The organism is Stenotrophomonas sp. YJH_SMC_6, assembly GCF_059371335.1.
In genome coordinates, this window is the sequence record NZ_JCAFUM010000016.1 from 112937 (window position 1) to 168082 (window position 55146).

Sequence of the window (55146 nt, forward strand, 5' to 3'; positions counted from 1 at the left end):
TTGCGCCAGTACGGCGTAAATACCTTGTACGGCTGGCCCTGCTGGGTGGCGATGTCCCAAGGCTCGAACAACAGGCTGCCATTGCAGCTCTGCGCATCGATGCCCTGCTCGCGCAGCATGCGCTTGATGGTGGCGTCGCGTGGCTGGGTGGCCGGTTCGTACTTGCGGTTCCAGTACACCGCCTCGGCGCCAGTCTGCGCGATCAGCAACTGCAGGGCCGGCAGGCTGTCACCACTGCGCAGCACCAGCGAGGAACCGCGCGTGCGCAGGTCCGCATCCAGCGCGGCCAGTGAACGGTGGCGCCACGCATCGGAGGCAGCACCCGGCGCCCACTCACCTTCTTCGTGCGGCGCATGGATGTAGACCGGCACCACGTCGTGACCGGCATCCAGCGCGGCCTGCAGGGCCGGATTGTCCTGCAGCCGCAGATCACGGCGGAACCATACCAACGCTACCGACACAGGTACTGCCTTCGTTGTGGAAGGCGCACATGATAGCCAGCGGTGGTGAAGGGGATGCGCGCAGACGCCGTCTGCTAGGCTGCACGGCCGCTACCCGTTGGACTCTGACATGGATGATCTGCACGCCTCATTCGCCCGCTTCGGGCCGCTGCATGCGCAGCACGAGCGTGACTGGCAGGGCCCGTTCCCGCTGCCCACGGCACTGGCGTCGTTCTACGCGCAGGTCGGGCCGCTGGGCGAAGAGATCAATGCCAGGGTTGGCCGCGCCGGCATCACCGTTCCCGGCCTTGATGTCTGGATACCGCCACTGCAGCGCCTGTGGAGCCAGCAGGCCGGCTATCGATGGCATGGCGTCAGCGGCGAACGGATCAACGACTGGCCATCGAACTGGCTGGTGATTGCCGATCGCGGCGCTGATCCGTTCATCCTCGACCTGGACGACGGCCGTGTGCTGTTCAGCCATCACGGCGCCGGCCTGCTGGATGCCGGCGAGATCACTGCCGATGTGCCAACCTTGATGGCGGCTCTGGCTGCTGCAGGCACGGTGTACCTCGATGCCGGCGATGACCTCTACAACGACGATGACGATGGCGGCATCCGTCCTGAACACCAGGAGGCAGCCGTACGGGCGGTGGCCCGGGTACTGGACGACCGCCTGCAGGCCGAGTCGTTCATCGAGACGTTGCTGGACTGAATCCAGCCATGGCGTGGATCTATTTTTCGAAGCGCTTCATCGCTTCGCTGATCAGCGTCCGCGCCTCGGCAGCGTTGCCCCAACCGTTGAGCTGCACCGGGTTGCGCCCGGCCGGCAGGTCCTTGTAGACCCGGAAGAACGCTTCGATGCGCTGTCGTTCGATCTCCGGCAGATCGGCCAGGTCGCGGATGTTGGCGTAGGTCGGGTCAACCTTGTCGGTCGGCACGCCGATGATCTTCTCGTCGTGCTCGCCGCCGTCGACCATCTTCAGGTAGCCGATCGGCCGGAAGCGCACGATCACGCCCGGATGCAGGGGTTCACGGGTCAGCACCAGCGCGTCCAGCGGATCGTTGTCGCCAGCCAACGTGCGCGGCATCGAACCGTAGTTGGCCGGATAGGCGACCGGCATCGACTGGAAGCGATCCACATGCACCAGGCCGTCCTCCTTGATCTCGTACTTGGTGAAGCTGCCGGCCGGAATCTCCACCGCCAGGTTCACTTCCTGCGGCGCCTGCTTCGGCTGCGCCACCAGGAACGGGTGCAGCACGCCATCGGCGGCGGCCACCGCGGTCGCGAGCAGGAGCAGGGCCCCGCCGATGGCAGCCATGGGGACAAGACGGTGTACGGTTTTCATCTGGATCTCCTCCTCATTCCCAGCAGCGATCGGCGCGGCCCTTGGCAGTCTGCGCGCGCGGGCAGTCACGCGGCGTGATGCGGCCTTCGGTCAGCTCCGTGCGCTGCTTGCCGCCCTTGGCGTCGCGACGCAGCTCGAAGGCATCGTAGAGTCGCCCGGTCACCGTGCGGGCTTCATAGCGCAGGTGCTGCGGATCGATGTGCAACACCTGGAACAGCTGGGTGTCCTCGGCCACCGGATCCATCGTCCTACGTGCCTCGTCGGAGAGACGGTACTGCTTCGGCCCCGCCACGGTCACCACATACTGCGGCGTCGCGGCCTGTCCTTCACCACGGCGGCCATAGGTGTGATCGTGGCCCTGCAGCACCAGATCGACGTTGTGGCGACGAACCACCGGCAGCAGCACGTCACGCAATGCGCCGTTCTCGCGCCCTTCGCGCGGCGAATAGAACGGCTGGTGCAGCAGCACGAGCGTCCACGGCTGCGGATTGCCGGTCAGTACCTTGTCCAGCCACTGGGCCTGCGCCTTGGCCGTGCCAAGGTCGAGTGCCGACGTGCCATCGACCACGGCGACGCGCACGCCCTGCGCATCGAACCAGTAGCTGGTCTGCTGTGCGGCGGATGCCCCATTGCCCGGCAGCGCGAACGTCACCGGCCAGTGCCTGCCCAGCACGCGGCGTTCCTGCGGAGTGTCCTCGAACTCCTCGACATACTCGTGGTTGCCGATCGCCGGCGCGACCAGGGTTTCCTGCGCCAGCCAACCGGCGGCGGCAAACCATTCGCCCCACTCGCTGTCATCGGCACCATCGCCCCCACTGACCAGATCGCCAGCGAACAGGCTCAGGCGCGCCTCGGGTGCGGCCTTCTGCGCGGCGCGCACCACGCGGCTGACATGGCTCACGTTCTTGTTCTGGGTATCTCCAAAGTACAGCAGGGTCAGCGGCTGGTCGGGCGCAGCCAGCGTGCGCAGCTGGTTCCAGGCGCTCCAGCTGCCGTTGCCCTGCACGCGGTAGACGTACAGGGTATCGGGCCGCAGGCCGCTGACATCAGCGCGGTGGTGGTGCGACAGCCCGTTCTCGGTCTGCAGCGCGCGGGTCGTGGCGCGCACCTGGCGGATGCCCTCGATGGCCGGTGAATCACCGGCAAGGGCAATCTCCAGCAGCGGCGCCTGCACGCTGCCGTCGGTGCGCCAGGCCACGGCGAACCCATGGCCGGGATCGACTGCCGGCGAAGCGACAATGCGGTCCGGCACCGTCGTCGCTGCGTAGTGGCGGCTGCCCGGCGGCACCTGGGTGTTCGCTTCAGCCGCCGCGAAGCACAACGACGGCACCGCCAGCAGCAGGCCCAGCGCCAACGTACGCATCAGGCAACGACCGCTCACGAACCACACTCCAGCGGCAATGCCAACTGCTTGGCGATGCTCTCCCAGTCGAACGCCACCACGCCCTGGTCGTCATGCACCGCATACAACGCGCCGTGCGGGAAGCGCGCGCTGGGCTGCTGCATCATCCAGATGCCATCGGTGTTGGCCACGGTATTGCCCTGGAACGCGCCGACCGGCTTCAGGGTGTGGCGGTCGAACAGGTGGAACACGCTGCGCTGCTTGCCCTGTTCGGTGGTGATCCACCAACCATCCTTGCCGCAGGTGCGCAGGGTTACGCCTTCGGCCTGCGCCTTGAACACGTCGCGGCCGAAGGTGGTGCCGGTGAAGCGTCCGGCCAGCGTGTAGACCTTGAACTCGCTGGCGTAGCCCTCGTCCTCTTCGGCGATCAGCAGGCGATCGTTCTCGGGGTCGCCCCAGATCGACTCGACCACGCGCAGGGCACCCGCCTCAGTGGTATCACCGATGCTGGCCACAAGCTTCGCTTCGACCTTCGCGCCATCGCGGGTCACCTGGTACTGGCGCACGCGCTTGTCCAGCTCGGTCAGCGGCGGCAGGATGTCACGGCCCTGTGCATCCTCGCCGTTGTCCCAGGAGTCGGTCACGTAGACGCTGTAGCCATCGGCACGGCGGTCGACCCACAGCCCGTACGGCTTGCGCAGATCGTCCGCAGCGAAGGTCGCCAGTGGAGTGAAGTCCGGCAGGCTCAGCACCTGCACGCGGTGATTGTCGCGCTCCACGATCCACAGCAGATCGTCGGTCACCGCGATGCCGTTTGGGCGATCGAACTGCCCTGGCGCGGTGCCGCTGCTGCCTACGTCGCGCAGGTGCTGGCCGCTGCTGCCGTCGTAGACCACCAGCTTGTCGGTGGCCTTGGCAGTGGCGATCAGCCAGAGCTTTCCGTCAGGTGCACGCCAGGCGGCAGGCGAATCGATGTTGTCAGCCGGCGTCATCGGTGAAAGGAATGCCTCGGCGATGGTGGTCACCGCACGCTCGTTCGTGGCCTTCGCCCCGGGCTTGGCCACGGCCGGATCATTGCCGTTGGCCGGCGTGCAGCCGGCCACCAACGTCACGGCCAGCATGGTGGCCAGCAGGGTGATGCGAGGCCCGCTCACAGTGCCACCTTCAGGCCCAGTGCGTAGGTGCGGCCATATTCTTCCATCTGCAGGGTGCGCGAGCGCGTGCCCTGGTACAGTTCCAGCGGCTTGTCCAGCAGGTTCTGTGCCTCGAAATACATGCTCACGCGCGGAGTGAACCTGTAGTCAAGCGAGAAGTCGAGCTGGGTGTTCGGCGCTACGTAGATGTCGAAGGCACGGCCGGCACCAAGGGTATCCAGGTACTCGCTGCGGTGTACGGCTGCCACGCGGGTGCTCAGGCCGTACTTCTCGTAACCGATGTGCGCGCTGTACACGTTCTTCGAGGCGCGCGGCAGGGTGAAGTCCTCACCGGCGCGCTTGGCCAGGCCCGGGTCGAAATCAGTGTCCAGCCAGGTGCCGCTGGCACCCACCAGCAGGCCATCCCAGCCAGCCGGGAGGAACGACAGCTGCTGCTGCCAGTTGAACTCGGCGCCACGCACCTTGGCCTTGTCGCCATTGACCGAGGTCACCACCGGCAGGCCGTCGTAGATGCCGTCGGCGCCGGCCTGGCGGACCTGCACGATGTAGCCGTCGATCGACTTGTGGAACACGCCCAGCGAGAGGATGCCGCTTTCGCCGATGTACTTCTCCACCGACAGGTCGATGTTGGTCGACTCGTACGGATCCAGCTCCGGGTTGCCCAGGCGCACTTCATTGTCGTTGCGGGCCAGGCCGATGCGCGGCGAGGCATCGCCGAAGCCCGGGCGCGCCACCGTCTTGTTGGCGGCGAAGCGGAACACCCAGTCGTCGCTGGCGTCGTAACGCAGGTGCAGGCCCGGCAGTACGTTGTTGTAGCTCTTGCTGGCGGTGACCCGGGTCGCGGTGTAGGAGCGCCCGTCCTTGGCCACGTCCACGCGATTGCCTGTGGCGCTGAAGCGGGTGTTCTCCACACGCACGCCGCCGATCACGCGCAGCGCACCGATGTCCCAGGTGCCCATCGCATAGCTGGCGAACACGTCTTCGCGCGCGGTGTAGTCGCCTTCCAGAGACGTCGCGGCGTTGCCACCGACATCCTGCGGACGCGCGCTGTATTCGCCACCGTGCTGCGACCAGTAGCTGCGCATCGCCGATGAGTCCATGCCCTGCCCCATCGGGCCGTGGCGATGTTCCGGCGAGCCGGTCGTCCAGTCACTGAGCTTGATCGCCGGACCCACGCGCAGCGACGCCTCATCGACATTCACGTCACGGTCGCGCCAGCGCCCGAGCAGGCCGAACTTGTAGCTGCTGTTGTCGCCGTCGAAGCGGATATTGACCTGCGCGCTGCGCTCCTCGTCGTCCACCTTCTTCGGCTTGGCCACCACACGGTCGAACTTGTAGTTGGCGTTGTCCAGCCACTGGTCGTTGTCGAAGGTGTAGGTGGGCAGGCGACTGCGCTGGTCCAGCGTGCCATTGAAGGCCTTGCCGTTGAGCTTGAAGCGCGATTCGATCTCGTCGTCCACGCGTTCTTCGGTGCGGGTATAGCCGATTTTGTAGTCCAGTACCGCGTCGGTCAGCTTGTTCTCGCCACCCAGGCTGGCGGCGAAGGTGTTCTCTTCCTTGGTCCGGTAGCGCATGCGCTTGTCGATCGAATCCTTCGGCATGCCGGCAAGTCGATACTGGTCGGTGCCGGTGGCGATCATGTCGGCGCTGTTGAAGTTGAAGATCACGCGCTGGCGGGTTTCGGCATCGTCGAACTGGCTGTACAGCGTGCGCAGGTAGTAACGGCTGTCCTCGTTCGGGCGCCAGTCGAAATTGAGGTTGGCGCCGATGCGCTTGCGCTCGATCTCGTACTTGCGGTTCTGCAGGTTCAGCGCGGTGATTTCGCCCGGGCGGGTGGTGGTCGGATCCTTGTTCCCGCTGACATCACCGTACTCCACTTCGCTGTTGTCCGATTCGAACGTCCGCTTCTGGTAGTTCACGCCGGCGGCGATGCCGAAGGTGTCGTTGAACACTTCGCTGTAGTTGAAAGCGGCCTTCGGGCTGGTCTCGCCCGAAAGCTGCTGGTGGCTGCCTTCGATCTTGCCACGCAGGCTGCGGCCCTCGCGGTCGAACGCCGAGGCGGTCTCGACCAGGATCGCGCCGCCAATGGCGTCGCCCGGCATGTCCGGGGTCGGTGATTTGACCACGCGCAGGCGCTCGGTCGAATCGGACGGGATCACGTCCATCGGTGCGGCGCGGCTGGAGTTGTCCGGTGTGCCGATGGCGATGCCGTCGACGCTGACGCTGTTGAGGTTGGCATCCAGTCCGCGCACGACCACGTAGCGGCCCTCGCCCTGGTCGCGCGTCACGCTGATGCCCGGCAGGCGTTGCAGCGACTCGGCCACGTTCTTGTCCGGGTACTGGCCCAGCGCGTCGGACGACACCGCATCCTCGATGGCGTTGCTGCTGCGCTTGAGGTCCACCGCGCGGATCTGCGATTCAAGCTGGGCGCGCACTTCAATGCGGTCCAGGTCGACCGCATCGGCGGCCACTGCACCGGTGGCGGCGACCGCCTGCTGCCCGGCGGCCTGCAGTGGTGCAGCAGCCCCCATCGCCAGGGTCAGGGTGATGGCAACGGCCAACGGAGTCTTGATATGCACTGGGAATCCCCATTCCTGTTAAGAATGGGTCTGCACGGTATGTCCGCAAGGTTGCATGGCAATGACATGCATCTGCACATTTCATGCAGGCCGTCTCCGGCCCCGGTTTGGGGTTGGGCGCCCAATCCGGCAAAATGGCGTCCTCTCTCCTTATCCCCCTTCCCGACCATGAAGATCGTCGAAGTGCGCCACCCGCTGGTGCAGCACAAGATCGGCCTGATGCGCAACGCTGCGCTCAGCACCAAGGATTTCCGCGAACTGGCCAACGAGCTCGGCACGCTGCTGGCCTACGAGGCCACCGCCGACCTGGACACCGAGCCTCACACCCTGCCCGGCTGGGCCGGTCCGGTCACCGTGCAGCGCATCGCCGGCGCCAAGATCACCGTGGTGCCGATCCTGCGCGCCGGCCTGGGCATGCTCAGCGGCGTGCTGTCGCTGATCCCGGCGGCACGCGTCAGCGTGGTCGGCCTGCAGCGCGATGAGGAAACCCTGCAGCCGGTGCCCTACTTCGAGCGCCTGACCGGCCGCCTGGAAGAGCGCGACGCGCTGATCCTGGACCCGATGCTGGCCACCGGCGGCACCCTGATCGCCACCATCGACATGCTCAAGCGTGCCGGCGCCCGCCGCATCAAGGGCATCTTCCTGGTGGCCGCGCCGGAAGGCATCGAAGCAGTCAAGGCCGTGCATCCGGACGTGGAAATCTACACCGCGGCCATCGATGCCCAGCTCAACGACAAGGGCTACATCCTGCCCGGCCTGGGCGATGCCGGTGACCGCATCTTCGGTACCCGCGTCGGTTGATCCGGTGAACCGGGGTCAGATCCCTTTCGCAGAATGGGCTCTGACCCCACCCCGGATGCCGGCCTACAGGCCGGCCGCGAACGCTTCCAGCTGGCCGATGACGGTGTTCCAGCCGTCGAAGAAGCCCATCTGCTCATGCTGGTCGCGCAGGGCCTTGTTCGGGTGCATCACCTGCGCGGTGTAACGACAGCCCTGGCCCTCATCCTCCATCGAGATGATGGCGGTGAAGCCCAGCCACGGTGACTGCGGCCGCCAGCCCGGGCCCAGCATCGAGGTGAACACCAGACGCTGCTGCGGCACGATCTCCAGAAAGCTGCCCGGGTTGTCACTGCTGCCGCCGTCGGGGCCCTGCATGAAGGTGTGGAAGGCGCCGCCCGGGCGCAGGTCGAAGGCACGCACTTCGGTGGACCACGGCTTCGGGCACCACCACTGGCGCAGCAGCTCCGGGTCGGTCCACGCCCGCCACAGGGCGGCGCGCGGTGCGTTCAGTACGCGACTGATGACCAGATCGTTCTCGGGGTTGCTACCTGCGTCTACGGCCATGGGCCTGCTCCTGTCGGTGAAGGGTTTCGACAAACTCGACCATGCGGTCGGCGCGCGCTGCCCACACGACGCGCTGCGCGGCCAGCCATTGCTCGGCCTGGCCCAACCGTTCCGGCACCAGTTCGCAGGTGCGTACACGCCCCTGCTTGCGGCTGCGCACCACGCCACTGCGCTCCAGCACGGCCAGATGCTTCATCAGCGAGGGCAAGGCCATCTCAAAAGGCTCGGCCAAGGTCGACACCGTGCGCGGCCCCTGCCCCAGCGCCGCCACGATCGCGCATCGGGTGGGGTCGGCCAGTGCCTGGAACACGTCTTGAATGGCGGGATCATACTTACCCATCTGGCTAAGTAATACGCCGATCTGAATGCCCCTGCAAGCGGTCGCTGCCGAGGCACGATTCTTCACGTGGCCTTGCTGCCTGCAGGCCAATGCTCCGCGCACCCGCCACCGCTTGGAGTGCTCTCGATGAAAGCTTCTTTCCTGCTGGCCGCTGCCCTGCTGGTCGGCCTGCCCCTGGCTGCCAATGCCACCACGCCGCAGCAGCAGCGCATGGCCGACTGCTCGGCCAAGAACAAGGGCTTGAAGGGTGACGCCTACAAGACCGCGCAGAGTTCCTGCCTCAGCGGCCACGCTGCCGAAGCCAAGCCGGCCAACGCGCAACAGGAACGCATGCGCAAGTGCAACGCTGACGCGGGTGCCAAGAAGCTGGCCGGTGACGCGCGCAAGACCTTCATGAGCAGCTGCCTGAAGGCGTCGTAGCATCGCTCGTCCAGTTCAATCGAATGGGGGCAGAGCCCGTTGCACAGCAATGGCATTCGACCCCATTTGAATATCGATATCTGACAGATGTGCCGACCAACGGTCGGCACCCACCAATAGCCACCGGCCACCTGTCAGAGGTGGGGGCGGTGTGGGTGGGCAGGCGCCGTGGATGGCGCCATCGAGCCCCCATGGATGGGTTTACGGCGTGTCCTGCCCACCCACACCGCCCCGCCATCCCACGGAATGCCGTTCTTGATCTTGCTTCGGCTTCTGCAGGTGCAGGGAGCAGCCCTGCCGAACACCCGTCACCCCAGCGCGCGCGCCTTCAGTTCACCCTGCTCGTGCAGGGTCACGAAACGCCCCTTGTCATCGCGACCCAGCTGCGCCAGCGCCACCTGCGGGTCGTGGGTGAAAAACAGATGCACGTTGCGCGCCAGCTTGTCCTCAAGGAACTGCCGCTTCTCGTCGATCAGGAGCTCGGCATTGCGGTCGTAGCCCATGGTGATCGGCACGTGTACCCATGAGCGCCCCGGGATCAGGTCGGCACAGAACACCACCCCGCCGTGCGCATCTTCGCCGGCGTGCGCGTGGCCGACGATTTCGGCCAGCATCAACCCAGGCGTGTGGCCATCGCTGTAGCTGAAGCGAACGCTGCGACCCAGAACCTTCGAATACTCGCCGTCCACTACTTCCAGGCGACCGCTGGCCTGCAGCAGGCCAGGCAGCTCCGGAATGAAGCTGGCACGATCGCGCGGATGCGGCTGCATGGCGCGCTGCCAATGCTGCGCACCGACCACATAGGTCGCATTGGGGAACAGCAGTTCCGGCTCACGCCCTTCGCTCCATGCCGCCAGCAGGCCACCGGCATGATCGAAATGCAGGTGGCTGAGCACGACGACATCAATGTCCTCGTGCTCGAAACCTGCTTCGCGCAGCGAATCGATCAGTACGTGCTGGCTTTCCTGCACGCCATAGCGCTCACGCATGCGCGGATCGAAGAACGCCCCGATACCGGTTTCAAACAGCACGGTCTTGCCTTCCAGCGGGCTGGCAAGCAGCGCACGGCAGGCCAGCTCGATGCGATTGAGCTCGTCCGGTGCCGCCCATTTTTCCCACAACGCGCGCGGCGCGTTGCCGAACATCGCGCCGCCGTCGAGGCGCTGCGAGTTTCCACGAATAGACCAGAGTTTCATGTGTCGATTATCGGCGCCGGCTCGTTAAATAATCGCTAGAAAGGAAACAGAAAACCCCGCCGTCAAGGGCGGGGTTTCGGTAAACAGCCAGAATGGCGGCCAGCGGCCGGCACGAGCGGATCAGCGTGCCGGCACGACCAGGGCGCTGCCCACCGGGTTGCGCGGGTCGCTGCCGCCAAACAGCTTGTTGGCCTTCCGGTCCCATTCCACGGTCTGCAGGTTGCCCCACACGTGGCTGGACCCGCGGCCCCCGGCGGCCACATTGCCCGGCAGGTCGATCTTGTGACCCATCGCCTGCAGCTGCTTCACCGTGGCCGCGTCGAATGCATCGCCCTCGGCTTCGATCAGGTCCGGCAACCACTGGTGGTGGTAGCGCGGCAGCGCGGCAACCTGCTGCGCGTCCAGGCCGGCGTCGTAGCCGAGGATACCCAGCAGCACCATGGTGATGATGCGGCTGCCACCCGGGGTGCCCAGCACCACCACCTTGTCGGCGTTCTCCATGAAGGTCGGGGTCATCGAGCTGAGCATGCGCTTGCCCCCCTTCGGCGCATTGGCCTCGTAGCCCATCACGCCGAACGCGTTGGGCGTGCCCGGCTTCAGCGCGAAGTCGTCCATCTCGTTGTTCAGCAGCACGCCGGTGCCCTTCGGAATCAGCCCCGAGCCGTACAGCAGGTTGACGGTCTGGGTCGCGCCGACCCGGTTGCCGTCACGGTCGATGATCGAGAAGTGCGTGGTCTCGTCATCTTCCAGCGGGGTCGGGTTGCCCGACAGCAGGTCGCTGGGCGTGGCCTTCTCCGGATGGATGGTCGCCCGCAGGCCCTGTGCGTAGTCCTTGCTGGTCAGCACTTTCTGCGGGATCTGCACGAAGTCCGGATCGCCGAGGAAGAAGGTGCGGTCGCGGTAGGCACGGCGCATCGACTCCACCACCAGGTGGGTGCGGTGCGCCGGATCCATCTTGTTGATGTCCCAGCCTTCCAGGATCTGCAGCATGCTGGCCAGCGCGATGCCACCGGACGACGGCGGCGGCGCGGTGGTGATCTTCCAGCCGTTGTAGTTGAACACGATCGGTTCGCGCTGCTTCACGCGATAGCCGGCCAGCTCTTCAGCGGTCCACTGGCCGCCGGCCTGCTTCACGCCGGCCAGCAACAGCTTTCCGGTCTGGCCCTTGTAGAAGCCATCGAAGCCACCTGCGGCCAAGCGCTCCAGCGTCTGTGCCAGCTCCGGCTGCTTGAACAGGTCACCGCTGGCGATCGGCTTGCCGTTGCGCAGGTAGACCTCACGGGTGCCGGGATAGCGCTCCATCACCTCACGGCGAGAGGCATAGCCCTTGGCCATGCGGTCGTAGACCGGGAAGCCTTCGCGCGCGATGCGGATCGCCGGCTGCAGCGATGCAGACAGCGGCAGCTTGCCGTGCTTGGCCGACAGCTCGACCAGCGCCGCAGGCAGGCCCGGAATACCGGCCGACCAGGCACCGTTGACCGAGCGGTCACGGTCGAGGTTGCCCTGCTTGTCGAGGAAGGCCTGCGGCGTTGCCGCGGCCGGCGCGGTCTCGCGCGCGTCCAGCATCACGTCCTTGCCGGTGGCCGCGTCGTGCAGCAGGAAGAAGCCACCGCCGCCCAGCCCGGAACTGATCGGCTCGACCACCGCCAGCGTGGACGATACCGCCACCGCGGCGTCGAAGGCGTTGCCGCCCTGCGCCAGGATGTCGATGCCGGCCTGGGTGGCCAGAGCGTGGCCGCTGGCAATGGCCGCGCCATCGGGGCGCTCGGCACGGGCCGGGCCGTCGGCCCAGGCAATCGGGCTCAGCAGCAGGCAGAGCAGCAATAGAGGGCGGACGATCAGCGTCTTCATTCGGATGGGGGCTCCGCATAGAGTTCGGGGTGATCGTGCTGCAGCTGGCGCAGCTTGGCCAGCAGCTGGTCTTCCGTTTCCACGATCTCCGGGTCCGGATCGATGCACTCGACCGGGCAGACGACCACGCACTGTGGCTCGTCGAAATGACCCACGCATTCGGTGCAGCGCGCAGGGTCGATCACGTAGATGGTTTCACCCATCGCAATGGCCTGGTTCGGGCAGGCCGGCTCGCATACGTCGCAGTTGACGCAGAGCTCGTTGATTTTCAGCGACACGGCGATACTCCTCGCCCGCGCCCTGGGACAAAGGACCGGCCAGCGCGGGCGCGCGGGCCGGTCAGGTCATCAGCGGCGCCCTTGCAGGACGCCGCCCGGGCCATGCCGGAGCATGGCCGCCATGGCTCGGTCTTACTTGGCTTCGACGAAAATGTACTCGGCACCGGTCGGCTGGATCGCAGCCTGAACGCGGGCGTTGTCGGCCGACTGGCCGATGAAGACGACGCGCACGCCCTTCATCGAATCCGGCGACACGTCCTTGAACACGGCCTGGATCATGTCAGCCATCTTGCCCGAGGCCGACGAACCGAAGGCCAGCATGTTGCCCGGCTGCACGCCACGGGCCACGGCCTGGGTCGCGCTCTCGGTCTGGCGCTCGTACTTGGCCTGGAAGTCCGGGTCCGATTCCGGCGAGAGGTAGTACAGGAACGGGCTGTTGGTGATGTTGCCCATGTTCTGGATCGCCACTTCCTGCAGGTACTTCTTCCAGCCTGCATCATCATCCTTGGCCGGGGCGACCAGGGCCTGCTTGGCCTCGTCGACCGGAGCGGCCTCTTCCTTCTTGCAGGCGGTGAAGGCCAGGGCCAACGAAGCGATCAGCATCGCGCGCATGGTGGTGTTCATGGGTTTCCTCCCGGAATGGTGCGTGGTGTTGTACGTAATGGGGTGCGGGTACAGCGGGGCTTACGACTGTGCCGCCTTCGCTTCGCGGACCTTGCGCAGGGCTTCGAGCACCGCGGCCGGCACGAAGCCGGACACGTCGCCGCCCAGGCGCGCGATCTCGCGGACCAGCGAGGACGAAATGAAGCTGTGCTGCTCGGCCGGGGTCAGGAACAGGGTCTCGACCTCGGGGATCAGGTGGCGGTTCATGCTGGCCATCTGGAACTCGTACTCGAAGTCGGACACCGCGCGCAGGCCGCGCAGCAGCACCCCACCCTGGACCGAACGGACGAAATGGGCCAGCAGGGTGTCGAAGCCGATGACCTCGACGTTGCCATGGTGGCCCAGTGCGCCACGCGCCAGCTGCACGCGCTGCTCCAGCGGTAGCGCCGGGCCCTTGGACGGGCTCTGCGCCACGCCCACCACGACCTTTTCAAACAGCGGCGCGGCCCGGCTGACCAGGTCGATATGACCGTTGGTGATCGGGTCGAACGTGCCGGGATAGACGGCAATGCGGCGGTTGGCCACGGTCATGGGCGGATGCAGATGTTCAGATGAGGTCAAAGTGTAGCAGTGGCGCGGCGGTACAGGGCAAAGCGCACCTCGCGGGTGCCGCCCTCGCGGTGCAGCAGCCAGTCCGGCGGCAGCACCGGCACGTGGCCGGCCGGCGATTCCAGGTACAGCCAGGCATCGGCGGCCAGGTGCCGCGGCAGCTGCGCCAGCACGTCCTGCCACAGGCCATCGGCGAACGGCGGGTCGATGAAGACCAGATCGGCCTGCTGCGCGGGCGCGCCCTGCAGCCAGCGCAGGGCATCGGCCTGCACCACGGTGATCTGGTCGGCGGCCTGGAGCTTGGCCACGGCCGCGGTCAGATTGCGTCCCAGCTGCGCGTCGCGCTCGACCAGGGTGGCGTGGGCGGCACCGCGCGAGACCGCCTCCAGGCCCAGCGCGCCACTGCCGGCGAACAGGTCCAGCACCCGCGCGCCGCCCAGTCTGGGCATCAACCAGTTGAAAAGGGTCTCGCGCACGCGGTCACTGCTGGGCCGCAGCCCCGGCAGGGTCGGCACCGGCAGGCGGGTATTGCGCCAGCGACCGCCGATGATGCGGACCTGACCGTCATTGCCCCCACGGCCGCTCACAGGCGCCCCCGGCGGGGTTCATTCGAGAATTTCAGCATGAGCGGGATTGTAGTTCGGCCGGCCCGTGGCCGGCACCCGCAGAAGCCACAGCAACGGCCGAAGCAACTTCAAAAGCTGGTTTCCTGTGGATTGGCGGGGTGGGTCCGGTCGAGGGGGACGCTGCAAGTACGTCCATGTAAGCTCGGTCGCCGCATCCATGCGGCTCACGCCCCCTCAACCGGACCCACCCCGCCTTCGACAGTTTCCTGCGATCTGCAGTAGATCCACGCCATGCGTGGATGAACATCTGTCAGATATCGAAGGAATTGATGAGATCAGAAGCCCAGCCGTTGCCACCGTCACCGGGAACCTGTCAGAGGCGGGGCGGTGTGGGTTGGCAGGACCGTTGGCGCCATGGATGGCGCCATCGAGCCCCCAAGGACGGGTTTACGGCGTGTCCTGCCAACCCACACCGCCCCGCCATCCCACGGAACGCCCGCTATTGCTGTTGCTGTTGCTTCGGCCTCGGCGGGTGCCGGGCGCAGCCCGGCCGACCAACCCCTTGATTTCGGGACAATCAGCCATACCCCTTGGCGAGGCCGCACGCGCTGGCGCGGCATTGCACATGGAGCCCTATCGATGACCGAGACCACCCAGACCGAAACCCTTGGCTTCCAGACCGAAGTCAAGCAGCTGCTGCAGCTGATGATCCACTCGCTGTACTCCAACAAGGAGATCTTCCTGCGCGAGCTGGTCTCCAACGCCGCTGACGCTGCCGACAAGCTGCGCTTCGAGGCCCTGACCCAGCCGGCCCTGCTTGAAGGTGACAGCGAGCTGCGCGTGCGCGTCAGCTTCGACCCCGCCGCCCACACCATCACCATCGAAGACAACGGCATCGGCATGAGCCGCGCCGAAGCCATTGCCCATCTCGGCACGATCGCCAAGTCCGGCACCGGCGATTTCCTCCGCCAGCTGTCCGGCGACCAGAAAAAGGATTCGCAGCTGATCGGCCAGTTCGGCGTCGGCTTCTACAGTGCCTTCATCGTTGCAGACCAAGTGGAAGTGACCTCGCGCCGCGCCGGCCTGGCTGCAGGCGAAGGCGTGCGCTGGACCTCGCGCGGCGAAGGCGATTTCGAAGTGGCCACCATCGACAAGGCCGAGCGCGGCACCCGCATCGTGCTGCACCTGAAGGACGGCGAGCACGACTTCGCCGATGGCTGGCGCCTGCGCGGCATCCTCAAGAAGTATTCGGACCATATCGGCCTGCCGATCCAGATGCCGAAGGAAGGTGGCGAAGAAGGCGCCGCGGTCGAATGGGAAACCGTCAATCGCGCCAGCGCGCTGTGGACCCGCCCGCGCACCGAGATCAGCGATGCCGAGTACACCGAGTTCTACAAGCACGTGGCACACGACCACAGCGATCCGCTGGCGTGGAGCCACAACAAGGTCGAAGGCAAGCTGGAATACACCTCGCTGCTGTACGTGCCGGGCCGCGCGCCGTTCGACCTGTACCACCGCGATGCGCCCAAGGGCCTGAAACTGTACGTGCAGCGCGTGTTCGTGATGGACCAGGCCGAGCAGTTCCTGCCGCTGTACCTGCGCTTCATCAAGGGCGTGGTCGACTCCAACGACCTGTCGCTGAACGTCTCGCGCGAGATCCTGCAGTCCGGTCCGGTCATCGATTCGATGAAGGCCGCGCTGACCAAGCGCTCGCTGGACATGCTGGAAAAGCTGGCCACAGACAAGCCGGAGCAGTACGCCACGTTCTGGAAGGAATTCGGCCAGGTGCTGAAGGAAGGCCCGGCCGAGGACTACAACAACCGCGAGAAGGTGGCCGGCCTGCTGCGCTTCGCCTCCACCCGTGGCGACGGCGATGCGCAAAACGTGTCGCTGGCTGACTACCTCGGCCGCATGGCCGAAGGCCAGGACAAGATCTACTACCTGACCGGCGAGAGCTACAGCCAGGTGCGCAACAGCCCGCACCTGGAAGTGTTCCGCAAGAAGGGCGTGGAAGTGCTGCTGCTGACCGACCGCATCGACGAGTGGCTGATGGGCTACCTGACCGATTTCGACGGCAAGGGCTTCGTCGACATCGCCCGCGGCGACCTCGACCTGGGCGCGCTGGAAACCGAAGCGGACAAGCAGGAACAGGAAGCAGCGGCCAAGGACAAGCAGGGCCTGGTCGAGCGACTGAAGACGGTGCTGGGCGATGACGTGGCCGACGTGCGCGTCTCGCACCGCCTGACCGATTCGCCGGCGGTGCTGGCCATCGGCGAACAGGACCTGGGCCTGCAGATGCGCCAGATCCTGGAAGCCAGCGGGCAGAAGGTGCCGGACAGCAAGCCGGTGCTGGAGATCAACCCGGGCCATCCGCTGATCGCCAAGCTGGATGCTGAAGCCGATGGCGCGCGTTTCGACGATCTGGGCCGGGTGCTGTTCGACCAGGCTGCATTGGCCGCCGGCGACAGCCTGAAGGATCCGGGCGCCTATGTGGCGCGCCTGAACAAGCTGCTGCTGGAGCTGTCGGCCTGATCGACAAGGTGGCCGCCGGGCATGGCCCGGCGATGCTCTGGTAGAGGCCAACCTTGGTTGGCACCCACCACAGGCGGCGGTTGGCACCTGGCGAGCGGGTTCAGGCCTCGCGATCCAGCAGCGAGCCCAGCATCTGGTCCTGGCGTCGGATCACCGCGGCGTTGGAAGCGAAAGCCACCACCTCGGCTTTCGCTGCCAGCAGATCACCCAGTGGTGCACTGACATCGGTGCCGGTAGGGGTCATCGCGGCCTGCACCCCGCCCTGCTCCACCGTACTGCGTTGCAGCTGCAGGCGCTGGGCATCGGGAGTCGCCAGGTTCGCCACGTTGTGCGCGGCCACCAGCACGCCCTGCTGGGCCGCACGCATCCCGCCGAGGGCGATTCCCATCACGTTGTTCATGGCGGTCTCCGGACCGCCCTGCGCAGCCCTCCGGACCGGTTAACGGCCGGCCGGCCGCGACCTTGAGTCCACATCGGCCCGACAGGCCCGAGTGGTAGCATATCCCTCTGATTTCAGCGCCTTTTGCCAATGCTCAGTTTTTTCCGCCGCAAGAAGCCCCAGGATGCCCCCGCAACGGAGGCACCCAAGACCCAGCACTACTCGGCTGAAGAGCTGGCGGCGGCGTTTCCGTCGGCCGCGCCGGTCGAGGACAAGGAGCCGGCACCGGTAGCCGTACCGGCCGAGCCTGCACCGGTCGAGCCGCCCCCGGCAACCGCCGTTCCGGTCGCTGTCGAGCCCACCCCGGTGATTCCGGCCCCAGCCGCACCGGTTCCGGCAGCTCCTGCGCCGACGGCGCAGATTGACGTCGCCCCCATCGCGACCCCGGCCATCGAACCGGCACCCGCACCGCTGCCCGAGCCCACCCCGGCACCGGTCACCGACGACCTGCCTGCTGCCGCCTCGGTCGACGCTGCTCCGGCACCTGCCGGCAAGCCCGGCTGGCGCGAACGCCTGCGCAACAGCGTCATCGCGCGCAGCTTCGGTGGCCTGTTCTCGCGCAACCCAAAACTCGACGACGACCTGCTGGACGAGCTGGAAACCGCCCTGATCACCGCCGACGTCGGCGTGGGTGCCACCACCGATCTGGTCGAGGGGCTGCGCAAGCGCATGAAGTCGCGCGAGTTCGCAGATGCAAATGCGCTGCTGGCCGCGCTGCGCGCCGAGCTGATCGCGATCCTGCAGCCGGTGGCCAAGCCGCTGGTGATCGACCGCAATGCCAAGCCCTTCGTGGTGCTGACCGTCGGCGTCAACGGCGTTGGCAAGACCACCACCATCGGCAAGCTGGCCAAGCGTTTCAAGGATGAAGGCCACAGCCTGATGCTGGCTGCCGGCGACACCTTCCGCGCCGCCGCCGTCGCACAGCTGCAGGCCTGGGGCGAGCGCAACGGCGTGGCCGTGGTCGCCCAAGGGCAGAACGCCGATGCCGCTTCGGTGGCATTCGATGCGCTGCAGGCCGGCAAGGCCCGTGGCACCTCGGTGCTGATCGCCGATACCGCCGGCCGCCTGCACACCCAGTCCGGGCTGATGAACGAGCTGGGCAAGATCCGCCGCGTGCTCGGCAAGATCGACGCCACTGCACCGCACGAAGTACTGATGGTGATCGACGGCACCACCGGCCAGAACGCGCTGTCGCAACTGCGCCAGTTCAATGCCGCGGTGAACGTGACCGGCCTGGTGGTGACCAAGCTGGACGGCACTGCCAAGGGCGGCGTGGTGTTCGCGCTGGCCCGCGAGTTCGGCATTCCAATCCGCTTCGCCGGCATCGGTGAGCGCCCGGAAGACCTGCGTGTGTTCGATCCGGAAGCCTTCGTTGACGCCCTGCTGCCCGACGCGCTGGGTGCCTGATAGACCGTGCAGCCACGCATGGCGTGGCTCTACTGCAGCCCGGTAGAGCCCCCCCATGGGTGGCTGCCCACCTCCGGAATACCGATGCCCCGCCAGCCGCACGCAAGCGCCGGAACCACGCAGACCGACGACTTCGTCGCCCACCTGCTGCATTGGTTCGACGACCACGGCCGCCACGACCTGCCCTGGCAGCATCCGCGCAGCCCCTATCGGGTCTGGTTGTCGGAAATCATGCTGCAGCAGACCCAGGTGAGTACGGTCATCCCGTACTTCCAGCGGTTCCTGCAGCACTTCCCGACCCTGCCCGACCTCGCCGCCGCCAGCAATGACGCGGTGATGGCGCAGTGGGCCGGGCTCGGCTACTACGCCCGCGCACGCAACCTGCACGCGGCAGCCAAGCGCTGCGTGGAACTGCACGACGGCGACCTGCCACGTGACTTCGACGCGCTGCATGCCCTGCCCGGCATCGGCCGCAGCACCGCCGGTGCGATCCTCAGCCAGGCCTGGAACGACCCGTTCGCGATCCTCGATGGCAACGTCAAGCGGGTGCTCAGCCGCTACCACGGCATCGACGGCTTCCCGGGCCTTCCGGCCATCGAGAAGCAGTTGTGGGCGATCGCCGAGGCGCACGTGGCGCAGGTGCCGGCCGGACGCATGGCCGATTACACCCAGGCGCAGATGGACCTGGGCGCGACCGTGTGCAGCCGCGCCAGACCCGCCTGCGTGATCTGCCCGCTGCAGGACGCGTGCGTGGCGCGCCGCGAAGGCCGCACCGCTGAACTGCCCACGCCCAAGCCCAGCAAGACCCTGCCCGAGCGCGAAGCAGTGGCCCTGCTGCTGCGCGACCCCCAGCAGCGCGTGCTGCTGCAGAAGCGGCCGGACACCGGCATCTGGGCGCAGCTGTGGACGCTGCCGCAGGCCGAGGCCGGCAGCGACCTGCAGGACTGGTTCGATGCGCATGTTGAAGGTTCGCTGGAAGACGCCGAGGAGCTGCCAGTGCTGCAGCACACCTTCAGTCACTACAGGCTGCACCTGCAGGTACTGTCGCGCCAGGTGAACGGCCTGCGCGTGGAAGAACCCACGTTGCGCTGGGTCGCCTACGATGAACTGCCCGCGCTGGGCCTGCCCGCGCCGATCCGCAAACTGCTCGACGGCGCGACGATCAAGACGCCAAAACGAACTTCCAAGAAACCCCGCAACCACGAGTGAGTGCCATGCCCCGAACCGTCTTCTGCCAGTACGAACAACGCGATGCCGAGGGCCTGGACTTCGTGCCCTACCCCGGCGAGCTGGGCCAGCGCATCTTTAACAACATCGGCAAGCAGGCCTGGGCTGCGTGGCTGGCGCACCAGACCATGCTGATCAACGAGAACCGCCTGTCGCCGCGTACGCCGGAACATCGCGCGTTCCTTGAAGGCGAACTGGTCAAGTTCCTGTTCGAGAAGGACGCGCAAAAGCCGGCCGGCTTCACTCCGGAAGCCTGACGCACAGGTAGTGCCGGGCGCTGGCCGGCAACCTGGCATCTGCGCGATGCCGGCCAGCGGCCGGCACGACCGCGCTATTTCCTGTTTTCCTCGCGCTCCTGCACCTGCGCCTGGCGCAGCTCCTGCTCGGATGCGCGTAGTGCCTTCACATCGAGCTTGCGGATGCTGTCGATGAAGCACGGCAGGCGCGGGCCGCCGGTAGGGTCGCGCACCAGCACCTTGTCGAAACGCGCCGAAACACGATTCATCTGGCTGGTCAGGCCGATGGCGGTGGCATATGGCAGGTCCTGGCAGGGCCCCCTCAACTCCAGCAGGTAGGCCTCGCTGGGACGCGTCCATACCGCAAGCGCGCTGTCACCCAGCTCGGTCCAGCCATTGAGGGTGCCGAAGAACTGCATGTCGTTCTGCGGCGCACCGGCATGGGCACGGTACAGGTCAAGCTTATCGGCGCTGCTGAGCCGGCCAGTGGTCGCACACGCGGCCAGCGCCAGGCAGAGTCCGGCCACCAGGAACGGGGTCTTCATGGCGATCTCCTCGGGGAACTGTCGCCATCATGCGCCCGGGCCGGCAACGCCGGCGCGACGACCGAAAGCCCCATTCAGGCGCTGGTCGGCGGTTGACCAAGGCCGACCTCTACCAAAGCAGACCCAAGGCCCCGTATTCCGGTAGTCACCAACCTTGGTTGGCGCCTGCCCTGCAGGAGCAGCCGACCAGGGTCGGCTTCCACCAAAGCGGCCCCGGCGCCTCAGACATCGGCGTGGGCCAGTGCGTGCAAGCGCCCTTCGCGCAGCTCCAGCACCCGGTCGAGGCGGCGCGCCAGGCTGCGGTCGTGGGTGACCAGCACCAGGCTGGTGTGACGCGCACGATTCAGTTCCAGCATCAGCTCGAACACCGTGGCGGCCGTGCGGTCATCCAGGTTGCCGGTCGGCTCGTCACCCAGCACGCAGGCTGGGTGATTGACCAGTGCCCGCGCCACCGCAGCACGCTGCCGCTCACCACCAGACAGCTCGCCCGGCTTGTGATCCAGGCGGTGGCCGAGGCCGACCGCTTCCAGCAGCGTGGTGGCCCGGCTGCTCGCTTCTGCTACCGCAGTGCCAGCCAGCAGTACCGGCATCATCACGTTTTCCAGCGCGGTGAACTCCGGCAGCAGGTGATGGAACTGGTAGACGAAGCCCAGCGCCTGGTTGCGCAGCAGACCGCGCGCGGTATCCGACAGCGCCGACATGCGCTGCCCGGTCACGTAGACCTCGCCGGCGGTTGGAATGTCCAGGCCGCCCAGCAGGTGCAGCAGCGTGCTCTTGCCGGCGCCGGAGGCACCGATGATCGCCACCGTCTCGCCGGCGGTCACGGTCAGGTCCAGGCCATCGAACACCGGGGTCTGCATGCGCCCTTCGGCGTAGGTCTTGCCCAGTGCTTCGGCGCGGATCACTTCGTCGCCGCGGTTGAAGACCTTATTCATAACGCAGGGCCTCCGCCGGCTGGGTGCGTGCTGCCCGCCAAGCGGGATACAGGGTGGCCAGGAAGCTCATCAGCAGCGCGACCACGGTGATCGCCACCACGTCGCCGGTCTGCATGTCGGTCGGCAGGCCGGTGATGTAGTACACATCCTCCGGCAGCAGCTTGACGTTGAACACGCTCTCGATGGCGCCGAGGATGCGTTCCAGGTTGAGGGTCAGGGTGATGCCGCCGATCAGGCCGGCCAGCGTGCCGAAGATGCCGATCAGCGAACCCTGCACCATGAACACCTGCATCACCCCGCCCGGAGTCAGGCCAAGGGTGCGCAGGATGGCGATGTCGGCCTGCTTGTCGGTGACCAGCATCACCTGCGACGACACCAGGTTGAAAGCGCCCATGGCGATGATCAGCGACAGCAGGATGCCCATCACTACCTTCTCCATGCGCAGCGAGTGGTAGAGGTTGGCGTTCTGCTGGGTCCAGTCACTTACCCGGTAAGCGCCGCCGAGGCTCTGCGCCAGGTCCACGCCCACTTCCAGCGAGCGGTCCATGTCGTGCAGTCTCAGCCGCACGCCGGTAGCGCCATCGGAACGCAGCACGCGCTCCAGGTCCTGCATGTTGGCGAAGCCGACGCCGCGGTCGACCTCGTTGTAGCCGGCCTCGAAGATGCCGCTGACGGTGAAGCGTTTCATCCGCGGCACTGCGCCAGCAGGCGTGCCCTGCACTTCTGCAAAGGTCACCAGCACCTGGTCGCCAACGTCCACGCCCAGCCAGACCGCCAGCTCTTTGCCCAGCAGCACGTTGAAGCTGCCCGGCTTGAGGCTGTCATAGCTGCCCTTGGTGACCTTCTTGTCGATCACCGACACCTTCGGCTCCAGCGCCGGATCGATGCCCTGGATGATTGCGCCCTGCACGCGCGGGCCGCTGATCATCGACTGGATCTCGATGTACGGCGCGGCACCGGCCACGCGCGGGTCCTTGCGGGCGACGTCCACCACGCGCATCCAGTCCGGCATCGGCTCGCCGTCGCGGCTGATGGTGGTGTGCGCGGTCATCTGCAGCAGGCGGCTGCGGATTTCCTTCTGGAAACCGCTCATCACCGCCAGGGTGGTAATCAGCACCGTAACGCCGAGCGCGATGCCCAGGATCGATGCCATCGAGATGAAGGAGATGAAGCCGTTGCGGCGCTTGGCGCGCAGGTAGCGCAGGCCAATGGCCACGGGAATGGGTTTGAACATGCAGGCACGCCGGTCAATTCAGCTTATGGTGCCATCGACCGGGGCCTACGGGAAACGCCGCGTGCAGCCACGGCCAGTCGCAGTTCACGTCGCTGCCTGGAATCGAGCACATCGGGCCAGAACAGCAGGCGCCGGCGGCGCCGATCCTGACGCCAGAGCAACAACAGCCATGGCCCACGCACGACCAGTTGTGGTGCATCGACGTCCTGCCCGGCCACCTGCAGCGGCTCGGGCGGTACCGGCAGAAGCACCTGCACGCGCGGCCTGCGCTGGCGCCAGGCCAGTTCGGCCAACCCGATGCCCCAGGCCAGCAACACCGCCGGCGTCAGCAGCCGGGGCGGCAGATCCGATGCGCGCAGCAGCCAGGGTGCGGCCAGCAGCACCGCCAGCAGGGCGGCGGCCTGCAGCCGCGAGGGGCGCCACTCAAGGCTTGAGGGCGAGGATCTTCTGCATGAGGGGGATCGCGTGCGCATGCGGGCAGGCCTCATAGCCCATGAACCAGCGCCACAACTTATCGTCCTCGCAGTCGAGCAGGAACAGGAAAACCTCGCGCTCCTCGGTCGGCGCAGTGCTCCATTCGTGGTCGAGATAACGGCCGAACAGCTGGTCCAGCTCACGCATGCCGCGGCGGCAGCGCCAGCGCAGCTTCTTCAGCAGAACGTCTTCTTCCATCGTGTTTCTCCAGATACAGCAAAGCCACGCATGGCGTGGCTCTACTGGGGTGGCACAGCCACGCATGGCGTGGCTCTACCGGGTACGGCCAGAGCCGATCAGGCGCGGCGTTCCATCATCAGTTTCTTGATCTCGGCGATCGCCAGCGCCGGGTTCAGGCCCTTCGGGCAGGTCCGGGCGCAGTTCATGATGGTGTGGCAGCGGTACAGCTTGAACGGATCTTCCAGATCGTCCAGGCGCGCACCGGTGTCCTCATCGCGCGAGTCGATGATCCAGCGGTAGGCCTGCAGCAGGATCGCCGGGCCCAGGTAACGCTCGCCGTTCCACCAGTAGCTCGGGCAGCTGGTCGAGCAGCAGGCGCACAGGATGCACTCGTACAGGCCGTCCAGCTTCTTGCGGTCTTCCGGCGACTGCAGGCGCTCACGGTCCGGCGGTGCCGGGGTCTGGGTGCGGATCCACGGCTTGATCGAGGCGTACTGCGCGTAGAAGTGGGTCAGGTCCGGAACCAGATCCTTCACCACGTTCATGTGCGGCAGCGGGTAGATCGGCACTTCCTTCTTGCCGCAGTCCGAGATGGCTCGGGTGCAGGCCAGGGTGTTGGTGCCGTCGATGTTCATCGCGCACGAACCACAGATGCCTTCGCGGCACGAGCGGCGGAAGGTCAGGGTCGGGTCGATCTCGTTCTTGATCTTGATCAGGGCGTCCAGGACCATCGGGCCACAGGCGTCCAGATCGACTTCATAGGTATCGGTGCGCGGGTTGCTGTCGTCGTCCGGACTCCAGCGGTAGATCTTGAAGGTGCGCACGTTCTTGCCGCCGTTCTTGACGGGGAAGTGCTTGCCCTTCGTGATCTTGGAATTCTTGGGGAGTGAAAACTCGGCCATGGCTGCTCTCGTTGGCTCAGGCGGCCCGCGCCCTTGGGCGCGGATTGCATGGTAGGCGGGGTCGGATCAGTACACGCGCGGCTTCGGCGGCACCACGGACACGTCGTCGGTCAACGTGTACATGTGCACCGGACGGTAGTCGAAGCTGCACTTGCCCTTCTCGTCGACGCTGACCAGGGTGTGCTTCTGCCAGTTGACGTCGTCGCGGTCCGGATAGTCCTCGTGCGCATGCGCACCACGGCTTTCCTTGCGCTGTTCGGCCGAGTTGATCGTCGCCACCGCGTTGAGCAGCAGGTTGTTCAGCTCGTAGGTCTCGATCAGGTCCGAGTTCCACACCAGCGAACGGTCGGAGACCTTCACGTCCTGGAACGAGTCGAAGATCTTGTCCATCTTCTCGCAGCCTTCCTTCAGCGTCTGGCTGGTGCGGAAGACGGCCGCGTCGGCCTGCATGGTGCGCTGCATGCGATCGCGGATGACCGAGGTCGGGGTATCGCCGTTGGCGTGGCGCAGCTTGTCCAGCAGGCCCAGCGCCTTGTCGCAGGCATCGGCCGGCAGCGGCTTGTGCGATGCGCCCGGCTTGATGGTCTCGGCGCAGCGGTTGGCCACCGCACGACCGAACACCACCAGGTCCAGCAGCGAGTTCGAGCCCAGTCGGTTGGCGCCGTGCACGGACACGCAGGCCGCTTCACCGATGGCGTACAGGCCCGGCACCACGGCATTGTCGTTGTCGCCGACCTTCTGCACCACTTCGCCGTGGTAGTTGGTCGGGATGCCGCCCATGTTGTAGTGCACGGTCGGGATGACCGGGATCGGCTGCTTGTGCACGTCGACGCCAGCGAAGATGCGGGCGCTTTCGGCGATGCCCGGCAGCTTGTCGTCGATCACGCCCGGGCCGAGGTGGGTCAGGTCGAGCAGGATGTGGTCCTTGTGCTCGCCGACGCCGCGGCCTTCGCGGATCTCGATGGTCATCGAACGGCTGACCACGTCGCGCGAGGCCAGGTCCTTGTAGTGCGGCGCGTAGCGCTCCATGAAGCGCTCGCCGCTGCTGTTGCGCAGGATGCCACCTTCACCGCGGACACCCTCGGTGATCAGGCAGCCGGCGCCGTAGATGCCGGTCGGGTGGAACTGCACGAACTCCATGTCCTGCATGGCAATGCCGGCACGCATGGCCAGGCCGCCACCGTCGCCGGTGCAGGTGTGCGCCGAGGTGGCGCTGAAGTAGGCACGGCCGTAGCCGCCGGTGGCCAGTACCACGCCCTGGGCGCGGAACAGGTGCAGGGTGCCGTCGGACATGTCCAGGGCCAGCACGCCGCGGCAGGCGCCTTCGTCGTCGAAGATCAGGTCGAGCGCGAAGTACTCGATCATGAAGCGCGCATCGTGCTTCAGCGACTGCTGGTACAGGGTGTGCAGCATCGCGTGGCCGGTACGGTCGGCCGCCGCGCAGGTACGCTGCGCCGCCGGGCCTTCGCCGTACTTGGTGGTCATGCCACCGAACGGACGCTGGTAGATCTTGCCTTCGGCGGTGCGCGAGAACGGCACGCCGTAGTGTTCGAGCTCGATGATGGCCGGGATGGCCTCACGGCACATGTATTCGATGGCGTCCTGGTCGCCCAGCCAGTCCGACCCCTTGATGGTGTCGAAGAAGTGGTAGCGCCAATCGTCTTCGCCCATGTTGGCGAGTGCGGCCGAGATACCGCCCTGGGCGGCAACGGTGTGCGAACGGGTCGGGAAGACCTTGGTCAGGCACACGGTCTGCAGGCCCTTGGCGGCCAGGCCGAACGTGGCGCGCAGGCCGGCGCCGCCGGCGCCGACCACGACCATGTCGTACTTGTGTTCGGTGATCTTGTAAGCGGACATCTAATCTGGATTCCTGTGTAGGTGCCTGGGCTCAGGCAACGCCGAGGGCGATGCGGCCCACCGCAAACACACTGACGATCATGCCGAGCACGGCGACGAACTTCACCGCGGTCTGCAGCACCAGGGCCAGCAGCGATTCGTGGATGTAGTCTTCCAGCACGACCTGCATGCCGAGCTGCGCGTGCCAGAACATGGCGATCAGCAGGCCGATCAGCGGCACTGCGTTCCACGGCTTGGCCACGGCGGCGGCGGCGGTCGCGTAGTCCGAGCCCAGCAGGCCCAGCACGAAGACCAGGAACCAGATACCCAGCACCACCAGCGCGGCGGCAGTCAGGCGCTGATGCACGAAGTGCTCGGTGCCGGTCTTCGCCGAGCCAAGGCCACGCACGTTCTTCAACGGGGTACGGAACTTGCTCACGCGGCACCTCCGAACATCACATAGGCCCACACCAGCAGGGTGATCACCAGGCTGCCGGTGACCGACAGCCAGCTGCTGCGGATGAAGGCGGGGATGCTGAAGCCGATGGCGAAGTCCTGCACCACATGGCGGATGCCATTGCACAGGTGATAGGCGAACGACCATGTCCACGCGAACAGGAACACGCGGCCATACCAGGCCCCGGCATGGCCGGTGAAGCAGTTCCAGGACTCGGGCCCCATCATCAGGGCCAGCAGGCCGGCAGCGATGATGAGGGCACCAACAGACAGAAAGACGCCAGTGGCTCGATGCAGGATCGAGGTGGCCATCTGAATCTGCCAGCGATACACCTGAAGGTGCGGGGAAAGTGGGCGTTGTCTGGTCGCCATTCGCTGGGCTCGTTGTCTCGGCTGGGCGGCACGCGGCCGCGTTGGCTCAATGCTGATCAGAAATCGATGCAGCGTCCGTTTTTCTCCCAATCGCCATACCGCACCGGATCAAGTCCGCCGCGGCCGCCGAATTCTTCTGCTTTTTCCTGTTCCACGGGCACGGGTGCCGCGGGGACCAGCGGGGCTTCAGATTCGTCGTCGGGAGTGGGGGTTGTTTGGCCTATCATGTTCGGTCTCGCAACGCACAAATTTTAGACCTCGTTCACGTGCCTGACAACCTGCCCCCTGCTTTCGTCGGATATCCGCGCCTGCCCGGCCACCAGCTGCTGAGCCTGCAGGGCCCGGATGCGGCTGTCTTTGCCCACGCCCAGTTCAGCAGCGATGTCACCGCCCTGCCCCTGCTGCACTGGCAGTGGAGTGCCTGGTTGAGCGCCAAGGGCCGCACCCTGGCGGTGTTCCAGCTGCTGCGGTTGGCCGACGACCACCTGATGCTGGTGCTGGCGGATGGCGATGCCGATGCGATTGCGTCGCAACTGCAGCGCTTCGTGTTCCGCCGCAAGGTGAAGGTGCTGGTGCGCGATGATCTGGCGGCGGCCGGGGCATTCACTGCGCCCGAGGCCGCCAGCGGCGCCGCGATTGCGCAGGCCGCAGGTGATGGCTGGGAACTGGACCTGGGCAGCGATGCCCTGCCGCGCACCCTGCGCATCGGCGCCGCCGATGCCTTTGCGGCCGGCAGCGAAACCGATGAGGCCGCTTTCGCCCTGGCCTGGCGCCAGGCCGACCTGCGCTACGGGCTGCCGCGGCTGGAAGAAGGCCAGCGCGAGGTGTGGACCCCGCAGCAGCTGGGCCTGGACCGTCTGAACGGCTACAGCGTGAAGAAGGGCTGCTATCCCGGCCAGGAAATCGTCGCCCGCACCCACTTCCTCGGCAAGGCCAAGCGCGCGGTGCAGCTGATGCATACCGCGGCACCGGCGCAGGCCGGCGATGGCGTGCAGCAGGACGGCGCGGCGCTGGGCACGATCGCCTGCGTGGCCGGCGACCTGGCACTGGCGGTGCTGCCACTGGAGGCGGGTGATGCTGACCTGCAGGTGGGTGATGCCATCGCGCAGCGCGTGCCGTTGCTGGATGGATTGGCACGCTGAATCTGTTGGGCTCTCATCCACGCCTTCGGCGGAGGAATGGTAGTGCCGGCCGCTGGCCGGCAACCACGCATGAATGAGGTAGCCGGCCAGCGGCCGGCCTTACCCGTTACAGGCGCTCGCCGGTTTCCGCGCTGAAGAAATGCAGGCCCTGCGGGTGGATCGCCACGCGGATCTGCTCGCCCACCGCCGGCAGCGCCTGCGGCGCCACGCGCATGGTCAGCGCGTGCTGGCCACTGCTCAGATTCACGAAGATCTCGTTGCCGACCGGCTCGATGCCTTCGATGCGCGCGGTGAACGCATGCGCATCATCGGCGCTGGCCGGCTGCAGGTGCTCCGGACGCACGCCCACCGCGATCGGCTTCTGCAGCCACGCCGGATCGATCGTGGCCTGGCCCAGCGGTGCACGCCAGTCGCCGTCGACCACGGTCACGCCGCTGGCATCGCCCTGCAGCGTGCCGCGCAGCACGTTCATCGCCGGGCTGCCGAGGAAGCCGGCCACGAACAGATTGGCCGGACGGTCGTACAGCGCCATCGGCGTATCGATCTGCTGGATGATGCCGTCCTTCAGCACCACGATGCGCTGGCCCAGGGTCATCGCCTCGACCTGATCGTGCGTCACGTAGATCATGGTGGTGCCCAGCTTGCGGTGCAGCTGCGCGATTTCGGTACGCACGCTGTGGCGCAGCTTGGCATCCAGATTGGACAGCGGCTCGTCAAGCAGGAACACCGCCGGCTCGCGCACCAGCGCCCGGCCCAGCGCAACACGCTGGCGCTGGCCGCCGGACATCGCCTTGGGCAGCTTGTCCATCATCTCGGTGAGGCCCAGCGTCTGCGCCGCCTCGGCGATGCGCTTGTCGATGGTGGCCTTGTCATGGCCGCGCAGCTTCAGGCCGAAGGCCAGGTTCTCGGCCACCGTCATGTGCGGGTACAGCGCGTAGCTCTGGAACACCATCGCGATGTCGCGATCCTTCGGCGCCACATCGTTGACCACGCGATCACCGATGGTCAGCGTGCCGCCGCTGATCTCTTCCAGGCCAGCCACCATCCGCAGCAGGGTCGACTTGCCACAGCCGGAGGGACCGACCAGCACCATCAGCTCGCCATCGGCGACCTCGAAGGTGGCGTCCTTCACCGCGACCTGGCCGTTGTCATAGACCTTGCGCACACCCTGCAACTGCACTTTTGCCATATCACCTATCCGGTCCGCCCGAAGCCGGGCTGTCTTTTGGGACTGCCTCGGCCCTCCCGATGGCAGTGATGATTGCGCGCTTGCCGCATGACGGCGAGCACTGCAATCGAATACAGTTGCCCATTCTGCCATGTAAACGTTTTCACGTGGCACTATCCGATGATCGGTGCGCACCGATCTGCGTCGGCGGTTGAACGAAGGTTCCGCCGGGGTAGTGGTTTCGAATGGAACGGTCTTCCGGTGCCCCGGAGAACGCCCCCAGCGAACCTCGGACAGGCAGTTGCGCGGATGTCCCCCGAACCCAGCCATGAAGCGATTGACAACGATGTCACCCGGATCTGAAACTCGAGCGATGCACGACACCCTCTTCCTGTTCGGTGCCACAGGTGATCTGGCCCAGCGCTACCTGTTCCCTTCGCTGCTTCGCCTGCTTGGCGACGGCCTGCTGCCGGAGGACTTCCGCATCCGCGCACTGGCGTTGTCCGGGCATGACACCGAAGCCTTCCATGACATCCTGCGCCCGCGCCTGCAGCAGGCCATGCCGATGGCCTCGCAGGACGACATCAACGGCCTGCTGCGCCGCATCGACTACCGTTCGGTCGACCTGCGCGACGTCGACTCTGTCGCCGCCGCCGTCTCCGATCTGGTGCATCGCAAGTGCGTCAGCTACCTGGCCATTCCGCCGGGCCTGTACATCTCCACCTGCGAAGGCCTGGCCAAGGGTGGCGCCCTCGCCGCGCCGGCACGCTTGATGCTGGAGAAGCCGATCGGCAGCGACAGCGAGAGCGCCGAGGAAATCATCAGCACCATCGGCCAGTGGATCGACGAGGACCGTGTGTTCCGTCTCGACCACTACCTCGGCAAGGCGGCGGTGCAGAACCTGATCGCGCTGCGCTTCGGTAACACGCTGCTGGAAGCGGTATGGAACCGCAACTACATCGAATCAGTGCACATCCTGGTGGCCGAGAGCGAAGGCGTGGATGGCCGCGACGCCTACTACGCCCGCTCCGGCGCACTGCGCGACATGGTGCAGAGCCACATCCTGCAGTTGCTGTGCATGGTGGCGATGGAGCCGCCGGCCTCGCTGGAAGCCGATCGCATCCGCGACGAGAAGGTCAAGGTGCTGCGCGCGCTGCGTCCGCTCGATGCCAGGCACGCCGCGCGTGACAGCATCCGCGGCCGCTATACCGCCGGCACCATCAACGGCCAGCCGGCGCAGGCCTACCAGCCGCCGGAAGGCAGCGACGTGGAAACCTTCGCCGGCGTCACCGCGCACATCGACAACTGGCGCTGGAGCGGCGTGCCGTTCCACCTGGTCACCGGCAAGCGCCTGCCCGAGCGCACCACCCGCGTGGTGGTCACGCTGAAGCCGGTCACCCACTGGCTGTTCGAGCGCCCGCAGCGCGCCCAGGCCGCACCGAACCGCCTGGTGTTCCAGCTGCAGCCGCAGGAGAACATCGAACTGGGACTGATGAGCAGCCTGGCCGGCCCGGAATGGGGCGCGCTGGAACTGCATCCGCTGGAACTGGAACTGTCGGTGCCGACCGGCCTGCATCGCCGCATCGCGTACGAACGCCTGTTCCTGGATGCGTTCAACGGCAACCACACCTTGTTCGTGCGTGACGACGAAGTGCGCGCCGCCTGGGCGTGGATCGACAGCGTGGCCGACGCCTGGAAGGAGGCCAAGCTGCCGCTGGAACCCTATCCCGCCGGCCAATGGGGCCCGAGCAACGCAACGGAGTTCCTGCCGCAGGGCGTGGACGCACCGGACAGCGAGGCGTCGGCATGAGTGCCAACTCGCAGCCGGTGCTGGTCGCCGACATCGGTGGCACCAACGCCCGCTTCGCCCTGGCCGACACCTCGCTGGACGCGCCATTGCTGAAGGAGAGCATCCGCGAGTACGCAGTGGCGGAGTTCCCGTCGCTTGGCGATGCCGCCCGCCATCACCTTGAGCAGATCGGCGCTGCCGCCAGCCGCGGCGTGTTCGCGGTGGCCGGCCGCGTAGACGGTGACGAGGCACGCATCACCAATCATCCGTGGGTGATCTCGCGCAGCCGCACCGCGGCGATGCTCGGTTTCGACGAGCTGCACCTGATCAACGACTTCGCCGCACAGGCGATGGCGATCTCGCTGCTGCAGCCCGAGGACGTGGTCCAGGTCGGTGGCGCCGCCTGGGTGCCGGGAAAGCCGGGCCAGCCACGCAACTATGCGGTGATCGGGCCCGGTACCGGGCTCGGCGTCGGTGGCCTGATCCTTCGACACGGCCGCTGCTACCCGCTGGAAACCGAAGGCGGCCATGTCAGCTTCCCGCCGGGAACGCCGGAGGAGATCCGCATCCTGGAGATCCTGTCCGAGCAGTTCGGCCGCGTCTCCAATGAGCGCCTGATCTGCGGACCCGGCCTGGTCAACATCCATCGCGCGGTGTGCGAGATGGCCGGTATCGACCCGGGCCAGCTGCAGCCGGTGGACGTGACCGCCCGCGCCCTGCATGGCGATCCGCAGGCAATGCGCACCGTCGATGTGTTCTGCGCCGTGTTCGGCGCCATTGCCGGCGACCTGGTACTGACCCAGGGCGCCTGGGACGGCGTGTTCCTCACCGGTGGACTGACCCCGAAGATGCTCGATTCGCTGCAGCACTCCGGGTTCCGCCAGCGCTTCGAACACAAGGGGCGGTTCTCTTCGATCATGGCGCGGGTGCCGTCGCTGGCCGTGATGCATCCCCATGCCGGACTGCTGGGCGCCGCCGCCTATGCCGCCGATGCCGAACGTGACGCACCTGGAGTTGCCGCATGAGCCCCACCTTCCACGACGACCGCGTCGAGTTCATCCACCATGGCGATGCCGACGGCTGGATCGAAGCGGTAGCCGCCGAGATGGCGCAGACCCTCAACCACGACATCAATGAAGTGGGCCGCGCCCGCATCCTGTTGTCCGGCGGCACCACGCCGGCACCGGTCTACCAGGCGCTGGCCGAACTGGACGTGCACTGGGACCGGGTTGAAGTGAGCCTGGCCGACGAGCGCTGGCTGTCGCCGCAGGATCGCGACAGCAACGCATGGCTGGTGCGCGAGCACCTGCTCAAGCGTGCCGAAGGTGCGCATTTCGATCCGCTGGTGCGCATCGGCAAGCCGCTGCAGGAATGCGTCTACACCGCCAACCTGCAGGCCCAGCACAGCCAGCCGCCGAGCCTGGTGGCACTGGGGATGGGCAACGATGGCCACACCGCCTCGCTGTTCCCGGGCTCGAAGGACCTGGCCCGCGCACTGGAAAGCGCCCTGCCCTATGCCGCGCTGGATGCCACCGGCTGCCCGGGCGCGAACCAGTGGCCGCTGCGCATCACGCTGACCCCGCATGGGCTGCGCCAATGCCGCCAGCGCCTGCTGCTGCTGCGCGGCAAGCAGAAGCTGCAGGTGCTGCGCCAGGCGTTGGACAGCAACGACGCCCAGCAGTACCCGATCCTCAACGCGATCAACCTGGAAGGCGCGCGCCTGCGCGTCCACTGGGCTGATTGATGTCGGCGGCGGCGCCCTGCCGCCGCTTGCCTCTCGCCACCTTGAACGCCGGTAGCCAATGAGCCTCCATCCGCAACTGCAAGCCATCACTGAGCGCGTCATCCGCCGCAGCGCCGCCTCGCGTGCCGCCTACCTGGCCGCGATCGACGCCTCCCTGCGCGAAGGCCCGTTCCGCAGCCGCCTGAGCTGCGGCAACCTCGCCCACGGATTCGCCGCCTGTGGCGGCACCGACAAGAGCCGCCTGCGCGGCGGCGTAACGCCGAACCTGGGCATCATCACCGCCTACAACGACATGCTCTCGGCGCACCAGCCGTTCGAGACCTATCCCGAGCAGATCCGCGAGATCGCCCGCGAGCTCGGTGCTACGGCACAGGTGGCCGGCGGTGTGCCGGCGATGTGCGACGGCGTCACCCAGGGCCGCGGTGGCATGGAACTGTCGCTGTTCTCGCGCGATGTGATCGCGCAGGCGACCGCGATCGGGCTCAGCCACGACATGTTCGACAGCACCGTCTACCTCGGCGTGTGCGACAAGATCGTGCCCGGCCTGCTGATCGGTGCGCTGGCCTTCGGCCACCTGCCGGCGGTGTTCGTGCCGGCCGGCCCGATGACCCCGGGCATCCCCAACAAGCAGAAGGCGGAAGTGCGCGAGCGCTATGCCGCCGGCGAAGCCACCCGCGAAGAGCTGCTGGAAGCCGAGTCCGCCTCGTACCACGGCGCCGGCACCTGCACCTTCTACGGCACCGCCAATTCCAACCAGGTGCTGCTGGAAGCGATGGGCGTGCAGCTGCCGGGCGCGTCGTTCGTCAATCCGGGCACGCCGCTGCGCGACGCGCTGACCCGCGAAGCGACCGAACGTGCACTGGACATCACCGCACTGGGCGACGACTTCCGTCCGCTGGGCCGGATCATCGACGAGCGCGCGATCATCAACGCGGTCATCGCGCTGATGGCCACCGGCGGTTCGACCAACCACACCATCCACTGGATCGCGGTGGCGCGTGCCGCCGGAATCGTGCTGACCTGGGACGACTTCGACGAACTGTCGCAGCTGATTCCGCTGCTGGCCCGCGTCTATCCGAACGGCGAGGCCGACGTGAACCGCTTCGCGGCCGCTGGCGGCCCGGCGTTCGTGTTCGGCGAGCTGATCAAGGCGGGCCTGATGCACGGCGATCTGGTCAGCGTGGCGCGCGGCGGCATGGCCGACTACGCACGCGAACCGCAGCTGCGCGATGGCCAGCTGGTCTACCTGCCGGGCCTGGAACGCAGCGCCGATGACGAAGTGGTGCGTGGCGTCGACAATCCGTTCGAGCACCAGGGCGGCCTGCGCCTGCTGCGCGGCAACCTCGGCAAGTCGCTGATCAAGCTGTCGGCGGTAAAGCCGCAGTACCGCACGATCGAAGCGCCGGCCGTGGTGGTCGATGCACCGCAGGTGCTGAACAAGCTGCACGCCGGTGGCCTGCTGCCGCAGGACTTCGTGGCGGTGGTGCGTTACCAGGGCCCGCGTGCGAACGGCATGCCGGAACTGCATTCGCTGGCGCCGCTGCTGGGCCTGCTGCAGAACCAGGGCCGGCGCGTGGCGCTGGTCACCGACGGTCGCCTGTCCGGCGCCTCGGGCAAGATTCCGGCGGCGATCCACGTGACGCCGGAAGCGGCACGCGGCGGTCCGCTGGCCAAGGTCCGCGAGGGCGACATGATCCGCCTGGATGGCGAGGCTGGCACGCTGGAAGTGCTGGTGGACGCGGCCGAATGGGCGGCACGTCCGCTGGCGCCGAACACCGCGCCGGCTGCGCATGACCTGGGCCGCAACCTGTTCGCGATCAACCGTCGCGTGGTGGGTCCGGCTGATCAGGGCGCGATTTCGATTTCGTGCGGGCCGGCGGCGGCTGATGGCGGGCCGTGGGAGTACGACGCGGAGTATGAGCTGGGGCACGATGCCGCCGCGGCGGCGGCGCCGCACGAGGCGAAGGACGCCTGAGGGTTGAAGAGCGTTGCGGGTATGCGTTGGCGGTGAGTGTCCTGGTTGAGGCGGCGGGTAGCCCCCACCAGGACACGCCGTAAACCCATCCATGGGGGCTCGGTCGCGGCATCCATGCCGCTCACGGTCCTGGTGGGGGCTACCCGCCGCCTCAGGACAGTCTGCCGGCGCCCTCGCGCCGCGAAGTGATCACTGAAAATCAAATTCGAAAGCAAAAGGCAGAAGCAGAGCTATGGGTATCGAACAACATCAGGTGAAGGCGGCGGAGCTGTTGCGTGCGGCGGGCATCCTGCCGGTGGTGACGATTCATACGCTGGACCAGGCGCGGGCGGTCAGTGCGGCGCTGCTGGAAGGTGGCTTGCCGGCGATCGAGCTGACCCTGCGTACGCCAGTGGCGATGGAAGCATTGGCGATGCTCAAGCGCGAGCTGCCGGACGTGGTGGTGGGTGCCGGTACGGTGCTGACCGTGGAGCAGATGCAGCAGTCGATCGATGCGGGTGCGGACTTCCTGGTGACCCCGGGTACGCCGCCGGCACTGGCTGATGCACTGGCCGCCGCACCGCTGCCGGTGGTGCCGGGTGCGGCCACCCCGACCGAACTGCTGTCGCTCTACGCCCGCGGCTTCCGCGTGTGCAAGCTGTTCCCGGCCACGGCTGTGGGTGGCCTGGCAATGATCAAGGGACTGGCCGGCCCGGTGGCGGACCTGAAGCTGTGCCCGACCGGCGGCATCACCGAGAACACCGCCGCCGAATACCTCGAGCAGAAGAACGTGGTCTGCATCGGTGGTTCGTGGATGGTGCCGGGCAACTGGATCGCCAACGGCGAATGGGACAAGGTGCGCGCCAGCGCCGCAGACGCCGCCAAGATCATCCAGCGCGTACGCGGCCACTGAGCCCGACAAAGGTGCAGAGCCGAGCCCATGCTCGGCTCCGGCATCATCAGGGGTCAGAGCCCTTTCCCACCGGGAAAGGGATCCGACCCCGGGCGACGAGTGCGCAAAGCGCGCGACCCGCTACTGCTCTTCCTTCTTCAATTCCGCGGTGGCGGCGCACGGAAACCGTCCGTGGCCCTGCGGAGGGATTGCGCAGGGGCGTAAGCGCCATGGATGGCGCGCCCGAGCCTCCAGGGATGGATTCACGGCGTCCCCTGCGCAATCCCTCCGCAGGGCCAACCCCACGAATCCGGCCGCACACCGCGAGGGGCTCAGCCGTTGGCCGAACCCCTTACAGCGGCCGTGCCGGATCCACCAGCCCGTACTGGCTGGCCATCCGCGCCAGCGCGATGTTGTCGTGGATCCCCATCTTCTCGAACAACCGCGCCTTGTGCGTGTTCACCGTCTTCGCACTCAGGCTCAGGCGCCGCGCGATGTCTTCCTGGCGCAGGCCCTGGGTCAGCAACAGCGCCACCTCAAGCTCGCGCGGCGACAGGTTGTCGAACGGCGAACCATTGCCTTCCACTGTCGACAGCGCCAGATTCTGCGCGATGCTGGTGCCCAGGTAGCGACGACCGGCCGCCACATCACGCACCGCACGCAGCAGTTCCTGCGCATCGCAGCCCTTGCCGATGTAACCGGCCGCACCGGCTTCGAGCAGGCGCTTGGGCAGCGGGCCGTCTTCCAGTACCGACACGATCACCACGCGGGTATTGCGGTGGCTGCGGACGATGCGCTCGGTCACTTCCATGCCGCTCACGCCCGGCAGGTGCAGGTCGCACAGCACCACATCCGGCAGCAGCTGGCGGACTTCACGCAGCGCGTCTTCGCCGGTCTCGGCTTCGCCCACCACCTCGATGTCGGTTTCCCCCGACAGAATCATCTTCATACCGGTGCGGACCAGCGCGTGGTCATCCACCAGGTAGACTCGAATCGTCATTCATGTACCTCTTCGAATGCGGCCATTGCAGGTCAAGCTAGGCAGGGTGCCGATACCCTGCAAGCGCGTCCGGAATGCGGCATCGGCGATCTGCCTTGCGCATCACAGTACCGCGCGTTGTGCTTGCCCCCTGTCTTGCAGAACCTGCTGCAACGAAACAACTGATCTATCACGTAGACGTCCCTCAAGGGCCATCCACGTCAAACCCCCTGTGGTGGTGCTTCGCTGGCCTTCGCTGGCGGCGGGCCGTGCCGTCGCCAAGGGTGTCGGCGGCTGAACATGACCAGGTAGCACCCTACCACCCAAACCAGCGCGGCACACCATCCGGCCAGAATGTCGGAGGGGTAATGCACCCCCAGGTAGACCCGCGACACGCTGACCAGCAGGCTGAACGCGGGTGCCAGCATCAGGACCGACCAGCGCCAGCGGGTGTTCCAGGCCAGCAGCACCAGGGTCACCGCCAGGGTCATCGAGCCCATCGCGTGCCCGCTGGGGAAGCTGAACGTCGATTCCGGCGCAATCGATTCCCACAGGCTGGGGCGCTGGCGCTGGAAGAACTGCTTGCTGCCCATGTTCAGCAGCGCCGATCCCATGAAGCTGACCGCAACGAAGGTCGCCTCGCGCCAGCGCCGGTAGCCCAGCAGCACGCCGATGATCAGCACGTCGGCCGGGATCAGGAACCACTCGTAGCCCAGTTTCGAGATGAGCACGAAGAAGCGGTCCAGCCAGGGCGAATGCAGGCCATGCATCTGCCACAGCAGGGGCGCGTCGAAATGGAACGATTCAAACTCGTGCACTTCATCCGCCAGGGCAACAAAGCCTGCCAACGGCAGCAGCACGCCACCGAACAACAGGACTAGGCGCCAGGCGTTGCGCGCCATCCAGTGGCGGAAGCCGGAGGCGGACTCCGGTGCGGCGAGGATCGCAGGCTTATCCGGCGCTTCGGACATACGTGTGTTCGACGTAATCGTCGATCAGGGCGACGAACTCCTGGGCGATGTTGTCGCCACGCAGGGTCACCTTCTTCTCGCCATCGACGAACACCGGTGCCGCAGGCGTCTCACCCGTGCCCGGCAGCGAGATGCCGATGTTGGCATGGCGCGACTCACCCGGTCCGTTGACGATGCAGCCCATCACCGCCAGGGTCATGTTCTCCGCACCCGGGTGATGGATCTTCCACAGCGGCATCTTCTCGCGCACGTGGTTCTGCACCACCTTGGCCAGCTCCTGGAAGAACTCGGAGGTGGTGCGGCCGCAGCCCGGGCAGGCCGTGACCAGCGGCGTGAAGGCACGCTGCCCGGTGGTCTGCAGCAGTTCCTGGGCGACGATCACTTCCTGCGTACGCGACTGGCCCGGTTCCGGGGTCAGCGAGATGCGGATGGTGTCACCGATGCCTTCCTGCAGCAGCACGCCCAGCGCCGCGGACGATGCCACGATGCCCTTGCTGCCGATACCGGCCTCGGTCAGGCCCAGGTGCAGGGCGAAGTCGGAGCGCTGCGCCAGGTCGCGGTACACCGCGATCAGCTCCTGCACGCCACTGACCTTGGCCGACAGCACGATGCGATCGCGCGGCAGGCCCAGCTCCACCGCCTGCTCGGCCGAATCCAGCGCCGAGCGGATCAGCGCCTCGCGCAGCACGCGGCCGGCGTCCCAGGGCTGTTCGCGCAGGTTGTTCTCGTCCATCAGCTTCGCCGCCAGGGCCTGGTCCAGCGAGCCCCAGTTGGCGCCGATGCGCACCGGCTTGTTGTAACGGATGGCGAATTCGATCAGCTGGGCGAACTGCAGATCCTTCTTCTTGCCGAAGCCGACGTTGCCCGGGTTGATGCGGTACTTGGCCAGTGCTTCGGCACATGCCGGTTCGGCGGTCAGCAGCTGGTGGCCGTTGTAGTGGAAATCGCCGATCAGCGGCACGTCGATGCCCATCATCGCCAGCTTGTCGACAATGCGCGGGATCGCCGCAGCGGCTTCCACGGTATTGACGGTCAGCCGCACCATCTCCGAACCGGCACGCCACAACTCGGCCACCTGCTTCACGCTGGAGGCGACGTCGGAGGTGTCGGTGTTGGTCATCGACTGCACCACCACCGGCTTGCCTCCGCCCACGGTGACTCCGCCGATCTGGACGGCATGGGTCTGGCGGCGCGGCCAGGCAGTGGCATCGGAGGGCGGAGTCGGGCGGGTGACGGCGTCGTGCATGGGCGCATTCTACCGCCCGGCCCTGCATTCGGGGTGACTCGCATTCAGCCGGCGGCACGGCTGCGGCCGATTGTCGCAGGCACGGTCACGCGCGAACGCATACGATGAGCGTGAATGACCGGTCCCGACGCCCCGTTTCTCCGAACCCTGTGCAGCCTGCGCTGGCTTGCAGTAGGCGGCCAGGCCGCCACCATCCTGGTCGCCACCTGGGTGCTGGGGCTGCCGTTGCCGCAGCTGCCGCTGTGGGCCGGCGTGGCGGTGCTGGCCCTGTTCAACATCTATACCCAGCTGCGCCCGGAAGCGGCCGACACCGCACCGCTGACTGCATTCGGCCACATCCTGGTGGACGTGATTATCCTGACCTGGATGGTCGGCTGGAGCGGTGGCATGGCCAATCCGTTCAGCTCGCTGTTCCTGATCCTGATCGCACTGGCCGCGTTCGCCCTGCCCCTGCGCTGGGCGCTGGCGGTCGCGCTGGCCTGCCTGCTCGGCTACGCCGCCAGCGGCATCTTCGGCCAGCCCCTGCCGGACGGCTATTTCCGCGCGCAGGACCTCAACCGCTGGGGCGTGGTCGCCAATTTCCTGATTTCCGCGGCGGTCGTACTGGCCTTCTCCACCCGCTTGGCGCTGGCGCTGCGCCAGCGCGAACTGGAACTCTCGGCCCTGCGCGAACGCTTCGCCCGCAACGAGGGCATCGTCGCCCTGGCCACCCATGCCGCCTCGGTGGCGCATGAACTGAACACGCCGCTGGCAACCATGACCCTGCTCGCCGACGACGTGGCCGAACGCAGTGAAGAGCCGGAAGTGCGCGAGGACATGGAAACCCTGCGCGAGCTGCTGGTGCAGTGCCGCGAGCGCGTGCTGGCGCTGGCCGCACCGGCCTCGGCCGATGCGCCCGGACGCAGCCATTCCAGCGCGCAGCAGGTGCTGGAGCAATGGCGCCTGGTGCGACCGACCATCGACCTGCACCGCAACGATGATGCGCCGCTGCGGCTGCCGCTCGACCCGGGCGTGGGCCACCTGCTGATGGTCCTGCTCAACAATGCCGCCGATGCCGGCGAACAGGCCGGCCGGCCGCGCGTGGACCTGGACCTGCGCATCGAAGGCGACGATCTGATCGGCGAAGTACGCGACTACGGCCACGGCTTCAACGCGCGCGCCGCGGTGCTGCCGGGCAAGCTGTTCGGTAGCAGCAAGAGTGAAGGCATGGGGGTCGGCCTGGCCCTGTCCCATGCCACGATCGAACGCCTCGACGGCGAGATGTGGATGCGCCCGGCCCAGGGGGCCGGCAGCCGCGTCGGCTTCCGCCTGCCGCTGACCCCACGCGAGGAAACCCCATGAGCGCCTCAACCCTCGGCCTGCTGGTCGACGACGACGAACTGTACCTGCGCACCCTGCAGCGCAGCCTGGCCCGCAAGGGGCTTGAAACGCAGACCGCGCAGGATGCCGCCAGCGCGCTGGCACTGGCGCGCCAGCACCCACCCGCGTTCGCCCTGATCGACCTGAAGCTGGGCAGCGATTCCGGCCTGGCGCTGATCCAGCCGCTGCGTGCGCTGCGCGCGGACATGCGCATCCTGCTGGTGACCGGCTACGCCAGCATCGCCACTGCGGTGGAAGCGATCAAGCTCGGTGCGGACGATTACCTGCCCAAGCCAGCCACGGTACCGATGATCCTTCGCGCTTTGGGCGAGGAGGATGACGGCCCGGCCGACGATGGCGAAATGGAAGTGCCCGACGCGATGACACCGATCAGCCGCCTGCAGTGGGAACACATCCAGCAGGCGATGCACGAGACCGGCGGCAATGTGTCGGCAGCCGCGCGCCTGCTCGGCATGCACCGGCGCTCGCTGCAGCGCAAGCTGGCCAAGCGGCCCAGCCCGGAACGCGACCCGAGCCGCTGAGGCACCACGCCCTTCATGGTAGTGCCGGCCGCTGGCCGGCAACCCGTCCGCTCCGGTAGTGCCGGCCGCTGGCCGCCAACCCGTCCGCTCTGGTAGTGCCGGCCGCTGGCCGGCAACCAGGTGATGCTTCAATCGTTCATGAGGTTGCCGGCCAGCGGCCGGCACTACCAGAGCCTCAGCGCTTCAGCTGCGCAAGGATCTCGCGGGTCATCGGGTCGGCAACGGCCACATCCTCGCCCTGCAGCGCCGGCAGCAGGCCGCTGGCCAGCTGCTTGCCCAGTTCGACACCGAACTGGTCGAAGGCGTTGATGTTCCAGATCACCGACTGCACGTACACGGCGTGTTCGTACATGGCGATCAGCGCACCCAGCGCCTGCGGGGTCAGCGCGTCGAGCAGGATCAGCGTGCTCGGGCGGCCGCCCGGGTAATCACGGTGCGGGTCGTCGCTGCTCTGGCCATTGGCCAGTGCTTCGGTCTGCGCCAGCAGATTGGCCAGCAGGGCCTGATGATTGATCGTGTAGGGATCGTCGTTGTGCACGCAGCCGATGAAGTCGGCCGGAACGATGCTGGTGCCCTGGTGCAGTGCCTGGAAGAAGCTGTGCTGCACATCGGTGCCCGCCCCGCCCCACCACACCGGCACGGTATCGGTGGTGACCGGCTGGCCATCACGCTGCACACGCTTGCCCAGGCTTTCCATCACCAGCTGCTGCAGGTAGGCCGGCAACAGCGCCAGGCGCTGGTCGTAGGTCATCACCGCATGCGTGGCATGGCCCAGCAGGTTGCGGTTCCAGATGTCGGTCAGGCCGTGCAGCACCGGCAGGTTGCGCTCCAGCGGTGCATCCAGCGCATGCGCATCCATCTGCGCAGCACCTTCCAGCAGCTGTTCAAAGCGATCGAAGCCGATCGCCAGCGCGATCGGGAAACCGACCGCAGACCACAGCGAATAGCGGCCGCCGACCCAATCCCACATCGGCAGCACACGATCGGCGGCGATGGCAAAGGCCTTGGCGGCACGTTCCGGATTGGCACTGACCGCGTACAGGCGATCGCTGCCACCCAGCCAGTCGTGCAGGATCTGGCCGTTGAGCAGGGTTTCCTGGGTGCCGAAGGTCTTGGAGATCAGGATGCCGGCGGTCTTGGCCGGATCCAACGTGGCCAGCGTACGCTGCATGGCCGCGCCGTCCACGTTCGATACGAAATGCACGCGCAGGCGCGCACCGCTGACCGGACGCAGCGCGTCGGCAACCAGGCGCGGGCCAAGGTCGGAACCACCGATGCCGACACTGACTACATCGGTCACGCCACTGTCTTCCAGCGCGCGCACCAGCACGCCCATGCGCTGGCGGATTTCGCGCGCGGTGGCATAGGCCTCGGCCGCCACCGGCGCATCGACCACGTCGCCGCGCAGTGCGGTGTGCAGCGCGGCGCGACCTTCGGTCAGGTTGACCTGCTCGCCACGGAACAGGCGGGTGATGGCACCACCGACATCACGGTCGGCAGCCAGCGCCAGCAATGCCTGCAACGCCGCGGCATCGTATTTCTGCCGGGCGAAGTTGACGTACAACGGACCGACCCGCAGCGCCAGGTCCTGCACGCGGCCGGGTTCGGCGGCGAGCAGGCCGGGGATGCTTGCGCCCTTCAGGCGCTGGGCGTGGGAATGCAGCGAGTCGAATCCGTTGTTCGTTGTCATGCGGCCTGGGTCGGGATCGTGTCGTTGGTGTGGGTGATCTGGTTCTTGCCATCAACGTACACCAGCTTCGGCTTGAAGCTGTCGGCTTCCTGCTCGGTCATGCTGGCGAACGCGGCAATGATGATGATGTCACCGACCTGCACGTGGCGCGCGGCGCCACCGTTGAGCGAGACAACGCCACTGCCGGCTTCGGCGCGGATGGCATAGGTCGAGAAGCGCGCACCGTTGGTCACGTCCCAGATGTGCACCTGCTCGAACTCGCGGATGCCGGTGGCAGCCAGCAGGTTGTCATCGATGGCGATCGAGCCTTCGTAGTTCAGCTCGGAATGGGTGACGGTGGCGCGGTGGATCTTGGTCTTGAGCAGGGACAGGTGCATGGGGGCGCTGCAACGGCAAAGGAAAGAGCGGATTCTAGCACCCGCTTGGCCGTCGTCAGGGGCCTGCGGCAGGACGCTGAAGGCCGTTCAGGCGCCCTCGCCCGGCGGCGGCGCCGTGGCATGGACGGCACCGCCCTGCAGTGACAGCCTGAACACCGTATGGAAGGCCAGCCCGGAGGCCAGGCCCAGGCCCCCTGCAGCCAACACCGTCAGCCCATAGCTGATCACATCGAATGTATCGACATAGCGCAGGCGCTGCAGCAGCGGCCCATGGATCGCGCCCGGCCACTCATGGATGGCCATGGCCAGCGCGCCCAGAGCAGACCCTGCAAGCACGAAGCGGGTCCGGCGCAGGGGCCACCGAGACCGCAGGAGCAACGCCATCGGCAGGAACACCGCGATGGCGACGCAGACGCCCAGCCCGAACATCAGTCCACCGCCGGTGAGCGCGGGCATCGGCGTGCGCCTGAATTCGAGCGCGAACAACAGGCCGCCAAACAGTTGCGCCGGCAGCATGCCGGCAGCCAGCACGGCCAGGATCAACGCCTGCGCAAGCCGACCAGCGTCAGTGGAGGGTGTCTTCATTGCCGTTCTCCCGTCCATGGGAAGGTGCGAGGCGCCCATTGTGGGCGCCCCCGGGCCGCATGCGGCTCAGAACTCCAGGTTGTCGATCAGGCGGGTGGAGCCCAGGCGCGCGGCGATCAGCGCTACGCGGCCACCGCCATCGAACGTCGGCTCGGCCAGCTCCGGGGTGCGCAGCACCGCATAGTCGACCTGGAAACCGGCCGCCTGCAATGCCGCCGTGGCGTCGGCCTCGATGCGATCACGCGCCTGCCCGGCCACGTAGCCTTCGCGCATGCCCAGCAGGGTGCGGTGGATGGTGGTCGCGACCGGGCGCTGTTCGGCGCTCAGGTACTGGTTGCGCGAACTCTTGGCCAGGCCATCCTCGTCGCGCACGATGTCCGCGCCGACGATCTGGATCGGGAACGACAGCTCAGCCACCATCTGCCGGATCACCGCCAGCTGCTGGTAGTCCTTGCGGCCGAACACGGCCACGTCCGGCTGCACCTGCAGGAACAGGCGCGCCACCACCGTGCAGACGCCATCGAAGTGGCCCGGGCGGCTGGCACCTTCCAGCACCTCGCTCACGCCGGGCGCGTGCATCTGCGTGGTCTTGTCCACGCCCAGCGGGTACATGGCCTCGACGCTGGGCAGCCACACCGCATCGCAGCCGACCTGCTCAAGCCCGGCCACATCGGCCTCGGGCGTACGCGGATAGCGGCTGAAATCCTCGTTCGGCCCGAACTGGGTCGGGTTGACGAAGATGCTTGCCACGACCTTGTCGGCGTACTGGCGGGCCAGGGTCACCAGCGAATGATGGCCACCGTGAAGGTTGCCCATGGTCGGCACCAGCGCCACGCGGAGGCCCTCGCGCTTCCACTGGGCGATCTGCTCGCGCAATGCGCCGAGCTCGTTGAAGGTCTGGATCATGAGGCGTAAGCGTGCTGTTCGTCGGGGAAGCTGCCGTCGCGCACGGCGTCGGCGTAGGCGCGGGTGGCACCGGCCACCGAACCGCCTTCGGCAAGGAAATCCTTGACGAACTTGGGGCGGCGATGGCCACTGTCCAGGCCGAGGAAATCGTGCAGCACCAGCACCTGGCCGTCGCACTGCGGGCCGGCACCGATGCCGATGGTCGGCACCTCCACCGCAGCGGTCACCTCGGCGGCAACCGGGGTCGGCACGCACTCAAGCACCATGATGCTGGCGCCGGCAGCGGCCACGGCCCTGGCATCTTCCACCAGCTGGCGCGCGGCATCGCCGCGGCCCTGGATCTTGAAGCCGCCCAGGCGCAGCACCGACTGCGGTGTCAGGCCCAGATGCGCACAGACCGGAATCTCACGCTCAACCAGGTAGCGGATGATGTCGACCTTGAAGCCGGCACCTTCGATCTTGACCATCTCGGCACCGGCCTGCAGCAGCTGCAGCGAAGCATCCAGCGCGCGCTCCGGAGTGGCATCGGCACCGAACGGCAGGTCGGCCACCAGCAGCGCGCGCTGCAGCACACGGGCCACGGCGCGGGTGTGGTAGACCATGTCGGCCACGGTCACCGGCAGGGTCGAATCATGGCCCTGCACGACCATGCCCAGCGAATCGCCAATCAGGATCAGGTCAACGCCATTTGCGTCGAAAGTGCGGGCGAAGCCAGCGTCGTAGGCGGTCAACATGACCAGCTTCTGGCCATTGCGCTTGGCCTCGGCCAGGGCGGGAACGGTCCAGGGCTTGCTGTCTGCGTGGGTGCTCATGTGCTGATAACCGGGGGAGATAACCCGGGCATTATCACCCTATCGGCGCGATCCCGCAGGCATCCACCCGCATCACTGCATCCCGCACGCGGCCATGCCCGGGGATGGCCAGATCCGGCGCGATTTCGGCCAGCGGCACCAGCACGAAGGCACGCTCGTGCATGTAGGGGTGCGGCACCTGCAGGCCGGGCTGGTCGAGCACCTGCGCGCCATACAGCAGCAGGTCCAGGTCCAGCGCGCGCGGCCCCCAGTGCACCGCCGGATCGCGCACGCGACCAAAGCGCTGCTCCAGCGCCAGCATCGCCTGCAGCAGTTCATCGGCTGCCAGTGACGTTTCGACCGCGGCCACCGCGTTGACGAACGGTGGCTGGTCTTCATTGCCCCAGGCCGGCGTTGCGTACAGGCGCGAGGCCTGCAGCACGCGGGTCCCGGGCAGGCCGTCCAGCGCAGTGATCGCCGCGCCGACAGTCGTGGCCGCATCGCCGAGGTTGGCGCCGAGGCCGATCCACGCTGGCGTCATTGCTTATTCGCCAGCTGCACCGGCCGAGGCACCCGGGCGGCGACGACGACGGCGACGCTTGCGCGGTGCTCCGTTCTCGTCATCGCCCTCTTCGCTGTGCATCGCGTCCAGCGACGATTCCAGCTCGCGACCGGACTGGGCCTGTGCCTCGCGCCAGAATTCAACATCGGCAGCGTGCTCGGCCGAGGCCACCTGGCGCAGGCTGAGAAAGTCGAACGCGGCGCGGAAGCGCGGATGGGTGAGCGTGCGGAACACGCGCTTGCGCTGGCGCGAGCTGAAACGCGACTGCAGCAGCCAGATTTCCTGCATCGGCAGCGAGAAGCGGCGCGGCAGCGCGATGGTGCTCAACTGCTGCACGGTGACGCGGTCGGCGGCACGACGCTGCGCCTCTTCCGGCGCCACGCCCTGCTTGAGCAGGGTCGCCTGGGCGCGGCAGAACGCCGGCCACAGCAGCAGCGCGAACAGGAACGCCGGCGAGACCGGCTCGTCGTTGGCCACGCGGGCATCGGTATTGGCCAGGCCCTCTACCAGCATGCGGCGCAGCGCGCCGGTGCGGTTGGACTTCAACGCCCTGGCGCTTTCCGGGAACAGCACGTCGAGCAGACCGTAGCGCTCCAGGCCTTCGAAGCTGGCCACGCCGTGCCCGGACAGGAACAGCTTCAGCACTTCCTCGAACAGGCGTGCCGGCGCGGCTTCGTTGAGCAGGCCAGCCAGCTGCGGGATCGGCGCGGCGGTGCCCTCTTCGATCTGGAAGCCGAGCTTGGCCGCCAGGCGCACGGCGCGCAGCATGCGCACCGGGTCTTCCTGGTAGCGCTGTACCGGGTCGCCGATGAGCTTCATCAGGCGCGCCTGCACGTCTTCGAAGCCACCGGTGTAGTCACGCACCGAGAAGTCCTCGATGGCGTAGTACAGGGCGTTGCAGGTGAAGTCGCGGCGGACGGCGTCGTCTTCGATGGTGCCGTACACGTTGTCGCGCACAAGCATGCCGTTTTCCATCTCGCGGTCGCCACTACCGTCATCGCTGTTGGCGCGGAAGGTGGCGACTTCGATGATCTCGCGGCCGAACACAACGTGGGCGAGGCGGAAACGGCGGCCGATCAGGCGGCAGTTGCGGAACAGCTGCTTGACCTGTTCGGGCGTGGCGTCGGTGGCCACGTCGAAATCCTTGGGTTGGCCATTGACCAGCAGGTCGCGCACCGCGCCGCCGACAAGGTAGGCGCCGAAGCCGGCATCGCGCAGGCGATAAAGCACGCGCAGGGCGTTCGGGCTGATGTCCTTGCGGGAGATCGTGTGCTGGTCGCGCGGGATGACGCGCAGGCTGAACGGTGATGTAGCAGAGGAAATGATGTTGGCGCTTCCGGTTGAAGTTTCGGGATTGCCCAATGGCATCGAGGTGCATATACTAGCGCTCCTGCCTCGGCAGCGACACAGTTACGCTCCCTTCGTCTAGTGGTTAGGACGTGGCCCTCTCAAGGCTAAAACAGGGGTTCGAGTCCCCTAGGGAGCGCCAGTCGCCGCAGCAGGAACCGAAAAAGCCCGCCTTGTGCGGGCTTTTCTGTTTTCCGGGATTGCAGTGATTGCGGTCGGGTTGGTCGCTTTGGCGCCTCCCTGCAATCGGCTTGAGCCGGTGGGGTCACCCAGGGCAGGACACGCCGTAAACCCATCCATGGGGGCTCGATGGCGCCATCCATGGCGCCAACGGTCCTGCCCTGGGTGACCCCACCGGCTCAGGACGGTTTCCCGCGAGCTGCGGCAACAACCGACCAGCGCTTCGCCGCATCCGCACGCACCATGAACTGTCAGGAGGGGGCAGGCCGCCCTCTCACACTCTGGACAAGCAGGCGCCAACGGAACGCAACCGAAGCCAGTCGCCGTCAGCCTTCCATCTGCTCCAGCTCCTTGCCCTTGGTCTCGCGTACGTAGCGGACCACGAAGACGATCGAGAGGATCGCCGCGACCGCGTAGATGCCATAGGCGCCGGCCAGGCCGATGCCGGCCAGCAGCATCGGGAAGGTCACGGTGATCGCGAAGTTCGAGGTCCATTGCGCCGCACCCGCCACCGCCAGCGCCGGGCCGCGGATCTGGTTGGGGAACATCTCGCCCAGCATCACCCACATCACCGGGCCCCAGGACATGTTGAAGAACACCACGTAGACGTTGGCCGCGACCAGCGCCAGCCGGCCCATGCCGTCGGACAGCTGCAGGCGACCGTCGGCCAGGCTGCCACTGGCGAACGCGACCACCATCAGCACCAGCGCCACCGACATGCCGACCGAGCCGATCCACAGCAGCGGCTTGCGCCCGATGCGGTCGATCAACAGCACCGTCAGCAGGCAGGCACCGATGCTCAGCCCACCGGACAGCACGTTGATCAACAGCGCGTCGCTTTCCGAAAAGCCGACCGCCTGCCACAGCACTGCGCCGTAGTAGAACACCACGTTGATGCCGACCAGCTGCTGGAACATGGCCAGGCCGATACCCACCCAGAGGATCGGGCGCAGCTTGCCGGTGGCCTTGTTGCGCAGGTCGCCGAAGCGCGGCTTGTGCTGGTCCTGGGCCAGGCTGGTTTCGATCTCGGCCTGCTTGGCCGCCGCCACGGTATCGCCGTACAGCCGCGCGAGCACCGCCCTCGCCTGCTGCTGGCGCCCCTTCAGGACCAGGAAGCGCGGGCTTTCCGGAATCACCAGCAACAACAGCAGGAACAGCCCCGACGGCAGCGCCTGCATCCAGAACATCCAGCGCCAGGCCTCATGACCCAGCCACAACGGCTCGGTCGACGCCCCGGCGGCGCGGGCCAGCAGGTAATTGCTGAGGAACGCCGCGAACAGGCCGCAGATGATCGCCATCTGCTGCACTGTGGCCAGGCGGCCGCGATAGCGCGCCGACGCCACCTCGGCGATGTAGGCCGGCGACATCACGCTGGCCGCCCCCACCGCGAAGCCGCCAAGCACGCGTGCGGCAATGAACAGCCAGGAGGCATGGGCGGCGCCGGCGCCCAGCGCCGAGACCAGGAACAGCAGCGCCGACACGATCAGCACGCCACGACGGCCCAGGCGATCACCCAGCCAACCCGCCAGGAACGCGCCGATCGCGCAGCCCAGCAGCATCGAGGCGACTTCGAAACCGAGCGCCGCCTCGCTGGAGTTGAAGGCCTGGCGCAGGCCATCGACGGTGCCATTGATGACACCACTGTCGAAGCCGAACAGGAATCCACCGAGCGTGGCCACGCAGCTGATCAGGACGATGAATGCAGTGTTCTCACCGCCATGGGGTGCGATTCTGGGCTTGGCTGGCGACATTGACGATCCTGCTGGGAAGGGGGCCGGCCACCCGACGCAGGCGGCTGACCCGCAGCGTCGCACAGGCCCCGCCCTGCCGCCAATGACTGCCACGGCCGCGCCTGCCAGACGCCCGATTTCCGCCCCGCGCCGACAGCGGGGGCCAACCTGTTCTAGAATTGGCGGGTTCAGGAATCGATCCACCCCCAGCCCATGCCCTTTGTCGTCACCGAAAACTGCATCAAGTGCAAACACACCGATTGCGTGGAAGTGTGCCCCGTGGATTGCTTCCACGAAGGCCCGAACTTCCTGGTGATCGACCCGGATGAGTGCATCGACTGCACCCTCTGCGAGCCGGAGTGCCCGGTCAACGCGATCTTCCCGGAGGACGATGTCCCCGCCGGCCAGGAAGGCTTCGTCGCCCTCAACGCCGAGCTGGCGAAGGAGTGGCCGGTGCTGACCGTGCGCAAGGACCCGCCCGCCGACGCCGGCGAATGGGATGGCAAGCCGGACAAGCTGAAGCTGCTGGAGCGCTGAGAAGCGCCCACGGCGGCAACGAAAAGGGCGCCCACGGGCGCCCTTTTCTGTTTTCCGGTGAACGCCAACCGCAAGATCCGGCATGCCAGCCTTGCGATCCGGTATGCCAACCTCGCGATACGGCATGCCGACCTTGCGATCCGGTAGGTGCCAACCTTGGTTGGCACAGAAGCGCCGACCAAGGTCAGTCTCTACCAGAGGCAGCCCTTACTGGGCCAGCTTCGCCTTCAGCGCGGCGATCAGCTTCACCGGCGCTTCGGCGGTGGCCGGCAGGCCACGCGGGTCGACCGCGGAGATGTAGGCGCCGGCATCGACGGCGACCACGCGGACCAGGAAGTTGCTGCCTTCGTAGGCCACGTCATACGAGCCGAGCAGCTGGGCGCGGCTGGCGATGGTCACGCCCTCCACGCCTTCCAGCGCGGTACCGACCTTGGCGAAGGCTTCATCCTTGCCACCGGCGATGGTGAAACCGGTATTGCCAACGGCCGGAGCCGCAGCCGCCGGTGCTGCCGGCTTGGTGGCCGACACCAGCGCCGGCACCTTGTTGTCACCGGTGGTGGCCGGCAGGTTGAGGTCCGGCGGCACTTCCAGCGGACGCATTTCCGGGGCCAGGGCATAGTCGCCCTTGACGCCACGCTTGAAGCAGCCGGTGGTGCCGGCGGCAACGGCCACCGCAAGCAGGGCGTAGGACAGCACGCGGACAGTGGAAACGGATTGACGCATGTGAATCTCCTGGGTCAGACCAAGACGAAAGGTCAGTGGCTGGAAAGGGCTTCAAGGGCGGCGATGTCGCCGGCAAGATGGTCGGCGGCCGCGTGGTGCGGCGCCGACAGCGGCAGCAGCGGCAGGCGCAGGTCATGGCCGATGCCGATACGGCGCAGCAGCGCCTTGACCGGAATCGGGTTCGGTTCAACACCGCAGAAATCATGGAACGGCTGCAGGCGCGCATCCCAGGACTCGGTGGCTTCGTGGTCATGGGCGGCGGCCAGCTCGCACATGCGGCGGTAGGCGCCGGGCAGCACGTTGGAGCCGACCGAGATCAGGCCGTCGATACCGGCCCGGATCGAACGCGCGGCCGTACCGTCGTCGCCGCTGAGCACGGCGAACTGCGGGCTGCGCAGTGCGAGCAGTGCCTGCACCCGACCGGTGTCGCCCACCGCCTCCTTGATGCCGACGATGTTGGGGTGGCTGGCCAGTTCGGCCACGGTCTCCGGCTGCATGTCGCAACCGGTACGGCCGGGCACGTTGTACAGCACGACCGGCAACCCGCCCTGGTCGGCGACCGCACGATAATGGGCAATCAGGCCGGCCTGGGTCGGCCTCACGTAAGGCGGGGTGACCACCAGTGCATGGCTGGCGCCAAGCGCGGCCGCACGACGGGTCTGTTCGATGGTTTTGGCGGTACCGGACAGGCCGGTGCCGGCCATGACCGGGATGCGGCCGCCAATGCGTTCGACCGCGCTGGCCAGCAGCAGGTCGTACTCGGCATCGGTGAGGGTTGCCGCTTCGCCGGTCGAGCCGGCAACGACAACGCCATGGACGCCACCTTCCAGTTGCAGGTGCAGCAGGCGCTGCCAACCGTCGGGATCGAGAGCGCCGTCGGCCCGGAACGGGGTCGCCAGCGCGGTGATGAGGCCGGAAAGGGACAAGGACGTGCTGCTCTTGGCTGGAAAGGGAAAACGCCCGCCACGAAAGGCCGGGGGCGACCTGAATGTTACTTGCGGCGCGAAAGCACGGGCAAGTATGCTGGACACCGGTGGATCCCCGCCTCTGGCGGGCATTCAGACTAACGCATGCATTACCCGGAATCGCCTTGACCGACACCACCCCGCGCCCCGCGCCGAGCGAAAACCACCTCCTGATCAACGCCTATACGACGCATCCGGAGTCCCCCCTGCTGTCCGTCACCCGCCGCATCGCCGACAGCGGCTGCAATCTGGTGGACGCACGCCTGGCCACGGTCGGCCGCGATGTCTCGGTCACCGCCCTGGCCACCGGCTCCTGGGACTCGGTGGCCAAGCTGGAGGCGATGCTGACCCGGCTGGAGCGCGAGGAAGGCCTGAAGCTGGTCTGGTACCGCACCGCCGCCAAGCAGGCGCAGTCCAACCTGCTGCCGTACATCGTCGAGGTGATCGCCGCCGACAAGCCGGGCATCCTGTTCCAGCTGGCCGATTTCTTCGACCGCCAGGGCATCACCATCGAGAACCTGCAGAGCACGCGCTACCGCGCCATGCAGACCGGTGCGGAAATGTTCAGTGCACAGGTCACCATCGGCGTGCCGGCCAACATGCACATCGCCGCGCTGCGCGACGATTTCCTTGAGTTCTGCGACCACCTGAACCTGGACGCGATCATGGACCCGATGAAATTCTGATTGGGAGTGCGGATTTTTCGCGCGCCTCTCACGGGCGCGTGGCGTTTCATGCAATTGTCGTAGAAACAACCCAGGCTCGACAGAAGGACCTCATGAACAACGGCGATACCCTGGACAGCACCACCCTCTCCCTGCCGCTGGCACTGTCCGGTGGCAACCAGGCCACTCTCGGCGACTATGCCGGCCAGTGGCTGGTGCTGTACTTCTACCCCAAGGACAGCACTCCCGGCTGCACCACCGAAGGCATCGACTTCAACGCCCTGCTGCCGAAGTTCAAGAAGGCCGGCGCGGTCGTGCTCGGCGTCTCTCGCGACTCGGTGAAGTCGCACGACAACTTCTGTGCCAAGCAGGGCTTCAACTTCCCGCTGGTCAGCGATGGCGACGAAGCGCTGTGCACCGCCTTCGACGTGATCAAGATGAAGAATATGTACGGCAAGCAGGTACGTGGCATCGAACGCAGCACCTTCCTGATTTCCCCCGACAGCCGCATCGTGCAGTCCTGGCGCAAGGTCAAGGTTGCCGGCCATGCCGATGCCGTTCTCGCCGAACTGAAGGCCTCCCAGTCCAAGTGAGTCCCACTGCCTACTGTGTCTGCCATCACCCTGCCCCGCAGCAGGCCGTGGTGGTTTTTCCCTGTCCGTAACCAGGAATCGACGATGACCCGAGGCAAGCGCATCTACGTGCTGGATACCAACGTGCTGATGCACGATCCGACCGCGCTGTTCAAATTCGAGGAGCACGACATCTACCTGCCCATGCAGGTGATCGAGGAGCTGGACAACGGCAAGAAGGGCACCTCCGAAGCGAGCCGCAACGCCCGCCAGGTGAGCCGCTTCCTCAACGAGCTGGTGCAGGAATCCGGCCTGGACAACCTGGCCGACGGCATTCCGCTGCAGCGCCCCAACGGCCTGCAGCTGCGCGGCAAGCAGAGCGCCGGGAAGCTGCGCTTCCAGACCAGCCACTTCGACGCGGGCAAGAGCTTTGGAAAGGTCATTCCCGACAATGCCATCCTTGGCGCGATCCTGGCGCTGAAGGAAGAAACGCCGGACCTGCCGGTGGTGTTCGTTTCCAAGGACATCAACCTGCGGATCAAGGCCGCCATCGCCGGCATCGTGTCCGAGGACTACGAAAACGACCGCGCGCTGGACGATTTCAGCCTGCTCTACACCGGCGCCACCGAGCTGCCGGAAGACTTCTGGAAGCGCCACGGTGACGACCTGCGCAGCTGGAGCGACAAGGGCCGCAGCCATTACGAAATCCAGGCGCAGGACGGCGAGGAGTGGTACCCGAACCAGTACGTCTACCTGCCCGGCGAAGACGAAGTCGAACTGCGCGTCAGCCGCGTGGTCGGCGACGGCAAGGTAGTGCTGTCGCTGGTCGATGATTTCCGCCACGGCAGCCACGCCGTCTGGGGTATCAGTGCGCGCAACCGCGAGCAGAACTTCGCGCTCAACGCACTGATGGATCCGGAGATCGACTTCGTCACCCTGCTGGGTACCGCCGGTACCGGCAAGACCCTGCTGGCACTGGCCGCCGGCCTGGCGCAGACGATGGACCAGCAGCGCTACCGCGAGATCATCATGACCCGCGCCACGGTCAGCGTCGGCGAGGACATCGGTTTCCTGCCGGGTACCGAGGAGGAGAAGATGACGCCGTGGATGGGCGCGCTGACCGACAACCTGGAAGTGCTCACGCACAACCAGGAAGGCGGCACCTGGGGTCGCCAGGCCACCAACGACCTGCTGGCCAGCCGCATCAAGATCCGCTCGATGAACTTCATGCGCGGCCGTACCTTCCTGTCGCGCTACCTGATCCTGGACGAGGCGCAGAACCTCACCCCGAAGCAGATGAAGACGCTGATCACCCGTGCCGGCCCCGGCACCAAGATCGTCTGCCTGGGCAACGTCGAGCAGATCGACACCCCGTATCTGACCGAGACCACCTCGGGCCTGACCTACGCGGTGGATCGTTTCAAGAACTGGCCGCATAGTGCGCACATCACCCTGCGCCGAGGCGAACGCTCGCGCCTGGCCGATTACGCTTCGGAGGTGTTGTGAACCGCTGCACCCGCCTGCTGCTGCCCACGGCTGCGATCACCCTCGCAGCCGTGCTCGGTGCCTGCACCACCACGCGCGGCCCGGCCAGTGTGCCGACCGCCGAGCGCACTGGCCAGTCCTGGGTGGTCACCCGCCCGATCATCGCCGCGCAGGTGCTCGACACCTGCTCGCGCGCCAGCCCCGGCCGCGAGGCCGGGCGGGTCAGCGGCTACTGGGCCCCCAGCCGGCAGCAGATCGATCAGCTGGAGGCACAGCTGTCGTCGCTGGAGGCACAGGTACCAAAAGTGCTGGACTTCGACCGCCAGTACGTCGGCATCGAAAGCGCCGGCAAGCGGCTGATCTACGTCAACGCCTTCCACCTGCCCGACGACAGCGGCATCAATCCGGCACGCGAAGCGATCCGCGTCTGTGACGGCGGCACGCAGTTCTGGGGCGCGGTGTTCGACCCGGCCAGCAACACCTTCAGCGAGCTGCAGTTCAACGGCGGCTTCGGCGGGCCCTGAGGGGCCCCGCCGATGGGAATACGCCTGCCCACCTGGGTCTGGATCGGCGCGGTCGCGCTCTCGTGCGTGGCCGGCATGGTCAACGTGGTCGGCTTCCTCGGTTTCGAGCACCAGGCGGTCAGCCACATGACCGGCAGTACCAGCCAGTTGGGCATGGCGCTGGCGCAGGGGGATTGGCGCGCCGTCGGGCACCTGTGGGGGCTGCTGATCGCGTTCTCGCTGGGCGCGATGCTCAGCGGCCTGCTGATCCAGGACAGCGCCCTGCAGCTGGGCCGGCGCTATGGCGTGGCACTGGCGCTGGAATCGGCGCTGCTGCTGGTGGCCATTTCGCTCTTTGAACAACACCAGATCTGGGGCGCGCTGGCCGCCGCCATGGCCTGCGGCCTGCAGAACGCGATGGCCACCACCTTCAGTGGCGCAGTGGTGCGCACCACCCACCTCAGCGGCATGTTCACCGACCTCGGCATCGGCCTGGGCCACCTGCTGCGTGGGCTGCCGCTGCAGGTACGACGGCTGACCCTCAGCGGCCTGATCATCAGCGGCTTCCTCGCCGGCGGCATCCTCGGCGCCTGGCTGTTCGTGCGCTGGCAGTACGACGCCCTGCTCGCCCCCGCCCTGCTGACTGGCCTGACCGGGCTGGGTTATGTGCTGTACCAGCAGTGGGCGCGTTGGCGGCATTGAATCAAGGACATCCACGCATGGCGTGGATCTACCTTCCCCTGCGGGACCACGGCACAATCAACTGATGAGCCCGACCACTCCCGTTTCCGCCCTCACCATCGCCGGCTCCGACTCCGGCGGTGGCGCCGGCATCCAGGCTGACCTCAAGGCCTTCGCCGCACACCGCGTGCATGGCCTTTCCGCGATTGCGGCAC

60 protein-coding genes and 1 tRNA gene (2 of these 61 only partly in view) are annotated in these 55146 nt (G+C 66.9%); 23 read left to right on the forward strand and 38 right to left on the reverse strand.

Annotation, left to right across the window (positions count from 1 at the left end):
* Positions 1-461, reverse strand: partial view of a cryptochrome/photolyase family protein gene (locus AC5P9N_RS18300; RefSeq protein WP_060380712.1) — the beginning only. It extends 955 nt beyond the left edge of the window; the window shows 461 of its 1416 coding nt (coding positions 1-461); it begins with the start codon at positions 459-461; its stop codon lies off the left edge, out of view.
* A gap of 109 nt (positions 462-570) precedes the next feature.
* Here AC5P9N_RS18300 and AC5P9N_RS18305 point away from each other — a divergent pair, with 109 nt between their 5' ends.
* Positions 571-1155: a hypothetical protein gene (locus tag AC5P9N_RS18305; RefSeq protein WP_049395950.1), complete on the forward strand. Its 585-nt coding sequence runs from the start codon at positions 571-573 to the stop codon at positions 1153-1155.
* 19 nt (positions 1156-1174) lie between these two features.
* On the opposite strand, the gene AC5P9N_RS18310 is transcribed toward AC5P9N_RS18305, so the two are convergent.
* From AC5P9N_RS18310 to AC5P9N_RS18325, 4 genes are read right to left on the reverse strand one after another with little or no spacing between them, the layout of a single operon-like run.
* Positions 1175-1789 carry an inorganic diphosphatase gene (locus AC5P9N_RS18310; protein ID WP_012479786.1) on the reverse strand — a complete coding sequence of 205 codons (615 nt, stop codon included), beginning with the start codon at positions 1787-1789 and terminating at the stop codon, positions 1175-1177.
* Between the two features lie 13 nt (positions 1790-1802).
* Positions 1803-3152 (reverse strand): purple acid phosphatase family protein, encoded by a 1350-nt coding sequence (locus tag AC5P9N_RS18315; protein ID WP_194434588.1) that lies wholly within the window; start codon positions 3150-3152, stop codon positions 1803-1805.
* 14 nt (positions 3153-3166) lie between these two features.
* Positions 3167-4252, reverse strand: coding sequence for a phytase (locus AC5P9N_RS18320; protein ID WP_032966030.1), 1086 nt, complete (start codon positions 4250-4252; stop codon positions 3167-3169).
* Between the two features lie 29 nt (positions 4253-4281).
* Complete coding sequence (locus tag AC5P9N_RS18325; protein WP_219625174.1) at positions 4282-6816, reverse strand: TonB-dependent receptor; 2535 nt, start codon at positions 6814-6816, stop codon at positions 4282-4284.
* A 216-nt stretch (positions 6817-7032) separates the two neighbouring features.
* Between AC5P9N_RS18325 and upp the strand changes: the two genes are divergently transcribed.
* Complete coding sequence (upp, locus tag AC5P9N_RS18330) at positions 7033-7665, forward strand: uracil phosphoribosyltransferase (protein WP_005409099.1); 633 nt, start codon at positions 7033-7035, stop codon at positions 7663-7665.
* Positions 7666-7728: 63 nt separating this feature from the next.
* Here upp and AC5P9N_RS18335 read toward each other — a convergent pair whose 3' ends face one another.
* Positions 7729-8208, reverse strand: coding sequence for an SRPBCC family protein (locus tag AC5P9N_RS18335; RefSeq protein WP_099484008.1), 480 nt, complete (start codon positions 8206-8208; stop codon positions 7729-7731).
* The gene (locus AC5P9N_RS18340; RefSeq protein WP_227415832.1) at positions 8189-8614 is read right to left on the reverse strand and encodes an ArsR/SmtB family transcription factor; all 426 of its coding nucleotides are present in this window, start codon (positions 8612-8614) and stop codon (positions 8189-8191) included. Before AC5P9N_RS18340 ends, AC5P9N_RS18335 begins: the two co-directional genes overlap by 20 nt.
* Before the next feature lie 60 nt (positions 8615-8674).
* Here AC5P9N_RS18340 and AC5P9N_RS18345 point away from each other — a divergent pair, with 60 nt between their 5' ends.
* Complete coding sequence (locus AC5P9N_RS18345; protein WP_005409096.1) at positions 8675-8968, forward strand: PsiF family protein; 294 nt, start codon at positions 8675-8677, stop codon at positions 8966-8968.
* Between the two features lie 308 nt (positions 8969-9276).
* On the opposite strand, the gene AC5P9N_RS18350 is transcribed toward AC5P9N_RS18345, so the two are convergent.
* The 6 genes from AC5P9N_RS18350 to rsmD form a co-directional block, all read right to left on the reverse strand.
* Entirely contained in the window at positions 9277-10164 is an 888-nt protein-coding gene (locus AC5P9N_RS18350; protein ID WP_005412984.1) for an MBL fold metallo-hydrolase, read from the reverse strand.
* Between the two features lie 120 nt (positions 10165-10284).
* Complete coding sequence (gene ggt, locus AC5P9N_RS18355) at positions 10285-12015, reverse strand: gamma-glutamyltransferase (protein ID WP_099484528.1); 1731 nt, start codon at positions 12013-12015, stop codon at positions 10285-10287.
* Positions 12012-12293, reverse strand: coding sequence for a YfhL family 4Fe-4S dicluster ferredoxin (locus AC5P9N_RS18360; protein ID WP_004153175.1), 282 nt, complete (start codon positions 12291-12293; stop codon positions 12012-12014). Before AC5P9N_RS18360 ends, ggt begins: the two co-directional genes overlap by 4 nt.
* Before the next feature lie 132 nt (positions 12294-12425).
* On the reverse strand, positions 12426-12917 hold the full coding sequence (locus AC5P9N_RS18365; protein ID WP_005409092.1) for a hypothetical protein: 492 nt from the start codon (positions 12915-12917) through the stop codon (positions 12426-12428).
* Positions 12918-12977: 60 nt separating this feature from the next.
* Positions 12978-13487 (reverse strand): pantetheine-phosphate adenylyltransferase, encoded by a 510-nt coding sequence (gene coaD, locus AC5P9N_RS18370; protein ID WP_005409091.1) that lies wholly within the window; start codon positions 13485-13487, stop codon positions 12978-12980.
* 26 nt (positions 13488-13513) lie between these two features.
* Positions 13514-14092 (reverse strand): 16S rRNA (guanine(966)-N(2))-methyltransferase RsmD, encoded by a 579-nt coding sequence (gene rsmD, locus AC5P9N_RS18375; protein ID WP_049461091.1) that lies wholly within the window; start codon positions 14090-14092, stop codon positions 13514-13516.
* A gap of 618 nt (positions 14093-14710) precedes the next feature.
* Between rsmD and htpG the strand changes: the two genes are divergently transcribed.
* Entirely contained in the window at positions 14711-16603 is a 1893-nt protein-coding gene (htpG, locus tag AC5P9N_RS18380) for a molecular chaperone HtpG (RefSeq protein WP_099484527.1), read from the forward strand.
* A gap of 100 nt (positions 16604-16703) precedes the next feature.
* Here the strand turns inward: htpG and AC5P9N_RS18385 are convergent, their stop codons facing one another.
* A complete protein-coding gene (locus AC5P9N_RS18385) occupies positions 16704-17003 on the reverse strand; it encodes a hypothetical protein (protein WP_099484526.1) in 300 nt (99 codons plus the stop codon).
* A 129-nt stretch (positions 17004-17132) separates the two neighbouring features.
* On the opposite strand from AC5P9N_RS18385, the gene ftsY reads away from it, so the two are divergent.
* From ftsY to AC5P9N_RS18400, 3 genes are all read left to right on the forward strand, one after another.
* On the forward strand, positions 17133-18449 hold the full coding sequence (gene ftsY, locus AC5P9N_RS18390; RefSeq protein ID WP_099484525.1) for a signal recognition particle-docking protein FtsY: 1317 nt from the start codon (positions 17133-17135) through the stop codon (positions 18447-18449).
* A gap of 84 nt (positions 18450-18533) precedes the next feature.
* A complete protein-coding gene (mutY, locus tag AC5P9N_RS18395; protein WP_099484524.1) occupies positions 18534-19658 on the forward strand; it encodes an A/G-specific adenine glycosylase in 1125 nt (374 codons plus the stop codon).
* Between the two features lie 5 nt (positions 19659-19663).
* Positions 19664-19933: an oxidative damage protection protein gene (locus AC5P9N_RS18400; RefSeq protein ID WP_005409085.1), complete on the forward strand. Its 270-nt coding sequence runs from the start codon at positions 19664-19666 to the stop codon at positions 19931-19933.
* Between the two features lie 74 nt (positions 19934-20007).
* Here the strand turns inward: AC5P9N_RS18400 and AC5P9N_RS18405 are convergent, their stop codons facing one another.
* The 10 genes from AC5P9N_RS18405 to AC5P9N_RS18450 form a co-directional block, all read right to left on the reverse strand.
* Complete coding sequence (locus AC5P9N_RS18405; protein ID WP_033833075.1) at positions 20008-20457, reverse strand: DUF6491 family protein; 450 nt, start codon at positions 20455-20457, stop codon at positions 20008-20010.
* Between the two features lie 221 nt (positions 20458-20678).
* The gene (gene lolD, locus AC5P9N_RS18410; RefSeq protein ID WP_005409083.1) at positions 20679-21392 is read right to left on the reverse strand and encodes a lipoprotein-releasing ABC transporter ATP-binding protein LolD; all 714 of its coding nucleotides are present in this window, start codon (positions 21390-21392) and stop codon (positions 20679-20681) included.
* Complete coding sequence (locus tag AC5P9N_RS18415) at positions 21385-22626, reverse strand: lipoprotein-releasing ABC transporter permease subunit (RefSeq protein ID WP_099484523.1); 1242 nt, start codon at positions 22624-22626, stop codon at positions 21385-21387. Before AC5P9N_RS18415 ends, lolD begins: the two co-directional genes overlap by 8 nt.
* Positions 22627-22649: 23 nt before the next feature.
* Positions 22650-23099: a hypothetical protein gene (locus AC5P9N_RS18420; RefSeq protein WP_099484522.1), complete on the reverse strand. Its 450-nt coding sequence runs from the start codon at positions 23097-23099 to the stop codon at positions 22650-22652.
* Entirely contained in the window at positions 23050-23298 is a 249-nt protein-coding gene (locus AC5P9N_RS18425) for an FAD assembly factor SdhE (RefSeq protein ID WP_005409080.1), read from the reverse strand. Before AC5P9N_RS18425 ends, AC5P9N_RS18420 begins: the two co-directional genes overlap by 50 nt.
* Positions 23299-23396: 98 nt before the next feature.
* Positions 23397-24182 carry a succinate dehydrogenase iron-sulfur subunit gene (locus AC5P9N_RS18430; protein WP_005409079.1) on the reverse strand — a complete coding sequence of 262 codons (786 nt, stop codon included), beginning with the start codon at positions 24180-24182 and terminating at the stop codon, positions 23397-23399.
* 66 nt (positions 24183-24248) lie between these two features.
* Entirely contained in the window at positions 24249-26039 is a 1791-nt protein-coding gene (gene sdhA / locus AC5P9N_RS18435; RefSeq protein ID WP_005409078.1) for a succinate dehydrogenase flavoprotein subunit, read from the reverse strand.
* A gap of 31 nt (positions 26040-26070) precedes the next feature.
* Positions 26071-26457, reverse strand: coding sequence for a succinate dehydrogenase, hydrophobic membrane anchor protein (gene sdhD / locus AC5P9N_RS18440; RefSeq protein ID WP_005409077.1), 387 nt, complete (start codon positions 26455-26457; stop codon positions 26071-26073).
* Positions 26454-26846: a succinate dehydrogenase, cytochrome b556 subunit gene (sdhC, locus tag AC5P9N_RS18445; RefSeq protein ID WP_005409076.1), complete on the reverse strand. Its 393-nt coding sequence runs from the start codon at positions 26844-26846 to the stop codon at positions 26454-26456. The genes sdhD and sdhC overlap by 4 nt, the downstream gene beginning before the upstream one ends.
* Positions 26847-26902: 56 nt before the next feature.
* Positions 26903-27073 carry a DUF1674 domain-containing protein gene (locus tag AC5P9N_RS18450; protein WP_005409075.1) on the reverse strand — a complete coding sequence of 57 codons (171 nt, stop codon included), beginning with the start codon at positions 27071-27073 and terminating at the stop codon, positions 26903-26905.
* A gap of 39 nt (positions 27074-27112) precedes the next feature.
* On the opposite strand from AC5P9N_RS18450, the gene ygfZ reads away from it, so the two are divergent.
* A complete protein-coding gene (gene ygfZ, locus AC5P9N_RS18455; protein WP_099484521.1) occupies positions 27113-27988 on the forward strand; it encodes a CAF17-like 4Fe-4S cluster assembly/insertion protein YgfZ in 876 nt (291 codons plus the stop codon).
* Between the two features lie 106 nt (positions 27989-28094).
* On the opposite strand, the gene AC5P9N_RS18460 is transcribed toward ygfZ, so the two are convergent.
* Positions 28095-29177, reverse strand: coding sequence for an ABC transporter ATP-binding protein (locus AC5P9N_RS18460; RefSeq protein ID WP_005412972.1), 1083 nt, complete (start codon positions 29175-29177; stop codon positions 28095-28097).
* A gap of 352 nt (positions 29178-29529) precedes the next feature.
* Between AC5P9N_RS18460 and zwf the strand changes: the two genes are divergently transcribed.
* The 5 genes from zwf (at position 29530) to eda (ending at position 35556) form a co-directional block, all read left to right on the forward strand.
* Positions 29530-30966: a glucose-6-phosphate dehydrogenase gene (gene zwf, locus AC5P9N_RS18465; RefSeq protein WP_005409072.1), complete on the forward strand. Its 1437-nt coding sequence runs from the start codon at positions 29530-29532 to the stop codon at positions 30964-30966.
* Complete coding sequence (gene glk / locus AC5P9N_RS18470) at positions 30963-31970, forward strand: glucokinase (RefSeq protein WP_005412971.1); 1008 nt, start codon at positions 30963-30965, stop codon at positions 31968-31970. The genes zwf and glk overlap by 4 nt, the downstream gene beginning before the upstream one ends.
* Positions 31967-32689 (forward strand): 6-phosphogluconolactonase, encoded by a 723-nt coding sequence (gene pgl, locus AC5P9N_RS18475; protein WP_005409070.1) that lies wholly within the window; start codon positions 31967-31969, stop codon positions 32687-32689. Before glk ends, pgl begins: the two co-directional genes overlap by 4 nt.
* A gap of 58 nt (positions 32690-32747) precedes the next feature.
* Positions 32748-34664 carry a phosphogluconate dehydratase gene (gene edd / locus AC5P9N_RS18480; protein ID WP_005409069.1) on the forward strand — a complete coding sequence of 639 codons (1917 nt, stop codon included), beginning with the start codon at positions 32748-32750 and terminating at the stop codon, positions 34662-34664.
* Positions 34665-34896: 232 nt separating this feature from the next.
* Positions 34897-35556, forward strand: coding sequence for a bifunctional 4-hydroxy-2-oxoglutarate aldolase/2-dehydro-3-deoxy-phosphogluconate aldolase (gene eda / locus AC5P9N_RS18485; RefSeq protein WP_005409068.1), 660 nt, complete (start codon positions 34897-34899; stop codon positions 35554-35556).
* A 331-nt stretch (positions 35557-35887) separates the two neighbouring features.
* Here eda and AC5P9N_RS18490 read toward each other — a convergent pair whose 3' ends face one another.
* From AC5P9N_RS18490 to ispG, 3 genes are all read right to left on the reverse strand, one after another.
* Positions 35888-36535 carry a response regulator gene (locus AC5P9N_RS18490; RefSeq protein WP_005409067.1) on the reverse strand — a complete coding sequence of 216 codons (648 nt, stop codon included), beginning with the start codon at positions 36533-36535 and terminating at the stop codon, positions 35888-35890.
* A gap of 200 nt (positions 36536-36735) precedes the next feature.
* On the reverse strand, positions 36736-37485 hold the full coding sequence (locus AC5P9N_RS18495; RefSeq protein WP_099484520.1) for a phosphatase PAP2 family protein: 750 nt from the start codon (positions 37483-37485) through the stop codon (positions 36736-36738).
* Positions 37466-38731 (reverse strand): flavodoxin-dependent (E)-4-hydroxy-3-methylbut-2-enyl-diphosphate synthase, encoded by a 1266-nt coding sequence (gene ispG / locus AC5P9N_RS18500; RefSeq protein WP_005409065.1) that lies wholly within the window; start codon positions 38729-38731, stop codon positions 37466-37468. Before ispG ends, AC5P9N_RS18495 begins: the two co-directional genes overlap by 20 nt.
* Positions 38732-38845: 114 nt before the next feature.
* Here ispG and AC5P9N_RS18505 point away from each other — a divergent pair, with 114 nt between their 5' ends.
* Positions 38846-40072, forward strand: a complete 1227-nt coding sequence (locus AC5P9N_RS18505; protein ID WP_369479433.1) for an ATP-binding protein — start codon at positions 38846-38848, stop codon at positions 40070-40072.
* Positions 40069-40632 carry a response regulator transcription factor gene (locus tag AC5P9N_RS18510; protein WP_005409063.1) on the forward strand — a complete coding sequence of 188 codons (564 nt, stop codon included), beginning with the start codon at positions 40069-40071 and terminating at the stop codon, positions 40630-40632. The genes AC5P9N_RS18505 and AC5P9N_RS18510 overlap by 4 nt, the downstream gene beginning before the upstream one ends.
* A 175-nt stretch (positions 40633-40807) precedes the next feature.
* Here AC5P9N_RS18510 and pgi read toward each other — a convergent pair whose 3' ends face one another.
* From pgi to pcnB, 7 genes are all read right to left on the reverse strand, one after another.
* On the reverse strand, positions 40808-42322 hold the full coding sequence (pgi, locus tag AC5P9N_RS18515) for a glucose-6-phosphate isomerase (protein ID WP_099484519.1): 1515 nt from the start codon (positions 42320-42322) through the stop codon (positions 40808-40810).
* The gene (gene panD / locus AC5P9N_RS18520) at positions 42319-42699 is read right to left on the reverse strand and encodes an aspartate 1-decarboxylase (protein WP_005409061.1); all 381 of its coding nucleotides are present in this window, start codon (positions 42697-42699) and stop codon (positions 42319-42321) included. Before panD ends, pgi begins: the two co-directional genes overlap by 4 nt.
* A gap of 87 nt (positions 42700-42786) precedes the next feature.
* Positions 42787-43284, reverse strand: a complete 498-nt coding sequence (locus AC5P9N_RS18525) for a hypothetical protein (RefSeq protein ID WP_043035019.1) — start codon at positions 43282-43284, stop codon at positions 42787-42789.
* Between the two features lie 66 nt (positions 43285-43350).
* Complete coding sequence (gene panC, locus AC5P9N_RS18530; RefSeq protein ID WP_012479762.1) at positions 43351-44190, reverse strand: pantoate--beta-alanine ligase; 840 nt, start codon at positions 44188-44190, stop codon at positions 43351-43353.
* On the reverse strand, positions 44187-45002 hold the full coding sequence (gene panB / locus AC5P9N_RS18535; protein WP_005409058.1) for a 3-methyl-2-oxobutanoate hydroxymethyltransferase: 816 nt from the start codon (positions 45000-45002) through the stop codon (positions 44187-44189). Before panB ends, panC begins: the two co-directional genes overlap by 4 nt.
* A gap of 34 nt (positions 45003-45036) precedes the next feature.
* Positions 45037-45522 (reverse strand): 2-amino-4-hydroxy-6-hydroxymethyldihydropteridine diphosphokinase, encoded by a 486-nt coding sequence (gene folK, locus AC5P9N_RS18540; RefSeq protein WP_099484518.1) that lies wholly within the window; start codon positions 45520-45522, stop codon positions 45037-45039.
* A 3-nt stretch (positions 45523-45525) separates the two neighbouring features.
* Positions 45526-46905 (reverse strand): polynucleotide adenylyltransferase PcnB, encoded by a 1380-nt coding sequence (gene pcnB / locus AC5P9N_RS18545; RefSeq protein WP_032965757.1) that lies wholly within the window; start codon positions 46903-46905, stop codon positions 45526-45528.
* A 52-nt stretch (positions 46906-46957) separates the two neighbouring features.
* Between pcnB and AC5P9N_RS18550 the strand changes: the two genes are divergently transcribed.
* Positions 46958-47032, forward strand: a tRNA-Glu gene (locus AC5P9N_RS18550).
* Between the two features lie 364 nt (positions 47033-47396).
* Here AC5P9N_RS18550 and AC5P9N_RS18555 read toward each other — a convergent pair.
* Positions 47397-48821 (reverse strand): sugar porter family MFS transporter, encoded by a 1425-nt coding sequence (locus AC5P9N_RS18555; RefSeq protein ID WP_099485304.1) that lies wholly within the window; start codon positions 48819-48821, stop codon positions 47397-47399.
* Between the two features lie 192 nt (positions 48822-49013).
* Between AC5P9N_RS18555 and fdxA the strand changes: the two genes are divergently transcribed.
* The gene (gene fdxA / locus AC5P9N_RS18560) at positions 49014-49337 is read left to right on the forward strand and encodes a ferredoxin FdxA (protein ID WP_005409054.1); all 324 of its coding nucleotides are present in this window, start codon (positions 49014-49016) and stop codon (positions 49335-49337) included.
* Positions 49338-49544: 207 nt separating this feature from the next.
* On the opposite strand, the gene AC5P9N_RS18565 is transcribed toward fdxA, so the two are convergent.
* Together AC5P9N_RS18565 and dapA are read right to left on the reverse strand one after the other, a co-directional pair.
* Positions 49545-50060 carry a hypothetical protein gene (locus AC5P9N_RS18565; RefSeq protein WP_005409053.1) on the reverse strand — a complete coding sequence of 172 codons (516 nt, stop codon included), beginning with the start codon at positions 50058-50060 and terminating at the stop codon, positions 49545-49547.
* A 32-nt stretch (positions 50061-50092) separates the two neighbouring features.
* Positions 50093-50986, reverse strand: coding sequence for a 4-hydroxy-tetrahydrodipicolinate synthase (gene dapA / locus AC5P9N_RS18570; protein ID WP_005409052.1), 894 nt, complete (start codon positions 50984-50986; stop codon positions 50093-50095).
* A gap of 164 nt (positions 50987-51150) precedes the next feature.
* Between dapA and AC5P9N_RS18575 the strand changes: the two genes are divergently transcribed.
* The 6 genes from AC5P9N_RS18575 to thiD form a co-directional block, all read left to right on the forward strand.
* Positions 51151-51711, forward strand: a complete 561-nt coding sequence (locus AC5P9N_RS18575; protein ID WP_005409051.1) for a glycine cleavage system transcriptional repressor — start codon at positions 51151-51153, stop codon at positions 51709-51711.
* Between the two features lie 92 nt (positions 51712-51803).
* The gene (locus tag AC5P9N_RS18580) at positions 51804-52283 is read left to right on the forward strand and encodes a peroxiredoxin (protein ID WP_099485303.1); all 480 of its coding nucleotides are present in this window, start codon (positions 51804-51806) and stop codon (positions 52281-52283) included.
* An 84-nt stretch (positions 52284-52367) separates the two neighbouring features.
* Positions 52368-53768: a PhoH family protein gene (locus AC5P9N_RS18585; protein WP_005409049.1), complete on the forward strand. Its 1401-nt coding sequence runs from the start codon at positions 52368-52370 to the stop codon at positions 53766-53768.
* Positions 53765-54271, forward strand: a complete 507-nt coding sequence (locus tag AC5P9N_RS18590; protein WP_005409048.1) for a hypothetical protein — start codon at positions 53765-53767, stop codon at positions 54269-54271. Before AC5P9N_RS18585 ends, AC5P9N_RS18590 begins: the two co-directional genes overlap by 4 nt.
* A gap of 12 nt (positions 54272-54283) precedes the next feature.
* A complete protein-coding gene (locus AC5P9N_RS18595) occupies positions 54284-54952 on the forward strand; it encodes a YoaK family protein (protein ID WP_099485302.1) in 669 nt (222 codons plus the stop codon).
* Between the two features lie 64 nt (positions 54953-55016).
* Positions 55017-55146, forward strand: partial view of a bifunctional hydroxymethylpyrimidine kinase/phosphomethylpyrimidine kinase gene (thiD, locus tag AC5P9N_RS18600; protein ID WP_099485301.1) — the start only. 680 nt of this gene lie beyond the right edge of the window; the window shows 130 of its 810 coding nt (coding positions 1-130); the start codon lies at positions 55017-55019; its stop codon lies off the right edge, out of view.

Coding starts and splice junctions, on each gene's coding strand:
- AC5P9N_RS18305 (WP_049395950.1), top strand. CDS start 571: ATGGATGATCTGCACGCCTCATTCGCCCGCTTCGGGCCGCTGCATGCG.
- AC5P9N_RS18310 (WP_012479786.1), bottom strand. CDS start 1,789: ATGAAAACCGTACACCGTCTTGTCCCCATGGCTGCCATCGGCGGGGCC.
- AC5P9N_RS18315 (WP_194434588.1), bottom strand. CDS start 3,152: ATGCGTACGTTGGCGCTGGGCCTGCTGCTGGCGGTGCCGTCGTTGTGC.
- AC5P9N_RS18320 (WP_032966030.1), bottom strand. CDS start 4,252: ATGCTGGCCGTGACGTTGGTGGCCGGCTGCACGCCGGCCAACGGCAAT.
- AC5P9N_RS18325 (WP_219625174.1), bottom strand. CDS start 6,816: ATGGGGGCTGCTGCACCACTGCAGGCCGCCGGGCAGCAGGCGGTCGCC.
- upp (WP_005409099.1), top strand. CDS start 7,033: ATGAAGATCGTCGAAGTGCGCCACCCGCTGGTGCAGCACAAGATCGGC.
- AC5P9N_RS18335 (WP_099484008.1), bottom strand. CDS start 8,208: ATGGCCGTAGACGCAGGTAGCAACCCCGAGAACGATCTGGTCATCAGT.
- AC5P9N_RS18345 (WP_005409096.1), top strand. CDS start 8,675: ATGAAAGCTTCTTTCCTGCTGGCCGCTGCCCTGCTGGTCGGCCTGCCC.
- AC5P9N_RS18350 (WP_005412984.1), bottom strand. CDS start 10,164: ATGAAACTCTGGTCTATTCGTGGAAACTCGCAGCGCCTCGACGGCGGC.
- ggt (WP_099484528.1), bottom strand. CDS start 12,015: ATGAAGACGCTGATCGTCCGCCCTCTATTGCTGCTCTGCCTGCTGCTG.
- AC5P9N_RS18365 (WP_005409092.1), bottom strand. CDS start 12,917: ATGAACACCACCATGCGCGCGATGCTGATCGCTTCGTTGGCCCTGGCC.
- coaD (WP_005409091.1), bottom strand. CDS start 13,487: ATGACCGTGGCCAACCGCCGCATTGCCGTCTATCCCGGCACGTTCGAC.
- htpG (WP_099484527.1), top strand. CDS start 14,711: ATGACCGAGACCACCCAGACCGAAACCCTTGGCTTCCAGACCGAAGTC.
- AC5P9N_RS18385 (WP_099484526.1), bottom strand. CDS start 17,003: ATGAACAACGTGATGGGAATCGCCCTCGGCGGGATGCGTGCGGCCCAG.
- ftsY (WP_099484525.1), top strand. CDS start 17,133: ATGCTCAGTTTTTTCCGCCGCAAGAAGCCCCAGGATGCCCCCGCAACG.
- mutY (WP_099484524.1), top strand. CDS start 18,534: ATGCCCCGCCAGCCGCACGCAAGCGCCGGAACCACGCAGACCGACGAC.
- AC5P9N_RS18400 (WP_005409085.1), top strand. CDS start 19,664: ATGCCCCGAACCGTCTTCTGCCAGTACGAACAACGCGATGCCGAGGGC.
- AC5P9N_RS18405 (WP_033833075.1), bottom strand. CDS start 20,457: ATGAAGACCCCGTTCCTGGTGGCCGGACTCTGCCTGGCGCTGGCCGCG.
- lolD (WP_005409083.1), bottom strand. CDS start 21,392: ATGAATAAGGTCTTCAACCGCGGCGACGAAGTGATCCGCGCCGAAGCA.
- AC5P9N_RS18415 (WP_099484523.1), bottom strand. CDS start 22,626: ATGTTCAAACCCATTCCCGTGGCCATTGGCCTGCGCTACCTGCGCGCC.
- AC5P9N_RS18420 (WP_099484522.1), bottom strand. CDS start 23,099: ATGCGCACGCGATCCCCCTCATGCAGAAGATCCTCGCCCTCAAGCCTT.
- AC5P9N_RS18425 (WP_005409080.1), bottom strand. CDS start 23,298: ATGGAAGAAGACGTTCTGCTGAAGAAGCTGCGCTGGCGCTGCCGCCGC.
- AC5P9N_RS18430 (WP_005409079.1), bottom strand. CDS start 24,182: ATGGCCGAGTTTTCACTCCCCAAGAATTCCAAGATCACGAAGGGCAAG.
- sdhA (WP_005409078.1), bottom strand. CDS start 26,039: ATGTCCGCTTACAAGATCACCGAACACAAGTACGACATGGTCGTGGTC.
- sdhC (WP_005409076.1), bottom strand. CDS start 26,846: ATGGCGACCAGACAACGCCCACTTTCCCCGCACCTTCAGGTGTATCGC.
- AC5P9N_RS18450 (WP_005409075.1), bottom strand. CDS start 27,073: ATGATAGGCCAAACAACCCCCACTCCCGACGACGAATCTGAAGCCCCG.
- AC5P9N_RS18460 (WP_005412972.1), bottom strand. CDS start 29,177: ATGGCAAAAGTGCAGTTGCAGGGTGTGCGCAAGGTCTATGACAACGGC.
- zwf (WP_005409072.1), top strand. CDS start 29,530: ATGCACGACACCCTCTTCCTGTTCGGTGCCACAGGTGATCTGGCCCAG.
- glk (WP_005412971.1), top strand. CDS start 30,963: ATGAGTGCCAACTCGCAGCCGGTGCTGGTCGCCGACATCGGTGGCACC.
- pgl (WP_005409070.1), top strand. CDS start 31,967: ATGAGCCCCACCTTCCACGACGACCGCGTCGAGTTCATCCACCATGGC.
- edd (WP_005409069.1), top strand. CDS start 32,748: ATGAGCCTCCATCCGCAACTGCAAGCCATCACTGAGCGCGTCATCCGC.
- eda (WP_005409068.1), top strand. CDS start 34,897: ATGGGTATCGAACAACATCAGGTGAAGGCGGCGGAGCTGTTGCGTGCG.
- AC5P9N_RS18490 (WP_005409067.1), bottom strand. CDS start 36,535: ATGACGATTCGAGTCTACCTGGTGGATGACCACGCGCTGGTCCGCACC.
- AC5P9N_RS18495 (WP_099484520.1), bottom strand. CDS start 37,485: ATGTCCGAAGCGCCGGATAAGCCTGCGATCCTCGCCGCACCGGAGTCC.
- ispG (WP_005409065.1), bottom strand. CDS start 38,731: ATGCACGACGCCGTCACCCGCCCGACTCCGCCCTCCGATGCCACTGCC.
- AC5P9N_RS18505 (WP_369479433.1), top strand. CDS start 38,846: ATGACCGGTCCCGACGCCCCGTTTCTCCGAACCCTGTGCAGCCTGCGC.
- AC5P9N_RS18510 (WP_005409063.1), top strand. CDS start 40,069: ATGAGCGCCTCAACCCTCGGCCTGCTGGTCGACGACGACGAACTGTAC.
- pgi (WP_099484519.1), bottom strand. CDS start 42,322: ATGACAACGAACAACGGATTCGACTCGCTGCATTCCCACGCCCAGCGC.
- panD (WP_005409061.1), bottom strand. CDS start 42,699: ATGCACCTGTCCCTGCTCAAGACCAAGATCCACCGCGCCACCGTCACC.
- AC5P9N_RS18525 (WP_043035019.1), bottom strand. CDS start 43,284: ATGAAGACACCCTCCACTGACGCTGGTCGGCTTGCGCAGGCGTTGATC.
- panC (WP_012479762.1), bottom strand. CDS start 44,190: ATGATCCAGACCTTCAACGAGCTCGGCGCATTGCGCGAGCAGATCGCC.
- panB (WP_005409058.1), bottom strand. CDS start 45,002: ATGAGCACCCACGCAGACAGCAAGCCCTGGACCGTTCCCGCCCTGGCC.
- folK (WP_099484518.1), bottom strand. CDS start 45,522: ATGACGCCAGCGTGGATCGGCCTCGGCGCCAACCTCGGCGATGCGGCC.
- AC5P9N_RS18555 (WP_099485304.1), bottom strand. CDS start 48,821: ATGTCGCCAGCCAAGCCCAGAATCGCACCCCATGGCGGTGAGAACACT.
- fdxA (WP_005409054.1), top strand. CDS start 49,014: ATGCCCTTTGTCGTCACCGAAAACTGCATCAAGTGCAAACACACCGAT.
- AC5P9N_RS18565 (WP_005409053.1), bottom strand. CDS start 50,060: ATGCGTCAATCCGTTTCCACTGTCCGCGTGCTGTCCTACGCCCTGCTT.
- AC5P9N_RS18580 (WP_099485303.1), top strand. CDS start 51,804: ATGAACAACGGCGATACCCTGGACAGCACCACCCTCTCCCTGCCGCTG.
- AC5P9N_RS18585 (WP_005409049.1), top strand. CDS start 52,368: ATGACCCGAGGCAAGCGCATCTACGTGCTGGATACCAACGTGCTGATG.
- AC5P9N_RS18595 (WP_099485302.1), top strand. CDS start 54,284: ATGGGAATACGCCTGCCCACCTGGGTCTGGATCGGCGCGGTCGCGCTC.